Genomic DNA, 45,179 nt, shown 5'->3' with positions numbered 1-45,179 from the left:
TAATGATCTGCCGAAAGCGCAACTCAAAAAGACCAGATGAACCATGGACAAGATTTATAAAAGAACACATGCGCAAAGGAATTGAAACAACTTTCAGTCAGATAAAAGGATTATTCCTAAGAAAAATTCATGCAGTGACTTTTAAAGGATTTTTGATAAAACTGGTGATGTTTATTCTAGCCTTTACACTCAATAAAATTACCGATTAAATAGCAACTTGAATTAATTAATATTAATGTGGCTACAACTTTGCAAACTCAGAAATGAATAAAGTTATTTGCTTTTACTGTCAGGACCAATGTTTTTTTATTGCTTGCGGGGCAAACAGCCGGCTTTAAATCAGATACGCCGGAACTATTTGATGAATCAGGAAACAGAATTATCCCCGTTGCGTTTTACAATCGATAGCCACAAAGTGTATTCTTTATGTTCCAGCAATCAGCCCGCAGATGAAAGCATTTTCTGGTAGAAGAAGTGCAAAAAAATGAGATGACATTATCAGGTTGCCTCACACTACTACAATGCATGGATGACAAGGCACTTCAAAACAACACAAAAAAATACAAAATTATATACTGACTTTTTTAACGGAATAAACAGATAAGAATTCTGTTAAGCATTTGATACAAGGTTCTCCTGTTTTGCAGGTACATCCGTCGGTTGATCTGAAGTACGCAAAAATTTATTAGGATGCATTTCAAATTTTCTTTTCGCGCCGGAAGTGGGCGGTGAGACACCACCCACGACGCATGCCCTTGTTGGTGGAGACACCATAACCTTCAACTTAAGCCCAAAGGGCTTGAATTTGAATAGCCGTGAGTTCCACTCACGGTAAAATGGTGGAGTTTTTGTTGAACCCCGCAGGGGTTCAATGTAAAAACCGATTCATTCGACCACCGGTTGCACCGATGGCTATTCAAATTGAACCCCATTCGGGGTCTTTTGTTGCTCATATTTTTTAAGTTGACGACTATGGGGGAGACACCAACCAGCGAAAATTTGGAATGCCCCCATTTATTAAGGGAAATTTTACTTTTTACTATTTTCATTAATTTTATCACTCAAAACTAACATTGCAATTGCTTGGCGAAAATAACCAGGACGATTCTTTACTAATTCAGCGATTGCGGCAAAATGATGCCGCAGCATATATTGAATTGTATAACAGGTATCATTCCAAAATGTACAGCTGGCTGATCCGCTTTGTAAAGCTTCCGGAAATGGCAGAAGATATTATCCAGGAAACTTTTCTAAAGATATGGGAAATACGCCATCGCCTCCAGCCGCAGCAATCTTTTCCTGCTTACCTCTATCGCATAAGCCGCAATAAGGCGTTTAAGCTGCTAAAGAAAATTTCCCGCGACGAAAACCTGCGTGGCAGGGTGCTTGTCCGTTCTGCCATTGAGCTCAACGACCCTGAAAAAGATTTTCAATGGCAGCAATACCAGCAGTTGCTGGATAATGCCGTAAGCCGGCTACCGGTGCAAAGGCAAAGAGTATACAGGCTATGCCGGCAGAACAATAAAACCTACGACGAAGTAGCAAATGAACTGGGCATTTCAAGAAATACAGTAAAGGAACATATGATGAAAGCCGTGCAGGATCTCAGGCAATATTTTTACCGCTATGATAAAGTCATTCTTATGACTTTCCTTATTACAATACTACATCTAACGATTCAGACTCAGCAGGCGGGATAGTTTTGCATTAATGGTTTCATTTTCCAAACAGATCGCCGAGCCGACCGCAAATACCCTGAGTATAGTGCCAGACAAACCGCTCATAGCAAAATTGCTATAATCATTATTTTTTCAGCCTACACCCACCCTCTTTTCTTTTCCGGGACTTTATTATATATAAACAGGTATTTATACCCCACTACGGATGCAAAAAGATAATACATATTACAAGGAATTAATGACCCGCTTCCTCAATAATGAATGTACAGACGAAGAGGTGGTGGAAATACTTGATTATATCGGCAAAAGCGATTCCAACCGACTTGTGCTTGAGCAAATGCAGGCTTTTTATAAAGCATCCCTGCAGGAAGATGATTTACCGGAAGCCGCCGGTTGGAGCGGCCGGGTAAGAATGGAGTTGCTGAAAAATATAAATACCAGAACCGCTATTCCTGTTTATAAGAAACAATTCTTCCGCGCAGCGGCTGTAGTGTTCCTGTTACTTTCAGCAGGTGCGTTTTTTTATTTCAGCAGCCGCAAAATAATACATAACGATATTGCTTCAGGAAGAAAAAGCGAGATTATCCTTCCCGGCAGCGATAAAGCCACGCTGACCCTGGCAGACGGTTCCGTAATTGATTTAAATGAAGCGGGTAACGGTGACATAGCATTTCAGGGAGACGTAAAAGTGATAAAAACAGATGGAAAAATAAACTATAATGTTGCCAATACAGGTAGCAATGTGATTGCATATAATACAATTACCACACCCCGTGGAGGCCAATACGCCATAGTATTGGCCGATGGCAGCAAAGTATGGCTGAATGCTACTTCTTCATTACGATTTCCGACATCTTTTAACGGCGCCTCCAGGGAGGTAGAGTTAACAGGTGAAGGATATTTTGAAATTGCACAAAGCAAACTACCGGATGGAAGAAAACAGCCTTTTTTTGTGTCGATCAATACCGCTTCCGGTCACGGAGGTATTGTTGAAGTTCTGGGCACACACTTTAATATAATGGCCTATGATGAAGAAGGAGCGATCAATACTACCCTGCTTGAAGGGGCTGTAAAATTAAATACAGGAGAAAAAACCGCGCTGCTGAAACCCGGCCAGCAGGCGCACGTAACAATGGGAGTCGATCAGGTAGAAGTATTAGTTGATGTAGATACCGACAGTGTAATAGCCTGGAAAAATGGTGAGTTCAGATTTGATAATACAGATCTGAAGTCTATCATGAGGCAGATAGAACGGTGGTACGATATAAACATCATATACGATAAAAATATTCCGGAAATAGGCCTCTCAGGAAAAATTAAGCGGAAAAACAATATAGAACAACTGCTTGAAATACTGGAAGCCACCCATAAAATTCAATTCAGGATAGAAGGGAAAAACGTATTTGTTGCGCCATACAAAAAACAATAAAATTTTTCATTTCATCCTTAACTAAAACAAAACTGTAATTGCATATGGAAAAAAAATAAACCCCCAAGGCAGCCGAAAATAAAACCGGAAATGCGGTCAACATTCCCGGCGATTGATGGGCTGTCTAAAAAATTCAAACTGTCTGACTTAAATTTTTTAACCCAAACATTCCAAATTTATGGATTCAAGACCGTTTTGCCAAGCTCCCCGGCGCTATGGTAAGCCTTTTACTCAAAAGTTGTTGATTATGAAACTGACTGCAGTTTTAATCCTCGCATTCACGTTTAATCTTAATGCAAAATCTTTTTCACAAAAAATAAGCATTGCTGAAAAAAACATTTCCCTGGAAAAAGTTTTCAGGCTGATTGAAAAGCAAACCGGCTACGCTTTTTTCTATGAAAAAAAGATACTGCAAAAAGCCAGCCCCGTTTCGCTTAACATACAAAATATGGAGCTTACCGAAGCATTGAATATCTGTTTTAAGGAACAGCCTTTTGTATATGAAATAAAATATAATACCGTTATCGTCAGGGAAAAGGAAATGCAGCCTGTTCCTTCTGTACGAGGCGAGGTTGTGCTGCCTCCTCCCCCTGTCACCATACAGGGAAATGTAAAAGATGAATCGGGTAACCCCCTGGCAGGAGCTTCCGTGAAGTTAAAGGGTACAGAACGAGGCACTACAACAGATGCCAATGGTAATTTTACACTTCAACTACCCGATGCAGCCGGAACATTAACGATTTCCTTTGTGGGGCATGAAACTGTTGAGATAGCGGTTTCAAAAGAAACTTTTTTGAGGATAGTTTTAAAACCGGCGGCTACCAGCACCCAGGAAATAGTGGTTACTGCCCTGGGCATCAAAAGAGATAAAAAAGCACTGAGCTTTGCCACAGGCGAGCTGCGGGGATCAGATTTTGCCAATTCAAAAGAAACCAACCTGGGTTCGGCACTTTCTGCAAAGGTTGCCGGCGTACAGGTAACATCTTCCGCGGCAGGCATGTCCGGCGCTTCCCGTGTAATTATACGCGGCAATTCTTCGCTTTCGGGTAACTCCCAACCTCTGTACGTTATTGATGGTGTGCCTATTGATAACTCCAACAGAAGAAGCCTGGGCTCACAGACCTTCGCTACCGGCGTAGATGGCGGAGATGGCATATCCAATATTAACCCCAATGACATTGAGTCTGTAACAGTGTTGAAGGGACCTAATGGCGCTGCGCTTTACGGTCAGTTAGGCGCTAACGGGGTAGTAATTATCACTACCAAATCGGGTTCCCGAAACCGTAAGCCCACTATCAGTTACGACGGCAGCTTTTCAACAGGTAATGCATTGGTGCAGCCCGACTATCAAAATGTATATGGGCAAGGCTTTAACGGTAATTTTACATTTTATAGAAAATCTGATGGATCGGTAGTAGTTTACGATCCGGCTTTAACAGGTGGTATACCAAAATTGAGCGGTGGACGAAATCCAACCAGCCGTGGGAGCTGGGGTCCAAAAATGGATGGACAGCTTGTAGAAGACATGTGGGGGGATACCACGAATTACTCTCCCATAGAAAACCCGTATACCGCATTCTTCCATCCTGAAAAAATGCTGATGAATACGCTTAGCGTTGATGGCGGTGGAGAAAAGACAACATATTACGCTTCTATTACCAATCTGAACAATGATGGCTTTCAGCCTACCAATACGCTTAAAAGAAATTCAGCAACAATAAAAATCTCAACGGATATCGCCAAAGGGCTGAACCTGGATGTAAAAGCCAACTATATCAGGCAGAATGTAGTGAATAGACCGCACCTTGGGGATGATGGGCAAAACCCGGTTTATCGTTTTCTGTATATCCCCAGGAGCCTTAGCATGGAGGGGCTCAGTAGATATGAATATACCGCTAAAGACATACAGAATTCGCGTGATATCGGGGGCGCCGCATTTTTTGTAGGTGGAGAAAAAATATTTGAAAGCAATTCTGTTACCTCCAATCCCTTCTGGACAATTAACAACAGCCATAATGAAGACCAGAGAGACCGCCTGATCGCTTATGCCAAATTGAGCTACCAGCTGGCAAAGGGCATTTCTATACAGGGACGCTATGGAACTGATTTTTACTACGAACGGCAGTATGGTTGGGATGCAGTTGGCACAAGGATACAGCAAACAGGAAGAGTTTTTGAAAACAACGTTTATAACAAGGTAGAAAACGCTGATGTGCTGATAACCGCGGCGCGGGACATAGGAGAGTTCTCCTATTTTGTTAATATTGGCGCCAACCATCAACAGAACCGGTATCGTCTTACCGGCAACACAGGTACCCAGTTAAGTATTCCTAAGTTGTATGCCATTGGGAAAACGCTGCTGAACACGCCATCCCTTGAAGTTTCCGAATATGATATTAATTCCGTTTACGGAGCGGCAAACATTGGATATAAGAATACCTGGTTTATTGATGTAACTGCCCGTAACGACTGGTCATCTACCCTGCCTGTTAAGAACAACTCTTTTTTCTATCCTTCTGTAGGCGCAAGTGTAATTCTTACAGATGCATTGAATATAAACAGCTCTTTTCTTGACTATGCCAAGATCCGCGGCTCATGGGCGCAGGCGGGGCGGTCAGGAGATCCATATAATACAGTAGGTTATTTCGGGTTGAATGCCAATACATTTCAAAATCAACCTCTTGCAGGCTATACGGAAGTAATTACCGACCCTAACCTGAAGAATGAGTTGAAAACATCCTACGAAATTGGTACAGAATTAAGGTTCCTGAAGAACAGGCTGCTAATAGACTTTACCTATTATCATTCCGTTACAAGCAACCAGATACTCCCTATCACTATTGCGCAGTCTACGGGATACAGTACCAAGCTGACCAATTCCGGACGTATACAGAATAAAGGGATCGAAATGCTGATTTCCGGCACACCGGTTAAATTGAAAAATGGTTTCAGGTGGGAATCCAGCTTCAATTTTGCAGCTAACCGCAACAAAGTACTGGAACTTATTGAAGGCGTTTCGGAGTTCCTTGTCGGGTCAGACAGGAATATCCGTATAACAGCGGTACCGGGAAAACCCTTCGGTGTACTAAATGCAGCAGACTATGCCTATGCACGTGATGATAAAGGCAACAGGCTGATTGACGACAATGGCCTTCCTGTTGTGAAATCTGTATCTACGCTCGAATTGGGCAATGCAAATCCCAAATGGACAGGCGGTTTTGCCAACAGTTTTTTTTATAAAGGATTTTCGCTTAGCACCCTCATTGATATGCGCAGGGGCGGTCTTATCTTTTCGCAGGGACGCGTGCAGGAAGCGGCTTATGGCACTTCAAAGCGAACACTTGAAGGAAGAGAGGGGGGGCTGCTTGTGGAAGGTGTTAAAGCAAAGTTGGAGAATGGCGTTTGGGTAGCTACGGGCGAAAAGAATTCCCAAACAACAACAGCCCAGGCATTCTGGAATCGTGTGGCGCCGGACAAAGGCTTTGCTGTGGCAGAAGAATTTATTTATGATGCCAGCTATACTGCCATCCGTGAAATACGTTTGGCTTACCAGTTACCTGCCAAATGGTTAACCGGCACAAAAGTGCTTTCAGGAGCATCGGTAGCAGTTTACGGCAGAAATATTGGCTACCTGGAACGCCATACCGATGGATTCTCGCCGGAAAACGCTTCAGTAAATGTGAATACAGGAACGCTCGGAATGGAAGGACATTCTCTTCCGTTGATGAGAACCTTTGGTATTGATGTTAACGTAAGATTTTAGAAAAAACAAAAAATACTCGGATGAAAATATATAGTATCCTGCGCGAAAGCGCTGCAATTTTGGGTGTTGTCACCCTATTGTCCGCCTGTACAAAAAATTTTGAAGCATTAAATATTTCTCCAACCCAGCCTGCTTCAGTTCCACCCGAATACATTCTTTCAAATGTGCAGTTGAACGGCTTCCTGGCTGAAGGCGCCAATTGGTGGCAGGTAGGGTCGTGGGTGGAACAATGGGCAAGCGGAAGTCTTTCAGCGCCATCTCAATACCTGGAAGACCGGGACATATATGAAACCAGGAACTGGGCGGCTCATTATGGGTATATACACAATCTTGCCCAGATAAGGAACCGCCTGCTGAAAGGCCAGGAAGAAAGTCAGTCCGGTAAAACCAAACTGGCAATTGCCAAAATCAACGAACTGTATATCTGGCAAAGAATGACCGATTTCTGGGGTGATATCCCTTATTCTGAAACCGGGTTACCTGAATCGGAAATTATACTAACGCCAAAATACAATACCCAGGAAGAGATTTATAAATCCATGATTGTTGAGCTGGATCAGGCAATGAGCCGGTTAAGCGCCTCAGACCTGTCTTATGGCAATGCGGACCTTGTATACAAGGGAAACGTGAACGCCTGGAGAAAATTCGGCAACATGTTAAAGCTCAGGATAGGCTTCAGGTTGCGCTATGCAGATGCTGCATTATCTCGTAAAACAGTGGAAGAGGCACTTGCGGGTCCGATTTTTGAAAGTAATGCCGACAATGCAAATATGCCTACCAATCCGCAGGACGGATTTGCTATAGGCTATCACCCTGTAATAGGAGGTTATAACGGAAGTAAAGAATTAAACCAGCTTGCAGCGCCATTTATTGATATGTTGCTTGCTAAAAATGATCCAAGGCTTCCTAAAATTGCTGAACCTACAGAAAACTCAAAGAAAGACGGTAATCCTATATACCGTGGGCTTGGAGTAGCACTCGGGCAAAATGTGATTATTAACAGGGATGATTATTCATATGGCACCATTTCAATTTACAACGACAGGAAATCTACTTTTCCTTATTTATTTATGTCGTACTCCGACCTCTGCTTCTATAAGGCAGAGTCCGCATTGCTGGGTTGGGCCGGGCTTAGCCCGGGCGACGCAGAAGCCTTTTATCAGGCAGGTATCAGGGCTGCTATGAAAGTTCCCCCCTATAACATACCAGATGCACAAATCGACACCTATATCACTACTGAAGGCGCCCTGTCGGGAACCGCAGATGAGCAATTAGAGGAGATCATGGATCAGAAATGGATCAGCCTGTTCATGCGGCATTATGAGGCCTATGCCGAGTGGCGCCGTACAGGGTATCCAACGCTGATCCCAGGTCCAAACCAGGGAGTTACCAACGGTACAATACCCCGCAGGGGAGTTTACTCCGGTACAGAGCGCTTTCGCAATCCGGATGAGTACAATACAGCCGCAGCCAGGATGTCGAACGGCGACAGCTATTTAAGTAAAGTTTGGTGGGATAAAAAGTAAAAGCAAAGGCTGTAATGCCCAGCCGTAATAGGCTATATATTAATAAGTGAGCAAAAAATATATACTACAGAAGTTTCGCTGAATATTGAATTCAGCGAAATTTTTTTATTGAATAATATCATTTCCCTGCTATTATACTTAAAGAATGGTATCCGCTGAACAGCATGCACTTATTTGAATGCATTTACCCTGAGTGTTCCCTTAAATTACTTATATTCGGCACTCAGTTGAAATTGCTTATGAATAAAAAAGTGGCTTTATTCGGCGAATATTTGCTCAGGCTCACCCCCCCATCTCAGCAAAAAATTGTTCAGGCAGATCGTTTGGAAATGCATTGGGCAGGCTCTGAAGCCAATATCGCAGTGTCCTTATCTATTTTTGGCAATCCTTCTGTTTATATTACTGCAATGCCGGGTAATGAACTGGCGAGAGCAGGGCTATCTCAATTATATAAATATGGCGTTGAAACCGCGGCGCTAACATCAACACATAACCGAACCGGTATATATTATTACGAAAGCGGGCAGGGTGCAAGACCGGGCAGAATAATTTATGACCGTGAATATTCGGCCTTCAGCTTTTTAAAAAAAGGCGATATTCAATGGGAGAAAATATTTGAAACCGCTGACTGGTTTCACTGGAGCGGGATAACGCCTGCACTCAACCAAAACCTTGTAGAGGTTTGTGAAGAAGCATTATCAGCTGCAAAGCAAAGCGGACTTAAGGTTTCCGCCGACTTCAACTACAGGAATACCCTTTGGAAATATGGCAAAAAGCCGGCTGAAATAATGCCCGCCCTATTGCAATACTGTGATGTTTTACTGGCTGATATTGATACAGCGAAATTGTATTTTGGTATTGAGCCCGACGAAAACAATCTTGTTGAAAGCAGCTTTAAACTGATAAAAGAAAAACTGCCGCAGGTAAAACATATAGCCATGACCATGCGTGTGCAGGAAAGCGCCAGCGCAAACCAGTATATTGGTTATTTGTGGCATGATGGAAACATACATCAATCAAAACCATATCATATACAGCAGATAGCCGAGCGGATAGGTGCAGGCGATGCTTTTATGGCAGGTATTATTCATGGTTTAAAAAACAAATTACCACTGGACGAAACCATAGAATTCGCAACAGCCTGTGGTGTTATAAAACACAGCATTACCGGCGACTTTAATATTGCTACCTCTGATGAAGTAAACACCGTGATTAAACAGGGAGGAAGCGGGAAGATAATCAGGTAAGGTGGAAAGGAGAGGTTTATTGTTTTTGGTTTGTAGTTTACCGTTGTTGGAAACTCGAAAACCATAAACCTCAAACCATAAACCATAAACAACTATACAACATGACCCAACACGAAATAGCTGCTCTTGTAAAACAAACCGGCTTTATGCCTTTGTTTACACATACGGATGTAACGGTTTGCAAAAATGTATTGAAGGCTTCATACGATGCAGGCGTTAGATTATTTGAGTTTACCAACCGCAACGAAAATTCATTCGACATTTTTATTGAGCTGCGTAAATATTGCAGCCAATCCTTACCCGGAATGATACTCGGCATCGGCACTATCAAAAACGGGCAGCAGGCAGAGCAGTTCATCCATGCAGGCGCTGATTTTTTAATATCTCCTCTTATCAACCACGAAATTCACGAAGTATCTTCAAAGCATAAAAAATTATGGATGCCGGGTTGTGCCACGCCATCTGATATTGGCATGGCCGAGAATTGGGGAATAAATATTGTAAAAATCTTTCCGGCAAAACAATTGGGCGGACCGGCATTTATTAAAGCGGTAAAAGCTGTTTTTCCCAATATGCAGTTTATGACAACAGGTGGCGTTGAACCAACCCAGGATGACATAAGCAGCTGGTTTAAAAGCGGGGTAGCCGCCGTGGGTATTGGTTCACAACTTTTTCCTCCCGATTGGTTAGCTGATAATCAATATGAAAAAGTAACGGAACATGTTAAAAATATCATTGGTTATATTGATAATGCGAGAAAGTGAGGCGGGAAGAAATTGTGAGATGAGAAACGTCAAAATCTTACCTCTGGCATCTCGCGTTTCACGGAATTTTCTATCATCTTTTAAAACGGCTATATGAAAAAATTTCTGGACGAAGATTTTTTATTACAGACTTCAGTTGCTAAAAAACTCTATCATGATTATGCAGAAAAAATGCCGATCATAGATTATCATAATCACCTGCCGCCGGCAGAAATAGCTGCCAACAAAAAATTCAAAAACATTACCGAAATATGGCTGAAGGGCGATCATTATAAGTGGAGAGCCATGCGCACCAATGGCGTTGATGAAAACGACATTACCGGTAACGCTGACGATTACACGAAGTTTGCACGATGGGCGGCTACCGTTCCTTATACCATGCGCAACCCGCTGTATCACTGGACGCACCTTGAGCTGCAACGCACCTTTGGTATTAAAAAAATACTGAACGAAAAAAACGCCAAAGAAATTTACAAAACCTGCAACGACAAATTACAAAAACTGCCTGTTCACACTATAGTTAAAAAATTTAAAGCCGAAGTTTTATGTACAACGGATGATCCCGCAGATTCGCTGGAGCACCATATTGCCATAAAAAAATTAAAAGGCGCGCCAAAAGTATTTCCGGCCTTTCGTCCTGATAAAGCAATGGCGGTTGAAAATGCCGGCACTTATAACAACTATATACAACAATTAGAGCAGGCTGCTAAAATAAGCATCAATAGTTATGAAGACCTGCTTGAAGCATTAAAGCTCAGGCACGACTTCTTTCACGAAACCGGTTGCCGTATTTCTGATCACGGACTGGAAACCATGCATGCTGATGATTTTACCCTGAAAGACCTGGAAAGAAGTTTCAGCGCTGTAAGGAAAGGAAAGGTGTTGGATGAAAAACAGGTGAGCCAGTTTAAATCAGCCACCCTGCATTTTATCTGCCAGTGGAACGCACAACGGGGATGGGTACAGCAATTTCACGTAGGCGCTTTACGCAATAATAACAGCAGGCTGTTAAGTTTACTCGGCGCTGATGCCGGCGTAGATTCCATCGGCGATTGGCAGGTTGCCCAGCCAATGTCGAAATTCTTTAATCGCCTTGATAAGGAAAACCAGTTAGCTAAAACCATCATCTATAATAACAATCCATCCTACAACGCCATATATGCAACCATGGCTGGAAATTTCCAGGATGGGAAAACGCCGGGTAAAATTCAGTTCGGTTCGGGCTGGTGGTTTCTTGATCAAAAGAATGGCATGGAAGAGCAGATGAATATATTAAGCAATATGGGACTGCTGAGCAGGTTTGTAGGCATGACCACTGATTCAAGAAGCTTTCTTTCATTTCCACGCCACGAATATTTCAGGAGAATACTTTGTAACCTGATAGGAAACGATGTAGAAAACGGGGAACTTCCCCGCGACATTACCTGGCTTGGTAAAATGGTGCAGGACATTTGTTATAATAATTCTAAGGAATATTTCAATTTAGGAGAACATTAAACATGAAACGACAGATGTAAAACGTGAAAATCCCAGGTCTGTCATTTCACATATCACGGAAATCAAACACAAACGATCGTAAAACCATATCATGTCAACAAAACTTCCAGACCTTCAGCAATCCATCTCAAATTCAGTCGACTCTAAAGGAGTGGGCAACTATCGCTGGTATATATGCGCCCTTCTCTTTTTTGCAACAACGGTTAATTATCTCGACAGGCAGGTATTGAGCCTGCTGAAGCCCGAGCTGGAAGAAGAGTTTGGCTGGAGTAATACAGACTATGCCAATATAGCGGCTGCATTTCAATTCACCTATGCCATCGGGTTGCTGTTTGCCGGCCGTATTATTGATAAGCTAGGCACCCAAAGAGGATATGCATGGGCAATCATTATATGGTCAGTTGGCGCTCTTATTCATGCAGAAGCCATTCCGATAGGCAAAGGTATTGCTTCAACACTTGGATGGATTGGTATTGCAGCCATACCGGTATCTGTACTGGGCTTTATATTTGCGAGGGCAGTTTTAGCCATTGGCGAGGCAGGTAACTTTCCTGCGGCTATGAAAGCCACGGCTGAATATTTTCCTAAAAAAGAAAGATCCTTATCGGTTGGAATATTTAATTCCGGCACTACTATAGGAGCTATACTTGCTCCGCTTACCGTGCCATGGATGGCAAAGGTATGGGGTTGGCAGTCAGCGTTTATTATAATAGGATTGATTGGTTTTATCTGGCTGATCTTCTGGTATATTTATTATGACAGGCCTGAAAAACAGAAAAGATTAAGCGCCTCTGAATATGCGTACATTAACAGCGATGAAGATGAAAAACTTATTGCTGAGGAGGCCGGACAGGAGAAAAAAGTACCCTGGGTGAAATTACTGCAATACAAGCAGACCTGGGCTTTTGCCGTGGGTAAATTTATGACGGATGGCGTATGGTGGTTTTTCCTGTTTTGGTTACCGGCATACCTTAAAGATCAATACCATATGGAACCAACGGATATGGCCATCCCGCTGGCTGTTCTGTATAGCATGACAATGGTAGGAAGTGTTGGTGGCGGCTGGTTCCCGGCTTATTTCATTAAGAAGGGTTATACAGCCTATGACGGGCGAATGAAAGCTATGCTTATTATTGCGTTTATACCCCTGGTTGTGCTGGCGGCACAACCATTAGGGCATATCAGTTTTTGGGCGCCGGTTTTATTAATCGGCATTGGAGCTTCCGCCCACCAGGCATGGAGCGCCAATATTTTTACAACGGTATCTGATATGTTTCCTAAAAAGGCAATAGGTTCTGTGGTGGGACTTGGGGGCATGGCCGGTGGCATTGGCGGTGTAATTGTTACCAAGATTGGCGGTTCATTGTTTGATCATTATAAAGAACTCGGGCATATTGAAACAGGATATACCATTATGTTTACATTCTGCGCTATTGCTTATTTAATTGCATGGGCTATTATGAAGAGTTTGGTGCCGAAGTATAAGTTGATTACGGATTTGTAGGGGGTGAAGGTAGTGGGAGAAGATGAAGGGATGAGGTTTCTGCATTGACGCGATATAACGTAAAGGCGCAATTTATAGGGGAAATATAATCGCTATACAACTATTATATAGATACACGCAATTTATTTATGCCATTATATAGAATTGGACAACAGCTGGAGTACGTTATGAACCAGCATTCTTATAAAAAAACGTACATACAATCATACTACTGTATAGCTATACCTGCAATACAATCGATTTGATTATATTTAAATCAACAATTTTAGCTTCGATCAGTAATCAGCTTGTGTAAAGCACCAATCTTTTAGTATAAAATAATCGCCATGGAAACAAAAATCACTTATGCGCATTTTGCTCCTGAGTTGCATATTCCTAATGGAACAATCAATATAGATTTTTATATACGCTTAGGAGCAACAGAACATTTTTGCTTTCGTAATGATGATGGTAGTATTCATGTGACAGAGTTAGAAATAGGCGGCGCCGTTTTTCATATACACGAAATCATGCCCCGGCTTAATGCGCTTGAACCCATAAGTGCTAAAGGAGTAACTGCAGTAATAGGACTATTCGTACCTGATGTGGATGCCGTAATGCAAAAAGCTATCCAGGCAGGCGCAACAGAAATCAGTCCGGCGCAGGATTATGATTATGGTTACAGGCAAGGCATGTTTAAAGATCCCTTTGGTCATTACTGGCAGGTGCAGAAAAAAATTTAGAAAAGTGAGAATGTTGCCGAATACAATCAGAGCGATGATACGATAAGAATTGTAAAAATACTTACACCCCAATACTCTTTAACTCCTTACCTACAAATTCCCACTCTTCATTTCTCCAACCGCATAATTGGCAGCCCTTGCTGTTAAGGTCATATACAAAATAGACGGGCTTTGATTACCCGTACTTGTCATACAGGCGCCGTCTGTTACAAATACATTCTTGCAGGCATGTAATTGATTCCATTTGTTCAGTAAAGAAGTTTTAGGATCATGCCCCATTCTGCAGCCTCCCATTTCATGAATGTCTAAGCCTGGCGCCTGTTTAGAGTCATGTTGCTGAATATTTTTTACGCCTGCCTTTTCCAGCATTGCGGTGCTTTCCGTCAAAAAATCTTTTATCATCTTCTCATCATTATCATCATACCCAACAGCAGTAACCAGCAGGGGAATGCCCCACTGGTCTTTTTGATCAGCGCTCAGCCTTACATGATTTGTTTCTTTGGGAATGGTTTCTCCCTGCATATACATATACACGTGCCACCCTCCGGGCTCGGTTAAAGCTTTTTTAAAATCAGCGCCAATCGTTTCGGCAGTGCTATTTTCGTCTATACGTGTACGGTATGCTCCCATAAACGTAGTAAACCCGCCTACATAGTCCGTATCTATCTTGTGAAGATTACGGTAGTTGGCCAATATAGGCTCCGTAGGATTTCGACCGTAGTAATATTTATCCTCAAAGCCATCAAGGTCGCCTCCTACCGAAGCGCGGTAATTGTGAAAGCAGATATATTTTCCCAGCAGTCCATTGTCATTACCCAGTCCAGTCGGGAACCTGCCGGATGTTGAATTCAATAAAATAAGATTGCTGTTTAACGCGGATGCATTTACAAAAATAATCCTGGCGAAATATTCTGTAACATGGTGTGTATGCGCATCTATTACACGAACACCTGTTGCTTTCTTTTTCTGCTCATCATATATAATGGAATGTACTACGGAATCAGGTTGAATGGTAAGATGTCCTGTTTTTTCAGCCCAGGGTAAAGTACAGGAAACAGAACTGAAATACCCGCCAAACGGACAACCCCTCATGCATAAGTTTCTTGCCTGGCATTTACCCCTGCCCTGCTGCAGGTGTACCTCTTTTGGTTGCGTTAACTGCGCCCAGCGGGCATGCACTAAAAAACGATCTTTATAATGCTGCTGAATGTTTTGCTGAATATGCCGTTCAACACAATTCAATTCAAAGGGCGGGAGAAACTCACCGTCAGGCATCGCTTCAATATCATCTTTATTACCACAAACACCTATAAATTTTTCTACGTGGCTGTACCAGTCTTTCACATCATTATACCGTATGGGCCAATCCAGCCCGTAATTATACCTTGCCGGGGCAGAAAACTCAAAGTCACTCCAGCGCTGGCAGGCTCTGCCCCATGTCAACGATTTTCCTCCTACCTGGTAGCCGCGTATCCAGTCGAAAGGCTTTTCCTGAATGTAGGGATGATCCTTATCCTTTATAAAAAAATGTTTGGTATCATCACCAAAGCCCGCAGCTTTACTGATGAGTGGATTTTCTTTAAGGTATGCTTCGGCTACGCGTCCCCGGTAGGTGAAATCCCAGGGGTTTTTTGTAGCGGTAGGATAATCTTTAATATGCTTAACGTCTCTGCCGCGCTCCAGCACCAATGTTTTTAAGCCATGCTCGCATAGTTCCTTAGCAGCCCAACCACCGCTGATGCCGGAGCCGATTACGATAGCGTCAAATGTATTTTTTTCAGTTCCTTTTGCATTGATACTAATGCGTGAAGTGTCACCTGGCATAACAATCTATTTTGGAAGTGGAATATATCCGCAAGTATACTAAGATAAAAGAGGTAAATGGATGTATTAACAAAACGCTTTGATTGCGATCAGCAAAACAGTCAATCATTAACCAGGTTCCAAAAGCTCAAACCCATAAAATTACTGTTGAATATTCCATAGCTGATGCCTGCACAGGGATTACATGCTGGAAGTTTTCTTCATAATCGCGGCTCTTTCGTATTCTCTGAGAGAAACAAAAAATACAGGCTGATTTCTATTTCTACTCAAACCGTATTTCCTGTAATACCTGCTGCTCGGTACGCGCCTTCATAAAGATGGTAGTTCTGTAGACCCCGTTCTTAGTCTGGAGATTTCCTATGCAAAATTCAGAGCCATTGTGTGAGCCTTTGTGCAAAACCTTAAAACTTTTTACGCCATTTCCTTCAAAAAAATCTTTCAGCACCATTTCTGCCTGGCTACGGCTGTAAGAATTTGTTTTTTGCTGAAGCGTAATATCAACCCTGCCGTCAAAGTATTTGGCTAATTTACCGGCATTCCCTGTATTCATTGCCCAGGCTACATCATTAATAGAATAGTAATATGCGCCCAGGCAAAAGCTGGCGATACAGAAAAGCAAGCCTATGGAGAATATCTTTTTCATGACTTATAGCCTGCACTGTTTAGTCTAAAAATGTGCCAGACTGTTTTATGCATCAGCACTGTTAATAAAAAGGCATAACCATAACATTATAATATTAAAAGATACTCAATAACATATCTGAAAAACGGTAATTTTGCGCCATGAAAAAAGTAATTCTTGTTATTATGGATGGCTGGGGACTGGGCAAAGTATCTTCCAGCGACGCTATTCAACACGCTAAAACTCCCTTTGTAAGTTCATTATACAGCAAATACCCCCATACTACTTTAATAACCTGCGGAGAAGATGTGGGCCTGCCCGAAGGCCAGATGGGCAACAGTGAAGTGGGGCACCTTAATCTCGGTGCAGGGCGCATAGTATACCAGGAACTGCAGCGTATTAATGTTGCCATCCGTACAGGGGAGCTGGCGCAAAACAAGGTATTACTTGATGCTATTGCATACGCAAAACAAAATAACAAAGCGCTGCATTTGCTCGGACTGGTTAGTGACGGAGGCGTTCACTCGCACATCAATCATATAAAAGCACTTACAACCATTTGTAAAGAAGAGGAACTCACCAATGTTTTTATACATGCATTTACGGATGGCAGGGATACCGATCCCAAAGGTGGTTTAAGCTATATCAAATACCTGCAGGATCATCTTAATAAAACTACCGGACAGATTGCCAGTATAACGGGCAGGTATTATGCAATGGATCGCGATAAAAGATGGGAAAGAGTGAAGCTGGCATATGATGCGCTTGTAAATGGCATTGGAGAAAAAAGCACCGACCTTATCAAATCCATTAAAGCATCTTATGCGGCAGATGTAACGGATGAATTTATCAAACCCATTATTAACGCTACCATTGAGAATGGTAACGGTAATATTAAACCCGGCGATACGGTAATATGTTTTAATTTCCGTACAGATCGCTGCCGTGAAATAACAGAAGTACTTACGCAAAAGGATATGCCGGAGTTCGGCATGCATACCTTACCGTTGCATTTTACCACAATGACGGAATATGACAAGACTTTCAAAAACGTACATGTTATTTTTGAGAACGACAATCTAACCAAAACCCTGGGAGAAGTAATTGAGTCAAATGGTTTGCGCCAGATAAGAATAGCCGAAACAGAAAAATATCCGCATGTGACTTTCTTTTTCAGTGGCGGAAGAGAGACGCCTTTTGAAGGTGAATCAAGAATTATGGCAGCTTCACCCAAGGTTGCCACCTATGACCTTAAGCCCGAAATGAGCGCATTTGAACTCACGGAAAAACTGTTGCCGGAAATAGAAAGCAAATCAGCAGATTTTGTCTGCCTGAATTTTGCCAATGCAGATATGGTAGGGCATACCGGGGTTTGGGATGCCGTGGTAAAGGCGGTTGAAACCGTGGATACCTGCGTTGAAAAAGTTGTTACTGCCGGTTTGAAAAACGGTTATACTATATTCCTCACTGCCGACCACGGCAATGCTGACTATATTGTAAATGAAGACGGCACTCCGAATACTGCGCATACTTTAAACCCTGTTCCGTTTTTTGTGATTGATAATCAATGGAATGGAAAACTAAAGCCCGGTAAACTGGGTGATATTGCACCTACCATTTTAAAAACCATGGGTATAACCATTCCTGAAGAAATGACCGGAAATATTCTTACGGAGTAAAAAACCGCCTCCCCCGGCGGTATTAAAAATCAATATTTTTCTCCATCGGGCAGCATTCTGTATCATAAAATTGTCTAACTTACGTGAAATCAATCCAGATTTCATGACTGAAGAAGCAATGCTTAAAGGCTGTATTAAAAACAATACGGCCGCGCAACAGGAACTGTATTACACATACAGCCCGCGCATGCTTTCTGTTTGTTACCGCTATGCGAAAAACAGGGAGGATGCTGAAGACATGTTGCAGGAAGGCTTCATAAAGGTATTTACGCAAATAAAGCAGTTTCAGAACCGTGGGGCGCTGGAAGGCTGGATCAGGAAAATAATGGTGCATACCTGCATCAACAACCTGAAAAAGAATAAAAAATTTGCGGAAAGTGTAGATCTGATTCACGCTGCCGGTATATACATCAGGGAAGAAAGTATTCCTTCGATAGTACAGGCAAAACAGGTGGTAGAATGTATAAGGCTGCTGCCAATTGGTTACCGTACCGTTTTAAACTTATACGCTATTGAAGGTTATTCGCACAAAGAAATTGCTGATATGCTGGATATAGAAGAAAGCACAAGCCGTTCGCAATATACCAGGGCAAAATCTATGCTTGAAGATATATTACTCAGGAAAAATATTTTGCCGGAACATTTGAGAAAGGTTGAATTGCTGGCTGTGAATCCATAACCAAAACACGATTGTATAACTAACTGCTGTACCTGCCGGGCAGGTATTCGAAAATATCAGGAACTGACTATGAAGAGAAATATTCAAATAGATGAATTTGAGAAGTTTCTACGAGAGAAATCTGATCAGTATAAGCTTTATCCTTCCGATAAAATATGGAATAATATAAACAGATCTGTTCATTCCGGTAGAAAATGGCCTTATATTATCCTTACCTTATTCGCATTTTTAGGCAGCGCTGTTTTTGTAGACTATAAAACTTTCAACTACGTCATCCCCGGTAAGCAAACCCAATCTTCACACATCAGCAGCAATTCCGGATTAAACAACACAACACTCAGCAATAACGTCATTGTAGCACAAAATACAAACCAGGATAATTTTTCAACACTTAAAAATACCAGGGAAGCATCCACGGGTAATATTAAAAATAACAGGTCTTTTTCAGTTGAAAAACAAACCACTATAACCGCCGCTCAAAACGAACAATCCGATATTGCAGGCGATGATAGCTACGCAGATTATTCAGACATTCAGAACAATGCCAATAAAGTTAAAAACACACCTGTAAAGGGTCTGCTTATCGTAAAAAATAATAAGGAGGAGCAGGAGGAAAGCAGGGTGAAAAAGGTTTTATGGGCAGGAGAAGCATTCAAAAAATCCAGGCTTACCTGGCAAATATCTTTTTCTCCAACCATCAGTTACAGACGGTTAACCAGTGGGCTGAGCGAAATAACTGATGTTTTCAGGGGAGTGCCTTACAGCAATGTTGAACAAAATACACCTGTAAATAAACTGGTGAATCATAAGCCGGCAATTGGTGCTGAAGTGGGCGCAGGCGTAACATATAAGCTGGCAAACAATTTCGTACTCAGGGGAGGGCTGCAGTTAAATTATTCAAGATACCAGGTAAGTGTATTTGACTCAAAACCTGAAGCAACAACACTTGCCTTACAGGGCAGCAATGGCCTTACAGATTCGGTTACCCTTATTACTCCTTATCAGAATTATGCCGGTGCAGGCGCTTCATGGCTGAACAATGAGTACCTGCAAATATCTATGCCAATAGGTTTTGAATGGACTGTGCTGGGAAGCAATTCACCGCTGAAATGGAATATAGGTGCAAGCGCACAACCTGTATATAATTTCGCCAACAATGTTTACCTGCTTTCTACCGACTTTAAACATTATGTGCAGGATCCTTCTCTTATCAAAAAATGGAATATCAATGCAGGCGTGGAAACTTTTGTTTCTTATGACATGGGGTCTTTCAAATGGCAGGTTGGTCCGCAGTTCCGTTACCAGCTCACCTCAAGCTATAAAAAGCAATACCCTATCAAGGAATACATGGTTGACTTCGGCTTTAAAATTGGTGTAACAAAAACAATACGTTAAAAAATTTATAGAACATTTAAGCGTTTGATTGTATAAACATTCTGCGAAAATTTCTTTTATATTTTTACGTAATGAAAAAATACTTGCTCATTGTATTATCAATATGCACTATACTGGCTTGCAACAACAAGAACGCTGCTTCTTCTGCCGGTCAGCAAAACGAGGATACTACTCAAAAAGAATTTTACCCCATAAGCGGCTTTATACAGGCACAAATTAAAAAACTTGACGCTCTTCCTCTTGCTGTAATAAAGTATACTACCATTAATAATAAAACCGATACTTCCATCATAGAAAAAAATGACTTCGCCGCAGTTGCCGGCTATTTTACCACACCTGATATTACCGCGCCAGGCATTAAAAACCAGTTTGAAGAAACTTCATTTATAGATGCCTCAATCAGCACTATTTCGCTTACCTATCTGGCTAAAAACGATACTATAACGCTAAGAAAAGCTGATGTGCTTTTAAACCAGGACAACTCCAGGGTAACCACGATCTATATTGAGAAAAAAAGTGCAGTTGCAAATGAAAGCAAAACTCAAAAAATGCTGTGGACTGCAGACAGAAATATGCAGGTTACTACAATAGAACAAGCAGCAGGATCACCGGAAAAAGTTATTGTAGAAAAATATGTTTGGGATGACAGACCGTGAATATGATTTTGAAAAGTGAGAGGGGAGCGTTCGTTTCACTTTTTTCTCTCACTTTGTCTATTATTTCTGCACCGAAAATTTTGGATTGATAAACTCCCATTCCCTGATATGTGAAGGCTGGTGCTGCTCCTGCAATATTGCTTCAAACCGCTTTACCAGCTCAGGATGCTGTGCTGCTACATCATTGGTTTCTTTCTCATCTGTATCCAGGTTATATATTTCCCAGGGAGCATTTTTATTAGTTTTCATATTGCTTTTCACTCCTTTCCAATCGCCTGTGCGCACCGCTGCCTGCCCGCTTTTTTCGGGAAATTCAAAATATAGGAATGGATGCTTTTGCTGTTGCTCATCTTTACCCAATAAAGTCGGTAAAAATGAAATGCCGTCGTTTGGCGGAGCTTTAATTCCGGTAAGCTCAGACAGGGTGGCCATCATATCAAACTGTGCTGAAACATGCCCGGTAACTTTCCCTCCGGGAATCTTACCCGGCCAGCGTGCAATAAAAGGCTCACGGATGCCACCTTCATACAATTCCTGCTTGCGTCCGCGCAAACCTCCGGTAAGATTAAAATAATCAACATCCACACCTCCTACATTAAATGTGCTTCCGTTATCACTGCTGAACATTACAATGGTATTCTCATCAAGGTTTAATTCTTTCAGCAAATCCATTATTCTGCCGATCTGTTTATCCATATATGTGATCATTGCGGCATAGGTAGATAATGGATATTTGGTTGGTGCGTATCCTTTTTCGCCGTGATATGGCTGCTCATCAAACTGACCAGTATATTCCTTCACTGCTTCATCTGGCGCCTGCAGGGATACATGCGGGGCAGTATAGGGCAGGTATAAAAAGAAAGGCTTGTTTTTATTATTTCTGATAAACGCTAATGTCTTCTCCGCCATTTTTGTTACCGCGTAATCCTGTCCTTTAAAATTATCGAATACCGAGTCTGCCGAATTTTTCGGAACAGGCCTGTGCACATAGAAACAGGTATTGCGCAACGTATCCCGTTTACCGTTTTCCCAAAGATGTGTCGGGTAAAAATTGTGTGCCTGTTTCTGGCAGAGATAGCCATAGTAATAATCAAAACCCTGCTTATCCGGGGAGCCGGTAGTATTATTCATTCCAAGCCCCCACTTGCCTACCAGTCCGGTTGTATAACCTGCTTTTTTCATAAGGTGGGCAATGGTAAAAGTTCCTTCAGGCAATGGCATTTGTCCGCCTTCTTTTTCATCTTCAAAACCACCAAGCTCATAATTACCCCTGATATAAGCATGCCCGCCATGCTTACCCGTCAGCAACATATTTCTTGCCGGTGCACATACAGGAGTGCTGGTATAATGCTGCGTAAACCGTATCCCTTCCCCGGCAAGCTTGTCAAGGTTTGGCGTTTTTATTTTTTGCTGACCGTAACATCCTAACTCCCCATATCCCATATCATCCGCATAGATATAAATTATATTGGGCTTTTGTTTTACCTTGTTCTGGGCAGGCTGCGCATATAATAACACAGCCACAATCATTCCCGCAAAAAACAAAAATGCTTTTTTCATGTTCAATAAACTTTATAAAAATTATGTTGGCAGATGATTCAATTATTTTGCAGGGTATGCATTAAATAATTCCATTAATTCCTCTCCCTTTTTATTGAATTTCGGATCGTTAAAAAGATTTACCCTTTCAGAAGGATCCCATGACAGGTTGAACAGCTCTACCGTTTCTTTATTATCCTTTTTGGTGACTCTCAGTTTCCAGTCGCCGTCTCTTACTCCCTCCAATGTATAATTATGGTAATAAACAGGTTGATGCGCTTTACTATAATTTTTGTCTGATAATAAACCGGCTACAGACTCCCCGTCTATAATTCTGTCGGGAAGTTTTGTTTTTGTCCATTCAGCAAGGGTAGGCAGCACGTCTATATTAGCAAAAGGTTTTGTAAGCACTGTGTTTGACAAAGTATGTCCTTTCCAGTAAATAATAAAAGGAACCCTGTGCCCGCCTTCAAGCGATGTGCCTTTTGATCCGCTGAAAATACCTGCTGCACCAATATGATAGGGTTTGGTAAAACCGTCATCGTACATGCGTTGCGGCGCATTCAGCCAAGGGCCGTTATCACTGGTAAAAATGAAAATAGTATTATCTGCCTGGCCTGTTTCCTCCACTGTTTTCCATATTGCTGCAAGTCCCCTGTCTATTTCTTCAATAACATCACCCAGCTCACCACCGGCAGAATGACCAGGGTATTTTTTTTGAGCGGCAAGCGCTACAGGCAGATGCGGCATATTGTGCGCAAGGTATAAGAAGAATGGTTTTTGCTGACTGGTTGCTTTTTTAATAAACCTGATTGATTCACTGGTATACAACCCGGTAAGTATACTATCATGAGGCTTATAAATTTCCGGAGCGGCATTCCTGAAAATCTTAATTACCGTATCGGTTTTTACATAAGGACTACGATAGTCGTGGCTATACAGCATTCCAAAAAAATCATCAAAGCCCTGCTTATTAGGCAATGCAGTTCCGTAATCGCCCATATGCCATTTACCCACAGCACCTGTAATATAGCCTGAGGTCTTTAACATTTCGGCGATGGTAACATCTTCATCAGGAATAGCTCTTTTATCTCCCGGGCCAACCGGCCATAGCAGGTTTGTACGGCTGCAATACCTGCCTGTTATTAAAGATACTCTTGAAGGACTGCAGGTTGGCGACGTGGTTATAAAGCTGGTAGCCATTACACCTTTGCGTGCCATCTCATCTAAAAAAGGCGTTCTTATCAACGGGTTGCCATAGCTTGAAATATCACTATAGCCCATATCATCTGTCAGCACGATAATTACATTAGGTTTTCGTGCTGCTGTTTTTGATTGGGAGAAACTAATATCAGCCATTAACAGCCACAGGCAAAAGAATGGAATGACCTTTTTTACAGCATGGATAAAATCTCGCATCAGGTAGTAATTTAAATGTGTAAAATAGAACACGGAATACACGGATGATACTGGTTAGCGTGGATCTATTCCGTGAACATCCGTATTATCCGTGTTCCATACAATTTACGGCTAAAAAACTCACCATCCCGGGTTTTGACCGAGAGCGGGATTGAGCGTTTTTTCTTTTTGAGGAACAGGCCACAGATAATGCTTTGCCGGATCAAACACCCTGCTCACGCTTGGCACCTCAACAGTAACAGGCTGCCCGTTGCTGTAATAAGTAATGCCATAGATTTTACCCACCATTACTGTTTGCGCGGTTTTCCATCTCCTGATGTCAAATAAATGCCAGCCTTCAAATGCCAGCTCAACTGTTCTTTCCCTCCGCACTGCTTTACGAAGCTCATCCTGTGTCATTCCTGTGCTTAAAGCAGGCAGCCCTACATCAGACCGCGTTCTTACAGCATTAATAGCATCATATACAGAAGCATCTATTTCATCGGATTCTATTTTTGCTTCGGCATATGTCAGCAACACTTCTGCATAGCGAAGCAAAATAAAATTCAATCCGCTTGCGCCGGGCGTTGCAAGATCATCGGCAACTATATATTTCTTCAAAGAATATCCTGTGCTCGTATTATACTGTGTTTTCCCTACTTCATCAGCACCGCCCTGGCCGGGTACCGGCTGAAACAATATTCCGCTGGGCAATACATCTCCATCTACAAACATCGTATACCTCATTCTCGGATCGCGGTTGGTATACGGATGCTCAGGATCAAAACCAGACCCAGCTTCATTAATGTCCTTGCCATTTTTCATGGTATACAGGTCAGCGAGTGCTTTGGTGGGGACAAAGGAACTGCTGCTGTTGCGCTGACTGTATGGCCCCATATATGCAAAAGCATTGTGCGTAATTGTGCCGGCAAGAAATTGCTTATCCAATATCACTTCTTTGCTATTCTCCGATGCATAGGTGAAAAGCTTTTCATATTCATCTGTCAAACCATATACATTCAGATCCATTACCTGTTTGGCTGCCGCTGCTGCTTCAGCAAAATTGCCTGACCACAAGTTGGCGCGTGCTTTGAGCGCTAACGCGGCGCCTTTTGTAATACGCCCTTTGTCGGCCGCACTATAAGTAGCAGGTAAAGCATTTACCGATTCTGATAATTCTTTATTGATGAATGACCATACCTGTGCCTGGGCCGTCCGTTCAACAGACAATCCTTCTGACACATTAATTGCAGTAGTAACCAATGGCACATCTCCGTAAAGCCCTGTAAGCTTCATATAAAAATAGGCCCTTAATACTCTTGCCTCAGCCTTTAACCGTTCAATAAGCGCTGTATTGGAAGTAGTGATATTATCAATATTATTCAATACTTCATTAGCCAGGAAAACGGAGCGATAACCATTTTGCCACTCATTCTGTATCCTGGAATGTGATGCATCATAAGTGCCGTTTTCAATATTAAATTCAACAGTGAAAGTAGTATTGGTATGCCCTATATCAGTAACACCATCCAATACGAATAAATTAACAGCATCCAATGACGCGTACACGGCGTTAACAGCATAAATGGCATCTGTTTCTGTTTTCCAGAAAATAGCTGTGGAAACCCTGTCATTGGGTACGGTATCTAAAATATCTTTTTTGCATGAGCTGAAAGCAACAGATGAAACTGCCGCGACCAGTGCTATATATTTATAAAAGGATTTCATGTTTCAACGAAATTGAAAATTTTAAAAATTAAGGTTGACGCCCAGTGTGTATAGCCGGGTTTGCGGAAAGTAATCACCTCTTCCGGATTGAACTTCCGGATCGAGATCCCATTCATTCAGCTTTGAAAATGTAAGCAGGTTGGTAGCTGATATATAAACCCGCGCGGTAGTAAGCCCGGTTTTCTTTAAAACAGCAGCCGGAACGGTGTACGCCAACTGAAGGTTTTTTAACCGCAGGTAAGAGCCGTCAATGATCAGCCTGTCTGATGTATTTACATTTCGTTGATCACTTTTACGGGGCAACGGAAATTTAGCATCCCGGCGCTCCGGTGTCCAATAATTATCTGTAACAATTTTATGGGTAAAGCCTTCAAATATGCCATACTCAGAAAGCGCTCCTGATAAACGGGTATCCACATCTGCCGCACCCTGGAAAAGCATATTTAGTGTAAATCCCTGGTAACTGATATCAGCTACTGCCCCAAAAGTATATTTGGGAAATGGATTACCGATCATTGTCCAGTCATCTGCATTGATCTGTCCGTCTTTATTAAAATCAACATATTTTACATCCCCGGGTTTGGTATTGGGCGCAATAGTGGGGTAAGCATCAATCTCTGCCTGGCTCTGAAAATAGCCATCGGTTTTATAGCCCCAGTGTGCATTAAAAGGTAAACCTACTTTTACAATGTACCGCGGATCTAAATCATAAGAGCTGTTAATAAATGGACCACCGCCATTAAGATCAATCACTTCATTTTTATTAATAGCCAAATTCGCGCTGATGCCATATCTTATCTTATGAGAATTATCACGGTAACCAACTGAAAACTCAAAGCCGGTATTATCAATAGTACCTGCATTTTGAGATGAGGAAGCAAAACCTGTAACAACAGGCAATGGCAATGCCAGAAGAATATCCGTTGTTCTCTTTTTATAATAATCTGCAGAGAATGTTAACCTGTTGTCAAACAAACCACCCTCGATTCCTATATCGGTTTGTGTATTTGTTTCCCATGATATGGTAGGGTCTGCCAGTACTGTTTGCGACAGGGTTGTTGCTGCCTGGCCGCCAAACGTATACGAACCTTGTGATAACGATGCAAAATAACTGTAAAGCGGAACAGTTTGGTTTCCTGTTTGTCCCCACGAGCCCCGTATTTTCAACTCGGTAAAAGGCGTATTTAAATTTGCAAAGAAATCTTCTTTTGTAAGTCTCCATGCAGCAGAAAAAGAAGGGAAAAAGCTATATTGCTTATCCCCTGTAAAACGTGACGAGCCGTCGTAACGCCCGTTTACTTCCAGCAAATATTTTTGATTAAATGCATAATTAAATCTTGCGAAATACGAACGTAATCCAAATTTATATTCACTGCCGCTGTTATCTTTTGTTGCATCGTTAGCTCCCTGTCCTATTGATTGAATATCGTTGTTATAGAACCGTTCGCGGTATGCAGAAAGATTATTGCCATTATTATATAATTCCGAAAATCCCACAAGTCCTTTTACCTCGTGTTGCCCGAATTGTTTTACGTAGTTTGCCAGGTAATTGGTAGTGATCTCATAATAGCGGTTACGCGTTTCTGTTAAACTACTGTTTGCAATCTGGTAACGCCTGCCCGTGATGCTGTCAAAATTGTTTACCGTATTCCGGTAAGCTTTTTCTTCAGAAAACTGCATGGTGGCTGAAACCTGCCCGGTTAGTGTTAACCCTTCCAGTACCTCGTAGTCGAGCCTTCCATTTGCGAAAAGAAAATTGGTAGCCAGGTTCCTGTAACCGGATTGTTCAGACAGCAGGAGCGGATTGAATCCCTGCGGGCTTAACCCATAAGTTCCGTCAGGATATTTCGGCGCAGCGAAAAGCGTTCCATGCAGGAACCGGTTAAATACATCTGTGGCAAACGGGCTTTTTGCCAGGTTATACCGGTAATTGAAATCAGTGCTTAATTTTAATTTAGAACGGAGCTGCATATCGTTGCTTATCCTGAACTCCCTGATATTCGCACCATAATTCGGCGCAATGCCATCCTGGTCCATATAGCGCATGCTCACACGTGTACGGGAAAAATCATTACCCCCGCTTAAAGAAATAGTATGACTGTGCTGTGGCGCAGACTTCAGTACAGTTTGAAACCATGTATTTGCATAGGGAAATTTATACCTGTCAGTAGCATTTACCCAGGCGTTGATAGCTGAATCCGAATACTTGTCGGGCACAGCAAGCTCCTGGTTGGTATATGCCAGTTGCTCATATCGCATATAAGCCGGGGTTTCCATGTTTTCAGGATCGTTCATAGATTTTTGTACTGCATAATATCCGCTATACCCTATCTGAACTTTACCTGCTTTGGCCCGTTTGGTAGTTATTAATAACACACCGTTTGCCGCCCTTGATCCGTAAATTGCTGTGGAAGATGCATCTTTTAAAACAGAAATGCTTTCTACATCTTCGGGATTGATATTGAACATCGGCTGCTCCACACCATCAACTATAATGAGGGGAGTACTGTTATCACTGTTGCCGGAAAACGTGGTGATGCCGCGTACCCTTATAGTAGCTGCAGATTTTCCCGGTTCACCACCCCTGTCTAAAACTGTAAGCCCCGGGGCTTGTCCCTGCAATGCCTGTTGCAGGTTAGAAACCGGACGCCTTACCAGGTCTTCACTTTTAATTTGAGAAACAGCGCTTGTTGTACTCACTTTTCTTTGCACGCCATATCCTACTACCACAATATCCTTTTCTTCTGTAGCTTCAATTTCCATCACAATATTTAAGCTGGTGATTTTTCCAACTGTGATGCTATTCTTTTTATACCCAACTATTGTAAACTCTACCTGGTCGCCTTCATTCGCATCAATGGCAAATTCTCCTTTCTCATTTGTGCTTGTACCCTTGCCGGTGCCTTTAATTACGATAGACACACCGGCTATCGGCTCACCTTTTCCGTCTCTCACAATTCCTTTTATTTCAGCAAATGCGGACTGCGGTTTATCCGCAGTTTGTGCTGTTACGGGCCTTTCCCGAATTACTATTGTTTTTTCTATAACAGAATAGGTAACCGGTAAGTTTTTAAAGCAAATATCAAGCACCTCCGGGAGGGTTGCGTCTTTTACTTCAATGTCAATTTTACCGGCTTTATTCAGCAAAGCGTCTTTATAAAAAAACTGGAACCCTGATTGCCGGTTTATTTTTTTTAAGACTTTTTGAAGTGTAGTACTTTTCTCTGATAAGGTAATGGTTTGAGAAAATCCTTCGGCCTTAACCTGCAGGCTGATCGCCAATAAAAAAACGGACATCAGTTTCATAATGAGAGGCGCTTTGGTTATTGCTGTCCTGCCCGGCGGCAGGGAGCAAGCAGTCAATAAATGCATACCTTTGTTTTGTTTGGTTTAAGAATTAACATTCGTAGCTGTTTGTTTGTAATGATTAATCCAAATTACCGGCAGGAGGTGCTACCAACACTTCCTGCTTTGTTAGAGTAATCAATTATTTTATTGCATAACAATTATTTTTCTTCCCTGAATATTAAACTTCACTCCTCCTGCTTCCATTATTTTTAATACCTGCTCCAAATGGCTTTCGCGACTCACTATGCCGGAAAAAGCTTCTTTGCTTATTTCTCCCTTATATAGTACCTCTATATTATACCACCTGCTTATCTGCCGCATAATGGTTCCTATATCATTGCTGTTAAAATAGAATGATCCGTTTTTCCAGGCAATTACCTCATCTGTATCTATATCATCTTCCACTAATATTTTTCCATTTGAAAAACTTGCCTGCTCACCAGGTTTCAATATTTTATAATCAGCGCTCATATTGCATTGCACAGCACCTTCAAGCAATGTTGTTTTTACGGCTCTTTCATCATCATAGGCATTTATATTAAAATGCGTACCTAAAACCTGTACCTCTCCTACATTTTCTCCTGAGGAAGAGGTGATCTTTACAATAAAAGGGGTCTTTGTTTTTTTATAATGCCGGGCAGCTACTTCAAAATAAACTTCGCCGCTTACTTTTACGATTCGCTCTGCAGCATTGAAAACTGTTGGAAATGAAATAGACGAAGCAGCATTGAGCCACACAGCCGTACCATCCGGCAGCAGCGCCTGGTACTGGCCTCCGCGGGGCGTGGTGATGGTATTGTATGTTGGTTGCGTTGCTCCGGCAGCAGAAGCCTCATATACCAATTTTCCGTCCTGCAGCTTTATCACTTTTGTATTTCCCTGGTTGCTCAGTAATCCGTTTGCCGCACTATCTAAAACAACTTTACTCCCGTCAGACAGGGTGAGTATGGCATTATTTCCACCCGGGACTATTTTAACCGAACCGTTTATGCTTACCTGTGCAATACCCACTTCCCTGGCAGGAAATAAATACCATATCGCACCGGCGCCAAGCAGGAATACAGCAGCAGCAACCCATCTTAATATTTTTTTTGCCGGGTAGGAAATTATTGTTGCTGTATCCGGTTTATCAGGATCCATACCGGTTTGCGAAAAGAAACGCCGGGTGGCCGCATCAACATCATATTGCTCCATTTCCTGCAGGCTCTCTGCCAGGATATCCTGCTCATTTATTTCTTCAATTAATCGTCTGTTTGTCTCACTACTGTTCATCCAGCTTTCCAACTCAACAGCTTCATCTTCGGTAAGCTGGCCAAACCTTCTTTTTTTGATCAATCCGGCTATATATATAACCTCTTCTATTCGCTTATCTTCCATGTGTAATACGCTGGTTCAATAAAATAAAACACCGGTAAATATTATTTGTACCAAAAAAAACAACCTTATTTTAATAAAATTTTCCCAGGCAGATGAGTAAGCCAGGCAGGTATGTTTCCCATTTGGGCTTCAGCGCTTTCCTGATAATAGAGAGGGCTGTTGTCTTTTGATTTCTTACTGTTTGATTGGACAACTGCAAATGACCGGCAATTTCTTCATTTGACATTTTTTTAAAATAAGCCAGGTAAAAAACTTCCCGCATACGTGGCGAAAGTGAGACCATCTCCTTTCGTATTTCAGCCAAAAGTTCCGCATAAATAATTTCATGCTCATCCGGATCATCTGCATGTAAATAGGTTTCTGCAAAAACCTCATGCCTGATCTTCTCCCTTTGTTTACTCCTCACAATATTAAGGCAATGGTTACGGGTAGATGTGTACAGATATTGTTTGAGCTGTTGCATGCAGGTAAAATCTGCATTTTGCCGCCACAGCTTTACAAAAATTTCCATTATTGCATCCTCGGCAGCCGTATCGTTATCTAATAATATTCTTTTGGCAAAACGACATAGTACAGGGTAATATACACGAATTAAATACTGCCAGGCAGCAGTATCATTTTTCCGCAGCAATTCTAAACAATCATTATCATTCTCAATTGTAGCCATAGTTGGTTATAATAAACATCTAAAACACGATAACATTCCGGTCAAAGAATTTTGCATATCGCTATTCCATGCTTTCAACCAAGCTTCCATTCCAATCCTTCTGCAAATATAGACAGCTCTCTATGTAAAATCATAGCATTGTTTTGTATCGCCTGTTTGCGGTGGTAAGAAGCAAGCGAAATCTGCAATCCGGCAAAGCAAAAATAGTAGTTCTTTATTAGTCTACAAAATTAGTAGATTAATAATTTATAGTGAATGCGCTTTAATATTTACCTCCGGAAAGCAGGTTTCAGATTGCCGCTTCCAGTATATAGTTCGGGAATATGGATTTCGCCGCACAGAAACATGATGATAAACAAACCAGGCTTATGGAAAACTTAATGTTGTTTTGTCATCTCCGATAAACACTTATAATAAGCTAATTTTGCAGCTTCATTTATGACCCAGGAAGCTTTTCAGCAAATTGCACATACCATACCTGTTGAACCCGGTATTTACAAATATTTTAATGCCGGCAATGAATTGCTGTATGTAGGAAAAGCCAAAAGCCTTCGCAAAAGAGTAAGCTCCTATTTTAATAAAACCTTTACCAATTATAAGACGCATGAGCTGGTTCAACGTATTCACCATATTGAGTTTACCATAGTAAACTCCGAACAGGATGCTTTTCTTCTTGAGAATAATCTCATCAAGCAGTTTCAGCCCAGGTTTAACATCAATCTTAAAGACGATAAAAGCTATCCTTATATAGTGATCAAAAAGGAGCCTTTTCCCAGGATTTTTCTTACCAGGAGAAAAATAGAGGATGGCTCGGAATATCTTGGACCATTTACCTCAGTAGGCAAAGTGAGAGAGCTGATTGATTTTATTAAGCAGAACATTCCATTGCGTACCTGCAAGCTTAATCTCAGCAAACAAAATATTGAAAAAGGAAAATTCAAGGTTTGCCTCGAATATCATTTAGGGAACTGTAAGGGGCCCTGCGAAGGATTACAGAGCGAGGAAGATTACGGGGAAGGTCTGAAACAAATCAGGAATATTTTAAAAGGAAATCTTGCGCCCGTAATATCAGTATTTAAAGATGATATGAAAAAGCTGGCTGAGGCCATGGAATTTGAAAAAGCGGAAATACTGAAAAAGAAAATAGAACATCTTCAGCAATATCAGGCCAAATCAACCATCGTAAATAATAAGCTCGGGAACCTTGACGTGTTTTCAATAATACAGGAAGGCGATACGGCTTATGTAAATTATTTAATGGTACAGAATGGCACTATTGTGCAAACGCATACGCTTACGCTCGAAAAGAAATTAGAAGAAACCGCCGAAGATATTCTTGAATTTGCCGTTGCGCAGATACGTGACACCTTCAATAGCCTGGCTAATGAAATTATAGTGCCCTTGCCTATTGATTTTCCGCAGGAAGGTATAACTGTTACCATACCCAAAAGCGGTGACAAGAAAAAGCTGCTGGAGCTCTCTGAAAGAAATGTGAACTACTTCCAGGAAGAGTTAAGAAAGAAGAAAATGCTGCGGCTGGAAGGAAAAACCGATGAGGAAAAACTGGGTATACTTCAGCAATTGCAAGAAGATCTTTCACTGCCACAAACACCATTGCATATTGAATGTTTTGATAACTCCAACTTCCAGGGAAGCTTTCCTGTATCAGCTATGGTTTGTTTTAAAATGGGCATGCCGAGCAAAAGCGATTACAGGCATTTTAATGTAAAAACCGTTGAAGGCATTAATGATTTCGCTACTATGAAAGAAGCGGTTTTCCGCAGGTATAAAAGATTGTCGGCAGAAGAAAAACCATTGCCTCAACTGGTGGTTATTGATGGAGGAAAAGGGCAATTAGGTGCCGCGCTCCAGGCAATTCATGAACTGAACCTGGATGGAAAAATGACATTAGTTGGTTTGGCTAAAAATGAAGAGGAGATTTTTTTCAATGGTGATCAGCAATCCATAAAATTACCATGGGATAGCAGCAGCCTTAAGTTGTTGCGCCAGATCCGCGATGAAGTACATCGCTTTGGCATAACCTTTCACCGCCAGAAAAGAAGCAAGGGCACTTTTAAGAATGAGCTTGAAACAATCCAGGGAATAGGCAGGGCTACAGCAGAAATGCTGCTGAAAAAATACAAGTCTGTAAAAAGAATAAAAACATTAACGCAGGAGGATCTTGCTGATGTGGTAGGCAATGCAAAAGCTGCACTTTTGCAAACCTATTTTAATGGCAAAAGTCAGTCTTAAGAAACCTGACAGTTACCGGTTACCTAAAATAAAAAGGGGACCGGATAGATATCCAGCCCCGTTTTTAAAATCCAATATCCTATGAAAAACCGGGGTAAAGATAGTGTAGGGTTTTCACATGACAATACCTGTTTCTGGGTATTTTTACAAGAATGCGACGGTAATTTTACCGATACAATCATTTACACTCAGTATATAAATTCAACCCGGTTGTCGTCAAATATTTATTATCAATATATATGAATGCCATGTTGCTGTTATCCATTTTTTTCTTTATCCCCGGTACCCGTAAATCCTTCTACAACAGTATAAAATTCAATTCACCAGGTATATTAAAACAAAAATCCCGATCATTATTGACCGGGATTTTATTTGCGAAATATTTATTATTTACAGTATTAATATGACCAGAGATCCTGCTCGTAATTGAAAATCCTGTCTTTCACGCTTTCACCTTCCAGCAGTCTTAATACACCATCATTAATGTATTGTTTCAGGAACTGATCATATGGATTATCAAGCGTGGATTTGATTACATAGCTACCAAAAAAGCGGCTTTCGAACAATTCTTCCCAGCTCATACGTGCACCAAAGTTTTTACCATTGTATACTTCGTATTTAGCAAGGGCAGGCCTCATATCAGGATAGTAAATCCAGAAGATTGGGGCAGAACCAAGCTCTTTACCTGTATTTTTATCAAAGTAAGTTTTTACAGGAGCGATACCAAGGATCCTCACATACATTCTTGAAGATTCTTTATCAAATACCCACTCTTCCTTAACCCTGAATTTGGTAACATCATCCATATTGAACTCTTCGCAAACCACAGACTCTTTCATGATACCTTTTGATAAAGTAGGATCTTTATCAGTATCAGGCACCATGATAGTATCGCAGCTTCCGGCCAGTTTTGAACCTATCTGCTCCAGTGTCATCGGGGTAGTAAACCTGTCATCAATTGAAGCATCGAAGGCTGTAACTTCACCGCTCTTCACTGTATTCAGCAGAATAGCAATGAAACGCTGGTTACCATTATCTTCATCTGCTGAATAGCGGAAAGGAAGATTGATCTTTTCGCGTATATCTATTTCTCTCCATACTTTTTCCCTGAAAATGGCATCATCTTCACGAATATGCTCATAAGACAAAGGCGTTCTGTCTTTTACAAGATTTTTTTCGATCGCATTATCGTTGCGGAGCGATTTCCTGATGGTATCCATTTTAATAGGATCTTTTGGCTGTGCTTTTACAACCATTGTATCCTGCTTGGCTACACCAAGGTTTGCATCAGCCACATTAGCCTGAGTTTTCTTGGCAGAGGCTTTCTTTTTAGCAGTGGTTGTGGTTTTACGCGTTGTTTTCTTTCTTGTTTGCGCGTCTACCACATTAATTGCCATTCCAAAAGCAACTACCAGTAAAGCATATTTCGCGAATTTCCATTTCATGGTCAAAATGTTTATTAAACTCTAAATAGATATCTACTAAATTTTATCTTAAAATAAAGGACAGGTCTCTTAATTTTATAGTTCTTCCATCAGGGCCTCTGGCCTTAATATCGGCAATATAAACGCTACGCCCGGGCTTTAAGTTATTAACAACATTAGCTGCAGCTCCTGACCAACGTGCTCCATTATTAGGCACAAGATTGAAGTCACCAGCGCTTTGATCAGCTATAGAGTAACTTATTACCTCGTAATTAGCCTCAAATTCAGAATTCTGCAATACTGCTCTTACGCCTCCCATTGCTTTAAATTGAGCTGTAGGCACCTGCCCCATTTCAAAGGTACCGACCATTGCTGTTGGAGGAGGTAAATATTTTACACGGAATGAAACTTTACCTGCAGATTTACCATCAACTAATACGTTAACATCAGCAGTTCCTGGTTCTTTTGGTTTAGCAATATATTTGCTGCCACCAGCTTTGCTAACATTACCATTACTGATTGACGCGCTTACTTTTTCACTACCTGCGCCAGCTGTTATGGTTAATGGGTTATCAACACCAACATACAATACATTCATTTTGTCTGCCATTACCGCTACACCGGAAGGCTGGCCTACGGTATATTCAAATACTTTGCTCAATGTTTTTTCTTCGCCGGTGCCAGGGTCAGGATATTTTACATCAATCTTTACACTGTGACCACCCGAACCGCCGGCAGGCATTTTAATTTCCGCTACTCCATTATCATTAACAGCAGCAGGAGTTCCATTTACAAATACCTTTGGTTTTACTTCAGAGTTAAAAGCACCCAAACCCGCTTTTAATTCCAGTTGTTCACCGGGCATAAGATAGGTAGAATTTGCACCTATCATTGGTTCAAACTTGTTAAAAATTACTTTTTGTTCACCAATTCTTTTAAAGCAATAAGAAGCTACTTTGTTTTCAGTATTTTTTACATCATTCTGAAACTTACTTAAAATAGTTAGTGCAGCAATAGAAGGTGTCATGTGAAAGTAAGCGTCTGTCCAGCTCTGGTTGGTATTACCGGCTTCAGATACAGGTTGCTCAAGATTAATCGGCAGGCTGTGATCAAATTCTTTTGCGATATCAGGATCTATTGCCAATATGTCTTTTTTATACTGCTCCAATGCTGCGCGTAATTTTTCGCCTTCTCCATTGGTAGCCATCAGGCGGGTTGCGGCATCCAGGTTCTCTACTTTAAAAGTAGTGTCTCCTTTTTCAGGCGCATAACCGCTTTCTCTTTTTAACTTGTCTTTCAGGTCATCTATATAGACTGACATTTTAGAAGACAGTTCTTTTACCTGGTCAGCCTTTGGCTTCCAAAACGCCGCTTTTTCGCGGGTTTTAGGTTCTTCAAGGCTGGCTGCAAATGCAGTGTATATTTCATCAGTAGCTGCCGTGAGCGTACTGTTGGATTTAACTAAACTGTTATCGACTGTTTTAAAGGCATTGATGATTTCGGCAGACACATTCAGCGCCAGCAATGCTGTCAGCACCAAATACATCATATTAATCATCTTCTGCCGCGGCTCTTTAGGTAGTGCCATGATTTTTCAGGATTTAATATTTACGAATCAAGGGTTAATAATATCGATCAATCCACCGTTCTGGTTATCTGCCCTGCATTGCAGCAAGCATATTACCATATACATTGTTCAGGTTACCAAGGTTTTTAGCCAGCAGGCTGATCTGCTCCTGCGTTTTCTTCGCATCTTCTACGCTACCCTGCATTGTTTGAGAAGCCTGTACAAGATTGCTGTAGAAGCCATTCATCGCCTTAAGGTGATTATTGGTATCCTGTAACTCTAATTCGTAAATAGTATTTAAAGAAGATAAGTTCTTTGTAAGTGTTTGAACCTGGCCATGGAACTGCTTTGTTGAATCAGCAGCTTCATTAAAGCTTTTAGCGGTATTGGCAGCACCTAAATAAGCATCTTTTACCTGCTCAAGCGCCTGGGTGGCAGCTTTTGTTTTAGCAGCATACTCACCGGTTGCAGCAGTTACATCTGCTATATCAGCCATTTTTTCTACTGTTTTACCCAACTTGCCGAAATTTTCGCCAAGGCGTTGAAGATTAGTAGGATTAATAGCTGCATCCTGCAACATTTTATCCATAGAAGCTAATGCGGGATTTCCGCCAGCTACGCCTACACCACCTTTCAGTGATTCAGCAATTTCTTTCATTTCACCACCGGGAGGGGGTAAGAATGCATAAACCAGGAAGATTACAGCTTCAGTTAAAAGGCCAACTGTAAGCATCATGTCCGCAATAGGCTTATGAAGGATTTTCGCCCATGCGCCAAAGATAACGACTGCTGCGCCTACGCACACAAATACGTTTACTAGTCTTTCGGTGGATTTACTTGTGCCTGCCATAAAAAGAGAATTTTTGTTTTTTTAAAGGGTTTTTCTTTTTTTAGATTTCAAAAGGTAATGATCATACAATGTCAAGTATTGCACTTCACAAAGCATAATTAGTTTAGAATTACTGATTCAAATTATTTAACTAAGCAATAAGTTAGGTATGGTGCTACCAGATTGTATTACCTGTTCTTGCCGGATGGCGGAAGATCGATAACACACCTGAAGCCGATATAAGATTTTGCTGTATCCTGGTATTCGTAAGCACGGGTGCTTGTTTGTAAGAAATAGCCAACATCTTTCCAGCTACCACCGCGTATAACTTTACGTTTCATACGGGGAGGATCACTGTCTTTAGCGTTCCAGCGAATATCAGGGTTCATATCATGCTGAAAGTTGTAAGCGCCTTCATAATAGAAAGATGAAGTCCACTCCGCTACATTTCCTGCCATATTATATAAACCGAAATCATTAGGCCAATAAGCATCCGCACGCACAGGGTATAAGCCACCATCTTCAGCATAGTTACCACGGCCAGGTTTAAAGTTAGCTAACAAACAACCTTTCTTGTTCCTCAGGTAATAACCACCCCATGGGTAAGGCGCCTGTGAACGTCCGCCGCGTGCTGCATATTCCCATTCAGCTTCTGTAGGTAACCTGAAATCAGATTCCTGTGTTCTTTTCTCAGATTCAAGATATGCATTCATGTATTTTGTTCTCCACTCGCAAAATGCTACCGCCTGTTTCCAGTTTACACCAACCACAGGATAGTTACCAAATGCCGGGTGAGAAAAATATCTTTTTGACATAGGTTCATTATAAGAGTACGAAAAGTCTCTTACCCAAACCAAAGTATCAGGATAGATAGGTACTTCCAGCTTTTCAATATACTTAGAGCGCGGCTGAGAAGCATTTTCTTTAGCAGCAGCTTCTTTGTATTTAAAAGTTTCTGAATGATAAACCAGTTTATTGGCGTCCAGCTCTTTTTTGCCGAAAATGCGGTTGTCAGGAGAAACAATCATAGCATCAAGCTGCTCAATTGTTTTAGGATCGTTCCATTTAATGGTTGAAACTTTTTTCCAGTCAAGGCTATTACCATCTTTTGACTTATAACCCAACTTTTCACCAGCAATGGAATCTCTTACCCAGTTAACAAACTGGCGATATTCATTATTGGTTATCTCAGTTTCATCCATCCAGAAACCGCTGATAGTAATCTGCCGGTTACGGGCAGTAAAAGCATAGTTGATATCCTCATCGCTGGGGCCCATGTGAAACGTTCCCTGGGGTATGTACGTCATACCCGGAGGCTTTGGCAAAGAGTATTTACCACCCGGAGCTACACCTACCAGTTGGCCTTTATCTTTGGGTAATGAGCCTTTTGAAGATGATTTCGACTTGCCACAACTTACAATCGCTAACGCGAATGCAGTAATTACAAAGAGATTGGTGAAGAGGCTTTTCACTTTCATAAAAATAGCTTAAAGGGTATTTGGACAAATATAGATGAAATATTAATTTAAATTTTCAGCGTTTCAAATATTATATTTTTTTTAGCGTACAGGCATATTATGCCGGCAACACAGGTAATATAAACGGTTGGTGTTATTACTTATTGTGCTTTTTTGCGCTTTATCACTTCCCCCCTAACTGGCTTATCAGATCTTCAATATGCTCAACCGGCCTCAGGCAATTATAATTACGGCACAGGTATATATATGTCTTATTTTCTACCCATCTCTTATATAAAAGAGGAAATGCGACGTCATCATTTACTGATGTTTGCATTACTTTATTAGGCATATAATAAGATAATAAACAATCTTTTAGCGCTTCAGCTTGTTCTCCAACTATAGCAATCTCATTAATACTATTGCAGCTATCTGTAATACTGCCTGCCCAGGCGCCAAAAGACACAGGATATTTAACCACAATATCAGCAACGGCACCGGTCATTTTATCAGCAATTTCCTTCCATTGACTATTGTTAAAAACGAGCGATAAATATTGCAAATTCCAAGCCATTATTGCATTGCCCGAGGCTGTTGCGCCATCATATATTTCTTTTATACGTATAACAACATCCTCCTGGTTGCTGTGGGTGTAAAAAAACAAACCGGTTTCCACATCCATAAAATGCTTTACTGCGTATTGTGCATATTCCTCTGCTTTTCTTAAATAGTCCTGGTTGCCGGTAATTTCCTGCAAATGAATAAGCGCCTGAATAAGGTAAGCATAATCATCAATAAAAGCAGGCACTTCACTTTTTCCATTCTTATAAGTATGCCTTAAACCATTGCCATTACTGAATTTCGCCAATAAGAATTCCAGGTTCTTTATGGCAAGCTCTTTACAGGCGGTATTCCCTGTGGCTGCATATGCTTTTGAGCAGGCGGTATTCATGAGTGCATTCCACCCGAGCAAAATTTTATCATCCAGCCCAGGCCTGGTTCTCTTGTTTCTTTCGCGCAAAAGAACAGAACCGCAACCGGAAAGTATGTTACTTAATTCAGCCTGGTTTATTTGCTTATCCGGCGCAAAAGCCTCTGATGGTTTTGGAATATTGAGGATATTCCTGCCTTCCCAATTGCCCTTTTCAGTTATATCATAATATTCGCAAAATAAAGCAGCAGCATCGCCCAGTAAATCATTTACCTCCTGCTTATTCCATACATAATATTTTCCCTCCTCTCCTTCACTATCTGCATCAAGCGCTGAAAAAAAGCCCCATTCTTTGCTCATCAGTTCACGCTTTACAAATCCAAAGGTTTGATCAATTATATCTTTATACAAACTATGCTTTGTGAGCTGGTATGCATCGCACAAAACGGCAATGAGCAAAGCGTTATCGTACAACATTTTTTCAAAATGCGGAACCAGCCATTCCGTATCCGTTGAATACCTGGCAAACCCTCCGCCTAATTGATCATATATCCCGCCATATATCATTTTATCCAGGCTAAGCAGTGCCTGGCGTAAAGCAGTTTCATTTTTATAGTAATAGTAGTAACGCAGGCAAAATGCAATGGAAAATGTTTGTGGAAATTTTGGTGCACGTCCAAAGCCACCCCATTCCGTATCAGCATTGGTCATCAGGTTTTCAAACATGGTATCTATATCCTTGTGGGATATTTTTCCACCATTTGAAACCGGACTTATACCAAATGAGTTGGACTGCAAAAGATGTTGTGTAAGATCTTCTGCCTGGTTGTTTATCTCTGCTCGTTTTTCTTTAAAAGCCTTCATCACCCCAACCAGTATCTGCTCCCATGAGGGCCGGCCGGCTACAGGTGAAGGGGGAAAATATGTGCCGCCATAAAATGGCTTTTTACCTGGTGTAAGAAAAACATTTAATGGCCATCCGCCACTGCCTGTCATTGTTTGTACGGCATTCATGTATATATGATCGAGGTCAGGCCGCTCTTCACGATCGATCTTGATATTTACAAAGTGATCATTCATGAAAGCCGCTATCTCCTCGTCTTCAAAACTTTCTTTCTCCATCACATGACACCAATGACAGGCTGAATATCCAATGCTTACCAGTATAGGCTTATCTTCCTGTAAAGCTTTTTGCAGGGCAGTTTCTCCCCAGGGATACCAATCCACAGGGTTATGTGCGTGCTGAAGTAGGTAAGGACTTGTTTCGTGAATGAGATGATTTGAGTAATTATCCATTCAGCGAAATTCGGAGTTATTTTGTTTTATAGCTGTTCATATATTTTTCCAGGGCAGCCACCATCGAAGGGGTTTCCGGCGCGGGAGCCTTAATATGCAATGTTAACCCGGCTTCCTCAACAGCTCTTGAAGTATTATTTCCAAAAGCGCCTATTCTAGTACCGTTTTGCTTATATCTCGGAAAATTTTCGAGCAGGCTTTTTACACCACTTGGCGTAAAGAAGCAGATAATATCGTATTCTGCCTTTGTAAGCAACTGTTTCACATCGTTACTGATAGTTCTGTACATAAATGGCGTTACAAACTCACATTTGTTTGTTTTAAGCCAGTTCACGATTTCGTTATCCTGCTGATTTTCAGAACAGGGGTACAGGAACTTTTCGTTTTCTTTATGCTTGTTTATTACATCAAACAAACTTTTGTTAGTACCATCAGCTCCGTAAAACACTTTACGCTTTCGGTACAGGATGAACTTCTGAAGATATAAAGCGACAGATTCGGTGATACAGAAGTATTTTGTGTCTTGCGATATAGTCACTTTTAGCTCTTCGCAGGTGCGAAAAAAGTGGTCTATAGCATGGCGACTAGTAAAAATAACCGCACTATACTGGGCTATATCTATTTTTTGCTTCCGAAAGTCTTTAGCAGGTATTCCTTCAAGGCGAATAAAGGGGAAAAATTCCAACTCTACACTATGCCTTTTAGCCAATTCAAAATAAGGAGATTTATCTGAATCAGGGCGCGGTTGGGTTATCAGCACTTTTTTAATAGGAACAACAGAACTATTTCCTGCCATTGTTTTCTGTTTTACTATATGTTTGTCTGTATTCGGCAACGTCGCTGCAAAGTTACAAACTTCTTGCAAAAAAATCTACCAACAGCCTGTAAATCAACAATACAGGAATGATCTCAAAGCCTGCCACATAGAGAATCAGGTGCAATCCGCTTATTTTTAGCTCATTACGCAAGTTACTATATGCCAATATAAAACGATAAATAAGAATAAAAATTATCGAGATGACGGCAATGCTGAATGCCGCCTGCCTGATACCGCTATCAGAAAACGCCAGAAGCAGGATAAAAGGAAGGAGCAAAACAGCGAGTATTTTATTGATCATGAACACAATAAAGGCATAAGCTGCCGCTGCTTCTTCCTGCCCGAATATCCAGCCGGAAAATTTCAGAATAAAATATTTGAAGGTATAAATGGCCCCAATGGTAAAAAAACATAGGCCAAACATCATCCATGGTTTTTTTATGCTGCCGGTAAGATGATCAATAGTAAGATAGGCAAACAATGAAAGGCTGAAAACAAAGAAAATATTAAAAAGCAGGGTTGTCATACCAGCCTGCTGAAGCTGGTCTCTGATCTGCTTTTGCCGCGTTGAGCGCCAGAATACATTAAAGAGGTCGTTGAAATACTTTGGAAAACTAACACGTAATATCCCCAGGAAAAGAAGGGTAGCACAGATAATATAAAACAATTCGTCTTTATCGGATGCTTTGTACGGTTTGGATGCCATGTTAACCAGGCCCTCTTTTATATTATAATAAGGATGATCATTTATAAAAGCGGCTGTATAATCTCCGTAAGGAAAAGCCGAAACTTTTGCACTGTCTGCATTAACTGCCGGCATGGGCGCCTGCACCGGCGCTACCTGTTGTTGTATTCCTTCTATGCTATCCTTTTTTGCAACAGGAGCTACTGCCGGTTTCTTTTTTATAACCTTCTTTTGCGCGGTATCTGCAATGTGTATTGCAGCCGTATCCGGTTGTGGTTTTACAACAGCAGAATCATCTTGCGCACTTAGTGCAAAAACAAGTAAGCATTGAAATATTATAAAACAGATAAAGCTTCTCAAAAATGCCGGATTTAATTATTGCGCAAAAATATTCTAATACTATCTCTCAAATACATTTCCCTTAAAATAAACTCACTAATCCAAAATGTATTTTGGCCTGGCGAAAATTTAATGGCACATCGTCTCTTTTACCCACCGCATAGCTCAGGTTAAATATCCCAGCCTTTGTTTCAAACGCCATGCCCACACCAAACCCCATATAAGTATGCGCGGTTTGATTAATGGCTGTATATAATTCATTTTTCGCCCAACCACCATCTGCAAACCCAAAGAAATAAGAATTCAACCCGATAAAAAACCTGTACTCTGCGGTAATAACGCTGTATTTGGAAGCATATATACTTTCTTCATCAAAACCTCTCAATAATTTATAGCCGCCTATCTGGTACATTTCATTCTGAAAAATATTGCGGGTAAATATTCCCCCTGCATTTACCGCCACCTTTAAAGCAGATTGCTTGCCCATCTTAAAATAATGAGCGCCTGAAAAATTTATTCTTGCGAGATAGGTCTTTTTATCAAGCGTATCATAAAGTGATGCATAGTTAAAGTCATTACCACCAGCATCTTTGGTCATTTTTGTAACCGAGGTATTTGGCTTTATCTTACGGATACCAGCAGCAACTATAATATTATATTCATTGCCCCTGCGGGGATTGAATTTATAATCTGTATTATTAAAGATGTATTGCAGTCCAAGATTGGTTGTGCTTGCGTCAATGTAAGCAGGCAGTGTTTTGGTTACTCGTATCTGCGCAGTATCTATACCGGAGGGCAATACATTTGTTGTAGCATTTTGCAAAAAAACACTTGCGCTTTGCCTGCCGGTTGATATATATTGTATGCCGAATTTTGTATTCAGGTTAAGAAAGGAAGAATCTTTTTTCAGCAGATCAAAATTGAAATTAATACCGAAAGGCGTATTAAAAAGATAAGGATGTTCATATAACAAATGCAATCTCGGAGATTTAACCTGTATCTGCTGCCAGTTAACACCGAGGGTTTCTCCTGCGCCCAGCGCATTTTTCAGGTTGATATTAGCCTCGCCGGTTAACTGGAGTTTCGTTCTTCCCGGCGTGTTGGTTGCGGGTAAAAAGCCCACCAATACATCTACCTGGCTGCTCTTTTTAGGGTCAATATATAAATTCAATACCGAACCTGTGCCGGCCATCGACACATCCCAGGCTTTAATCTCTTTAAGATAAGGCAGCTCCAGCAAGCGCCTGCTCACATTCTGCAAACGCTCTTTTTTGTATAATGAACCGTTCTCTATGCCAAGGTATTTCTGCAGGAAAAAATTGGAGATTTTTGCCCTGCCATATACTCTTATACTGTCAATAATATATTCCGGGCCTTTTTTTGTATCCAGCTTTGCATAAAGCCCTGCATCAAGCATTGTCATGCTGTCCAGTACTATACTTGCAAAAGGGTGGCCATTGTTCTCATAATAATTCAGCATACGGTTTTGCCAGTATTGCAGTTGTACAAAATCAATGGGCTGCCCATTCACATACTTATCATTCCAGCCAATGGCAGAAAGCATTTGCCTGTCTGCATTATCTGTATTCAGCCTTATCCAGCGGTATGCTTCCCCAAGGTATAGCCATGCAGCAGCCGATGTTGAATCAAACACAAGGCTATCTACCGAAGCACCTGCATACCCTTTTAACCGCAATGCAGGCACAATTTTATCAATATATGCTTTACATACCAGCTGATTGGAAAACACATCCTGCAAATCAAGTGTATGCAATGAGAAGGTGGTATCTTTGTCAACAAAAAAATACCTGAGCCTGTAGGTTTGCTGGGCACTACCATGCAGGGAGAGCATCAGCAAAAAAAACAATCCTGAAACACAACGTAACCGGCTCATTATAACAAATCTAAAAGCATCAGTCTGAATTCAAAAATAGTATAACAGTTGGCAGGCATTTATATTCATATTCCTTTTTGTAAACAGGCTTGCTTGTACTGCAATTTCCACTTTTCTACCACACTGAAACAAAAGAACGATTTAATTGATGCTTTATTGAAAGAGATAGCAATGACAGCCTCTTTTGCCGCTGGCGAAACAATTGAAACCATTTATTTTGGCGGAGGTACACCCAGTCTGCTTTCAGCAGATGAATTGAGAAGTATTTTTTCTTTGCTGCATTCAAAGTTTATTATTGCTGATAACGCTGAAATTACCCTGGAAGCGAACCCGGATGATATCACCCCGCAAAACCTGGCGCGATGGAAACAAACCGGTATTAACAGGCTGAGCATAGGCATACAATCTTTTTTTGAAGAAGACCTGAAATGGATGAATCGTGCGCATAATGCCGAACAGGCTTTGCAATGCATAGCTGAAGCGCAGCAGGCAGGATTCAACAACCTGAGTGTTGATCTTATTTACGGCACGCCTACCCTTACAGATGAAAACTGGAAGTATAATGTGGACAGGGTATTGCAATTGCAGGTGCCGCATATAAGCTGTTATGCGCTTACTGTTGAGCCCAAAACAGCACTTCAGCA

Annotated in this window: 31 protein-coding genes and 1 pseudogene (1 of these 32 only partly in view); 16 read left to right on the top strand and 16 right to left on the bottom strand. The window is 41.3% G+C overall.

Annotated features, from left to right (window positions below):
- From DC498_RS26420 to DC498_RS14545, 10 genes and pseudogenes are all read left to right on the top strand, one after another.
- Positions 1-209, top strand: a pseudogene (locus DC498_RS26420) (IS982 family transposase); the annotation flags it as partial.
- 864 nt (positions 210-1,073) lie between these two features.
- The gene (locus DC498_RS14585) at positions 1,074-1,700 is read left to right on the top strand and encodes an RNA polymerase sigma factor (protein WP_133176861.1); all 627 of its coding nucleotides are present in this window, start codon (positions 1,074-1,076) and stop codon (positions 1,698-1,700) included.
- 184 nt (positions 1,701-1,884) lie between these two features.
- Complete coding sequence (locus tag DC498_RS14580; protein WP_116874905.1) at positions 1,885-3,108, top strand: FecR family protein; 1,224 nt, start codon at positions 1,885-1,887, stop codon at positions 3,106-3,108.
- A 247-nt stretch (positions 3,109-3,355) separates the two neighbouring features.
- Entirely contained in the window at positions 3,356-6,871 is a 3,516-nt protein-coding gene (locus DC498_RS14575) for a SusC/RagA family TonB-linked outer membrane protein (RefSeq protein WP_165813851.1), read from the top strand.
- A gap of 20 nt (positions 6,872-6,891) precedes the next feature.
- Entirely contained in the window at positions 6,892-8,397 is a 1,506-nt protein-coding gene (locus tag DC498_RS14570) for a SusD/RagB family nutrient-binding outer membrane lipoprotein (protein WP_116874903.1), read from the top strand.
- Positions 8,398-8,636: 239 nt separating this feature from the next.
- On the top strand, positions 8,637-9,644 hold the full coding sequence (locus DC498_RS14565) for a sugar kinase (RefSeq protein ID WP_165813850.1): 1,008 nt from the start codon (positions 8,637-8,639) through the stop codon (positions 9,642-9,644).
- A 101-nt stretch (positions 9,645-9,745) separates the two neighbouring features.
- Complete coding sequence (locus DC498_RS14560; protein ID WP_116874901.1) at positions 9,746-10,408, top strand: bifunctional 4-hydroxy-2-oxoglutarate aldolase/2-dehydro-3-deoxy-phosphogluconate aldolase; 663 nt, start codon at positions 9,746-9,748, stop codon at positions 10,406-10,408.
- Positions 10,409-10,501: 93 nt separating this feature from the next.
- Positions 10,502-11,905 carry a glucuronate isomerase gene (gene uxaC, locus DC498_RS14555; RefSeq protein ID WP_116874900.1) on the top strand — a complete coding sequence of 468 codons (1,404 nt, stop codon included), beginning with the start codon at positions 10,502-10,504 and terminating at the stop codon, positions 11,903-11,905.
- 91 nt (positions 11,906-11,996) lie between these two features.
- Complete coding sequence (locus DC498_RS14550; RefSeq protein ID WP_116874899.1) at positions 11,997-13,409, top strand: MFS transporter; 1,413 nt, start codon at positions 11,997-11,999, stop codon at positions 13,407-13,409.
- A 326-nt stretch (positions 13,410-13,735) separates the two neighbouring features.
- Positions 13,736-14,131: a VOC family protein gene (locus DC498_RS14545; RefSeq protein WP_116874898.1), complete on the top strand. Its 396-nt coding sequence runs from the start codon at positions 13,736-13,738 to the stop codon at positions 14,129-14,131.
- Between the two features lie 90 nt (positions 14,132-14,221).
- On the opposite strand, the gene DC498_RS14540 is transcribed toward DC498_RS14545, so the two are convergent.
- Both DC498_RS14540 and DC498_RS14535 read right to left on the bottom strand, forming a co-directional pair.
- The gene (locus tag DC498_RS14540; RefSeq protein WP_116874897.1) at positions 14,222-15,955 is read right to left on the bottom strand and encodes a GMC oxidoreductase; all 1,734 of its coding nucleotides are present in this window, start codon (positions 15,953-15,955) and stop codon (positions 14,222-14,224) included.
- A 262-nt stretch (positions 15,956-16,217) separates the two neighbouring features.
- Complete coding sequence (locus tag DC498_RS14535; protein ID WP_116874896.1) at positions 16,218-16,598, bottom strand: DUF4783 domain-containing protein; 381 nt, start codon at positions 16,596-16,598, stop codon at positions 16,218-16,220.
- 140 nt (positions 16,599-16,738) lie between these two features.
- On the opposite strand from DC498_RS14535, the gene gpmI reads away from it, so the two are divergent.
- From gpmI to DC498_RS14515, 4 genes are all read left to right on the top strand, one after another.
- Positions 16,739-18,256 carry a 2,3-bisphosphoglycerate-independent phosphoglycerate mutase gene (gene gpmI, locus DC498_RS14530; RefSeq protein ID WP_116874895.1) on the top strand — a complete coding sequence of 506 codons (1,518 nt, stop codon included), beginning with the start codon at positions 16,739-16,741 and terminating at the stop codon, positions 18,254-18,256.
- 103 nt (positions 18,257-18,359) lie between these two features.
- Positions 18,360-18,935: an RNA polymerase sigma factor gene (locus DC498_RS14525; RefSeq protein ID WP_116874894.1), complete on the top strand. Its 576-nt coding sequence runs from the start codon at positions 18,360-18,362 to the stop codon at positions 18,933-18,935.
- Positions 18,936-19,004: 69 nt separating this feature from the next.
- Positions 19,005-20,330 (top strand): hypothetical protein, encoded by a 1,326-nt coding sequence (locus DC498_RS14520; protein WP_116874893.1) that lies wholly within the window; start codon positions 19,005-19,007, stop codon positions 20,328-20,330.
- A 71-nt stretch (positions 20,331-20,401) separates the two neighbouring features.
- Positions 20,402-20,986, top strand: coding sequence for a hypothetical protein (locus DC498_RS14515; RefSeq protein WP_116874892.1), 585 nt, complete (start codon positions 20,402-20,404; stop codon positions 20,984-20,986).
- A 60-nt stretch (positions 20,987-21,046) separates the two neighbouring features.
- On the opposite strand, the gene DC498_RS14510 is transcribed toward DC498_RS14515, so the two are convergent.
- From DC498_RS14510 to DC498_RS14485, 6 genes are all read right to left on the bottom strand, one after another.
- A complete protein-coding gene (locus DC498_RS14510; RefSeq protein ID WP_116874891.1) occupies positions 21,047-22,546 on the bottom strand; it encodes an arylsulfatase in 1,500 nt (499 codons plus the stop codon).
- Positions 22,547-22,588: 42 nt separating this feature from the next.
- On the bottom strand, positions 22,589-23,944 hold the full coding sequence (locus DC498_RS14505; RefSeq protein ID WP_165813849.1) for a sulfatase-like hydrolase/transferase: 1,356 nt from the start codon (positions 23,942-23,944) through the stop codon (positions 22,589-22,591).
- A gap of 120 nt (positions 23,945-24,064) precedes the next feature.
- Positions 24,065-25,651 (bottom strand): RagB/SusD family nutrient uptake outer membrane protein, encoded by a 1,587-nt coding sequence (locus DC498_RS14500; RefSeq protein WP_116874889.1) that lies wholly within the window; start codon positions 25,649-25,651, stop codon positions 24,065-24,067.
- Between the two features lie 21 nt (positions 25,652-25,672).
- A complete protein-coding gene (locus tag DC498_RS14495) occupies positions 25,673-28,957 on the bottom strand; it encodes a TonB-dependent receptor (RefSeq protein ID WP_165813848.1) in 3,285 nt (1,094 codons plus the stop codon).
- 186 nt (positions 28,958-29,143) lie between these two features.
- Positions 29,144-30,376: a FecR family protein gene (locus DC498_RS14490; RefSeq protein ID WP_116874887.1), complete on the bottom strand. Its 1,233-nt coding sequence runs from the start codon at positions 30,374-30,376 to the stop codon at positions 29,144-29,146.
- 70 nt (positions 30,377-30,446) lie between these two features.
- The gene (locus DC498_RS14485; protein ID WP_116874886.1) at positions 30,447-31,043 is read right to left on the bottom strand and encodes an RNA polymerase sigma factor; all 597 of its coding nucleotides are present in this window, start codon (positions 31,041-31,043) and stop codon (positions 30,447-30,449) included.
- A gap of 438 nt (positions 31,044-31,481) precedes the next feature.
- On the opposite strand from DC498_RS14485, the gene uvrC reads away from it, so the two are divergent.
- Entirely contained in the window at positions 31,482-33,296 is a 1,815-nt protein-coding gene (gene uvrC / locus DC498_RS14480) for an excinuclease ABC subunit UvrC (RefSeq protein WP_116874885.1), read from the top strand.
- 398 nt (positions 33,297-33,694) lie between these two features.
- Here the strand turns inward: uvrC and gldN are convergent, their stop codons facing one another.
- The 8 genes from gldN to DC498_RS14440 all read right to left on the bottom strand — a co-directional run bounded on the left by gldN (position 33,695) and on the right by DC498_RS14440 (position 44,535).
- Entirely contained in the window at positions 33,695-34,741 is a 1,047-nt protein-coding gene (gene gldN / locus DC498_RS14475; RefSeq protein ID WP_116874884.1) for a type IX secretion system protein PorN/GldN, read from the bottom strand.
- 43 nt (positions 34,742-34,784) lie between these two features.
- The gene (gldM, locus tag DC498_RS14470; protein WP_116874883.1) at positions 34,785-36,308 is read right to left on the bottom strand and encodes a type IX secretion system protein PorM/GldM; all 1,524 of its coding nucleotides are present in this window, start codon (positions 36,306-36,308) and stop codon (positions 34,785-34,787) included.
- A gap of 64 nt (positions 36,309-36,372) precedes the next feature.
- Positions 36,373-37,137 carry a T9SS inner membrane protein PorL/GldL gene (gene gldL / locus DC498_RS14465; protein WP_116874882.1) on the bottom strand — a complete coding sequence of 255 codons (765 nt, stop codon included), beginning with the start codon at positions 37,135-37,137 and terminating at the stop codon, positions 36,373-36,375.
- Positions 37,138-37,304: 167 nt separating this feature from the next.
- Positions 37,305-38,594: an SUMF1/EgtB/PvdO family nonheme iron enzyme gene (locus DC498_RS14460; protein WP_116874881.1), complete on the bottom strand. Its 1,290-nt coding sequence runs from the start codon at positions 38,592-38,594 to the stop codon at positions 37,305-37,307.
- Positions 38,595-38,757: 163 nt separating this feature from the next.
- A complete protein-coding gene (locus DC498_RS14455; RefSeq protein WP_116874880.1) occupies positions 38,758-40,800 on the bottom strand; it encodes a thioredoxin domain-containing protein in 2,043 nt (680 codons plus the stop codon).
- A gap of 16 nt (positions 40,801-40,816) precedes the next feature.
- The gene (locus DC498_RS14450) at positions 40,817-41,596 is read right to left on the bottom strand and encodes a uroporphyrinogen-III synthase (protein ID WP_116874915.1); all 780 of its coding nucleotides are present in this window, start codon (positions 41,594-41,596) and stop codon (positions 40,817-40,819) included.
- 52 nt (positions 41,597-41,648) lie between these two features.
- Entirely contained in the window at positions 41,649-42,662 is a 1,014-nt protein-coding gene (locus tag DC498_RS14445; protein ID WP_116874879.1) for a DUF4271 domain-containing protein, read from the bottom strand.
- 61 nt (positions 42,663-42,723) lie between these two features.
- The gene (locus DC498_RS14440) at positions 42,724-44,535 is read right to left on the bottom strand and encodes a hypothetical protein (RefSeq protein ID WP_133176860.1); all 1,812 of its coding nucleotides are present in this window, start codon (positions 44,533-44,535) and stop codon (positions 42,724-42,726) included.
- Between the two features lie 48 nt (positions 44,536-44,583).
- Here DC498_RS14440 and hemW point away from each other — a divergent pair, with 48 nt between their 5' ends.
- Positions 44,584-45,179, top strand: partial view of a radical SAM family heme chaperone HemW gene (gene hemW, locus DC498_RS14435; RefSeq protein WP_116874877.1) — the 5' portion only. 532 nt of this gene lie beyond the right edge of the window; only the first 596 of its 1,128 coding nucleotides appear in the window; it begins with the start codon at positions 44,584-44,586; its stop codon lies off the right edge, out of view.

It is taken from the genome of Terrimonas sp. (genome assembly GCF_003075435.1).
Taxonomy (GTDB): Bacteria; Bacteroidota; Bacteroidia; order Chitinophagales; family Chitinophagaceae; genus Agriterribacter.
Note: the sequence above shows the minus strand (reverse complement) of the source record. Positions and strands in the feature narration are given on the sequence as shown.

What these genes read in the sequence shown, in the direction of transcription:
- DC498_RS14580 (WP_116874905.1), top strand. Translation starts at nt 1,885, where the DNA reads ATGCAAAAAGATAATACATATTACAAGGAATTAATGACCCGCTTCCTC.
- DC498_RS14575 (WP_165813851.1), top strand. Translation starts at nt 3,356, where the DNA reads ATGAAACTGACTGCAGTTTTAATCCTCGCATTCACGTTTAATCTTAAT.
- DC498_RS14570 (WP_116874903.1), top strand. Translation starts at nt 6,892, where the DNA reads ATGAAAATATATAGTATCCTGCGCGAAAGCGCTGCAATTTTGGGTGTT.
- DC498_RS14565 (WP_165813850.1), top strand. Translation starts at nt 8,637, where the DNA reads ATGAATAAAAAAGTGGCTTTATTCGGCGAATATTTGCTCAGGCTCACC.
- DC498_RS14560 (WP_116874901.1), top strand. Translation starts at nt 9,746, where the DNA reads ATGACCCAACACGAAATAGCTGCTCTTGTAAAACAAACCGGCTTTATG.
- uxaC (WP_116874900.1), top strand. Translation starts at nt 10,502, where the DNA reads ATGAAAAAATTTCTGGACGAAGATTTTTTATTACAGACTTCAGTTGCT.
- DC498_RS14550 (WP_116874899.1), top strand. Translation starts at nt 11,997, where the DNA reads ATGTCAACAAAACTTCCAGACCTTCAGCAATCCATCTCAAATTCAGTC.
- DC498_RS14545 (WP_116874898.1), top strand. Translation starts at nt 13,736, where the DNA reads ATGGAAACAAAAATCACTTATGCGCATTTTGCTCCTGAGTTGCATATT.
- DC498_RS14540 (WP_116874897.1), bottom strand. Translation starts at nt 15,955, where the DNA reads ATGCCAGGTGACACTTCACGCATTAGTATCAATGCAAAAGGAACTGAA.
- DC498_RS14535 (WP_116874896.1), bottom strand. Translation starts at nt 16,598, where the DNA reads ATGAAAAAGATATTCTCCATAGGCTTGCTTTTCTGTATCGCCAGCTTT.
- gpmI (WP_116874895.1), top strand. Translation starts at nt 16,739, where the DNA reads ATGAAAAAAGTAATTCTTGTTATTATGGATGGCTGGGGACTGGGCAAA.
- DC498_RS14525 (WP_116874894.1), top strand. Translation starts at nt 18,360, where the DNA reads ATGACTGAAGAAGCAATGCTTAAAGGCTGTATTAAAAACAATACGGCC.
- DC498_RS14520 (WP_116874893.1), top strand. Translation starts at nt 19,005, where the DNA reads ATGAAGAGAAATATTCAAATAGATGAATTTGAGAAGTTTCTACGAGAG.
- DC498_RS14515 (WP_116874892.1), top strand. Translation starts at nt 20,402, where the DNA reads ATGAAAAAATACTTGCTCATTGTATTATCAATATGCACTATACTGGCT.
- DC498_RS14510 (WP_116874891.1), bottom strand. Translation starts at nt 22,546, where the DNA reads ATGAAAAAAGCATTTTTGTTTTTTGCGGGAATGATTGTGGCTGTGTTA.
- DC498_RS14505 (WP_165813849.1), bottom strand. Translation starts at nt 23,944, where the DNA reads ATGCGAGATTTTATCCATGCTGTAAAAAAGGTCATTCCATTCTTTTGC.
- DC498_RS14500 (WP_116874889.1), bottom strand. Translation starts at nt 25,651, where the DNA reads ATGAAATCCTTTTATAAATATATAGCACTGGTCGCGGCAGTTTCATCT.
- DC498_RS14495 (WP_165813848.1), bottom strand. Translation starts at nt 28,957, where the DNA reads ATGAAACTGATGTCCGTTTTTTTATTGGCGATCAGCCTGCAGGTTAAG.
- DC498_RS14490 (WP_116874887.1), bottom strand. Translation starts at nt 30,376, where the DNA reads ATGGAAGATAAGCGAATAGAAGAGGTTATATATATAGCCGGATTGATC.
- DC498_RS14485 (WP_116874886.1), bottom strand. Translation starts at nt 31,043, where the DNA reads ATGGCTACAATTGAGAATGATAATGATTGTTTAGAATTGCTGCGGAAA.
- uvrC (WP_116874885.1), top strand. Translation starts at nt 31,482, where the DNA reads ATGACCCAGGAAGCTTTTCAGCAAATTGCACATACCATACCTGTTGAA.
- gldN (WP_116874884.1), bottom strand. Translation starts at nt 34,741, where the DNA reads ATGAAATGGAAATTCGCGAAATATGCTTTACTGGTAGTTGCTTTTGGA.
- gldM (WP_116874883.1), bottom strand. Translation starts at nt 36,308, where the DNA reads ATGGCACTACCTAAAGAGCCGCGGCAGAAGATGATTAATATGATGTAT.
- gldL (WP_116874882.1), bottom strand. Translation starts at nt 37,137, where the DNA reads ATGGCAGGCACAAGTAAATCCACCGAAAGACTAGTAAACGTATTTGTG.
- DC498_RS14460 (WP_116874881.1), bottom strand. Translation starts at nt 38,594, where the DNA reads ATGAAAGTGAAAAGCCTCTTCACCAATCTCTTTGTAATTACTGCATTC.
- DC498_RS14455 (WP_116874880.1), bottom strand. Translation starts at nt 40,800, where the DNA reads ATGGATAATTACTCAAATCATCTCATTCACGAAACAAGTCCTTACCTA.
- DC498_RS14450 (WP_116874915.1), bottom strand. Translation starts at nt 41,596, where the DNA reads ATGGCAGGAAATAGTTCTGTTGTTCCTATTAAAAAAGTGCTGATAACC.
- DC498_RS14440 (WP_133176860.1), bottom strand. Translation starts at nt 44,535, where the DNA reads ATGAGCCGGTTACGTTGTGTTTCAGGATTGTTTTTTTTGCTGATGCTC.